Annotated in this window: 58 protein-coding genes and 1 pseudogene (2 of these 59 only partly in view); 31 read left to right on the forward strand and 28 right to left on the reverse strand. The window is 68.4% G+C overall.

The annotated features are described in order from the left end of the window. The 4 genes from rho to hemE all read right to left on the reverse strand — a co-directional run. Positions 1–1,401 carry the 5' portion of a transcription termination factor Rho gene (gene rho, locus ACFQQC_RS03730; RefSeq protein ID WP_376859814.1) on the reverse strand. Its footprint begins 6 nt before the window's first position, so only the first 1,401 of its 1,407 coding nucleotides appear in the window; the start codon lies at positions 1,399–1,401; its stop codon lies off the left edge, out of view. Between the two features lie 226 nt (positions 1,402–1,627). Beyond that, entirely contained in the window at positions 1,628–2,098 is a 471-nt protein-coding gene (locus ACFQQC_RS03735) for a CopD family protein (RefSeq protein ID WP_376859816.1), read from the reverse strand. After that, a complete protein-coding gene (gene hemH, locus ACFQQC_RS03740) occupies positions 2,095–3,156 on the reverse strand; it encodes a ferrochelatase (RefSeq protein ID WP_376859818.1) in 1,062 nt (353 codons plus the stop codon). The genes ACFQQC_RS03735 and hemH overlap by 4 nt, the downstream gene beginning before the upstream one ends. Beyond that, on the reverse strand, positions 3,153–4,199 hold the full coding sequence (gene hemE, locus ACFQQC_RS03745; RefSeq protein ID WP_376859820.1) for a uroporphyrinogen decarboxylase: 1,047 nt from the start codon (positions 4,197–4,199) through the stop codon (positions 3,153–3,155). The genes hemH and hemE overlap by 4 nt, the downstream gene beginning before the upstream one ends. Positions 4,200–4,707: 508 nt before the next feature. Between hemE and ACFQQC_RS03750 the strand changes: the two genes are divergently transcribed. The 5 genes from ACFQQC_RS03750 to dnaQ are packed head-to-tail and all read left to right on the forward strand — an operon-like array spanning position 4,708 to position 8,324. Continuing rightward, complete coding sequence (locus ACFQQC_RS03750; protein ID WP_376859822.1) at positions 4,708–5,577, forward strand: pyruvate, water dikinase regulatory protein; 870 nt, start codon at positions 4,708–4,710, stop codon at positions 5,575–5,577. Next, positions 5,571–6,167, forward strand: a complete 597-nt coding sequence (locus tag ACFQQC_RS03755; RefSeq protein ID WP_376859824.1) for a Maf family protein — start codon at positions 5,571–5,573, stop codon at positions 6,165–6,167. The genes ACFQQC_RS03750 and ACFQQC_RS03755 overlap by 7 nt, the downstream gene beginning before the upstream one ends. Next, a complete protein-coding gene (locus ACFQQC_RS03760; RefSeq protein ID WP_376859826.1) occupies positions 6,164–6,961 on the forward strand; it encodes a shikimate dehydrogenase family protein in 798 nt (265 codons plus the stop codon). The genes ACFQQC_RS03755 and ACFQQC_RS03760 overlap by 4 nt, the downstream gene beginning before the upstream one ends. Beyond that, positions 6,958–7,599, forward strand: coding sequence for a dephospho-CoA kinase (coaE, locus tag ACFQQC_RS03765; protein ID WP_376859828.1), 642 nt, complete (start codon positions 6,958–6,960; stop codon positions 7,597–7,599). The genes ACFQQC_RS03760 and coaE overlap by 4 nt, the downstream gene beginning before the upstream one ends. Positions 7,600–7,604: 5 nt before the next feature. Further along, complete coding sequence (dnaQ, locus tag ACFQQC_RS03770; RefSeq protein WP_376859830.1) at positions 7,605–8,324, forward strand: DNA polymerase III subunit epsilon; 720 nt, start codon at positions 7,605–7,607, stop codon at positions 8,322–8,324. Between the two features lie 109 nt (positions 8,325–8,433). Here dnaQ and secB read toward each other — a convergent pair whose 3' ends face one another. Further along, complete coding sequence (gene secB / locus ACFQQC_RS03775; protein ID WP_376859832.1) at positions 8,434–8,952, reverse strand: protein-export chaperone SecB; 519 nt, start codon at positions 8,950–8,952, stop codon at positions 8,434–8,436. Positions 8,953–9,136: 184 nt separating this feature from the next. On the opposite strand from secB, the gene timA reads away from it, so the two are divergent. Both timA and ACFQQC_RS03785 read left to right on the forward strand, forming a co-directional pair. Continuing rightward, positions 9,137–9,775: a TIM44-related membrane protein TimA gene (gene timA / locus ACFQQC_RS03780; RefSeq protein ID WP_376859834.1), complete on the forward strand. Its 639-nt coding sequence runs from the start codon at positions 9,137–9,139 to the stop codon at positions 9,773–9,775. Positions 9,776–9,825: 50 nt separating this feature from the next. Continuing rightward, complete coding sequence (locus ACFQQC_RS03785) at positions 9,826–10,911, forward strand: MltA domain-containing protein (protein ID WP_376860846.1); 1,086 nt, start codon at positions 9,826–9,828, stop codon at positions 10,909–10,911. 33 nt (positions 10,912–10,944) lie between these two features. On the opposite strand, the gene ACFQQC_RS03790 is transcribed toward ACFQQC_RS03785, so the two are convergent. After that, positions 10,945–12,066, reverse strand: a complete 1,122-nt coding sequence (locus tag ACFQQC_RS03790) for a hypothetical protein (protein ID WP_376859836.1) — start codon at positions 12,064–12,066, stop codon at positions 10,945–10,947. 138 nt (positions 12,067–12,204) lie between these two features. Beyond that, complete coding sequence (locus ACFQQC_RS03795) at positions 12,205–14,610, reverse strand: TonB-dependent receptor domain-containing protein (RefSeq protein WP_376859838.1); 2,406 nt, start codon at positions 14,608–14,610, stop codon at positions 12,205–12,207. Positions 14,611–14,748: 138 nt separating this feature from the next. On the opposite strand from ACFQQC_RS03795, the gene ACFQQC_RS03800 reads away from it, so the two are divergent. Then, complete coding sequence (locus tag ACFQQC_RS03800; RefSeq protein ID WP_376859839.1) at positions 14,749–14,952, forward strand: twin transmembrane helix small protein; 204 nt, start codon at positions 14,749–14,751, stop codon at positions 14,950–14,952. Positions 14,953–14,956: 4 nt separating this feature from the next. Then, a complete protein-coding gene (locus ACFQQC_RS03805) occupies positions 14,957–15,529 on the forward strand; it encodes a cob(I)yrinic acid a,c-diamide adenosyltransferase (RefSeq protein WP_376859841.1) in 573 nt (190 codons plus the stop codon). Positions 15,530–15,668: 139 nt separating this feature from the next. On the opposite strand, the gene ACFQQC_RS03810 is transcribed toward ACFQQC_RS03805, so the two are convergent. After that, complete coding sequence (locus ACFQQC_RS03810; RefSeq protein WP_376859843.1) at positions 15,669–16,019, reverse strand: hypothetical protein; 351 nt, start codon at positions 16,017–16,019, stop codon at positions 15,669–15,671. Positions 16,020–16,126: 107 nt separating this feature from the next. On the opposite strand from ACFQQC_RS03810, the gene ACFQQC_RS03815 reads away from it, so the two are divergent. The 9 genes from ACFQQC_RS03815 (at position 16,127) to arfB (ending at position 22,826) form a co-directional block, all read left to right on the forward strand. Further along, positions 16,127–16,891, forward strand: a complete 765-nt coding sequence (locus tag ACFQQC_RS03815) for an electron transfer flavoprotein subunit beta/FixA family protein (RefSeq protein ID WP_376859845.1) — start codon at positions 16,127–16,129, stop codon at positions 16,889–16,891. Beyond that, positions 16,891–17,820 carry an electron transfer flavoprotein subunit alpha/FixB family protein gene (locus ACFQQC_RS03820; protein WP_376859847.1) on the forward strand — a complete coding sequence of 310 codons (930 nt, stop codon included), beginning with the start codon at positions 16,891–16,893 and terminating at the stop codon, positions 17,818–17,820. The genes ACFQQC_RS03815 and ACFQQC_RS03820 overlap by 1 nt, the downstream gene beginning before the upstream one ends. Positions 17,821–17,839: 19 nt before the next feature. After that, positions 17,840–18,109: a hypothetical protein gene (locus ACFQQC_RS03825; RefSeq protein WP_376859849.1), complete on the forward strand. Its 270-nt coding sequence runs from the start codon at positions 17,840–17,842 to the stop codon at positions 18,107–18,109. Further along, positions 18,109–18,390, forward strand: coding sequence for a DUF167 family protein (locus tag ACFQQC_RS03830; RefSeq protein ID WP_376859851.1), 282 nt, complete (start codon positions 18,109–18,111; stop codon positions 18,388–18,390). Before ACFQQC_RS03825 ends, ACFQQC_RS03830 begins: the two co-directional genes overlap by 1 nt. Positions 18,391–18,487: 97 nt before the next feature. Beyond that, on the forward strand, positions 18,488–19,963 hold the full coding sequence (locus ACFQQC_RS03835; RefSeq protein ID WP_376859853.1) for an amidohydrolase: 1,476 nt from the start codon (positions 18,488–18,490) through the stop codon (positions 19,961–19,963). Further along, positions 19,963–21,315, forward strand: coding sequence for an amidohydrolase family protein (locus ACFQQC_RS03840; protein WP_376859855.1), 1,353 nt, complete (start codon positions 19,963–19,965; stop codon positions 21,313–21,315). Before ACFQQC_RS03835 ends, ACFQQC_RS03840 begins: the two co-directional genes overlap by 1 nt. A 97-nt stretch (positions 21,316–21,412) precedes the next feature. After that, positions 21,413–21,871 carry a YaiI/YqxD family protein gene (locus ACFQQC_RS03845; RefSeq protein ID WP_376859857.1) on the forward strand — a complete coding sequence of 153 codons (459 nt, stop codon included), beginning with the start codon at positions 21,413–21,415 and terminating at the stop codon, positions 21,869–21,871. Positions 21,872–21,880: 9 nt separating this feature from the next. Further along, positions 21,881–22,423, forward strand: coding sequence for a hypothetical protein (locus ACFQQC_RS03850; protein WP_376859859.1), 543 nt, complete (start codon positions 21,881–21,883; stop codon positions 22,421–22,423). Position 22,424: 1 nt separating this feature from the next. Beyond that, a complete protein-coding gene (arfB, locus tag ACFQQC_RS03855; protein WP_376859861.1) occupies positions 22,425–22,826 on the forward strand; it encodes an alternative ribosome rescue aminoacyl-tRNA hydrolase ArfB in 402 nt (133 codons plus the stop codon). Position 22,827: 1 nt separating this feature from the next. Here the strand turns inward: arfB and ACFQQC_RS03860 are convergent, their stop codons facing one another. From ACFQQC_RS03860 to ACFQQC_RS03875, 4 genes are all read right to left on the reverse strand, one after another. Next, positions 22,828–23,307: a hypothetical protein gene (locus ACFQQC_RS03860; protein ID WP_376859863.1), complete on the reverse strand. Its 480-nt coding sequence runs from the start codon at positions 23,305–23,307 to the stop codon at positions 22,828–22,830. 23 nt (positions 23,308–23,330) lie between these two features. Continuing rightward, complete coding sequence (ubiB, locus tag ACFQQC_RS03865) at positions 23,331–24,932, reverse strand: 2-polyprenylphenol 6-hydroxylase (RefSeq protein WP_376859865.1); 1,602 nt, start codon at positions 24,930–24,932, stop codon at positions 23,331–23,333. Next, positions 24,920–25,699 (reverse strand): class I SAM-dependent methyltransferase, encoded by a 780-nt coding sequence (locus ACFQQC_RS03870; protein ID WP_376859867.1) that lies wholly within the window; start codon positions 25,697–25,699, stop codon positions 24,920–24,922. The genes ubiB and ACFQQC_RS03870 overlap by 13 nt, the downstream gene beginning before the upstream one ends. Positions 25,700–25,760: 61 nt before the next feature. Further along, complete coding sequence (locus tag ACFQQC_RS03875) at positions 25,761–26,465, reverse strand: Crp/Fnr family transcriptional regulator (RefSeq protein ID WP_376859869.1); 705 nt, start codon at positions 26,463–26,465, stop codon at positions 25,761–25,763. 109 nt (positions 26,466–26,574) lie between these two features. Between ACFQQC_RS03875 and ACFQQC_RS03880 the strand changes: the two genes are divergently transcribed. Both ACFQQC_RS03880 and ACFQQC_RS03885 read left to right on the forward strand, forming a co-directional pair. Beyond that, a complete protein-coding gene (locus ACFQQC_RS03880; protein ID WP_376859871.1) occupies positions 26,575–26,874 on the forward strand; it encodes a 4a-hydroxytetrahydrobiopterin dehydratase in 300 nt (99 codons plus the stop codon). Further along, positions 26,874–27,656, forward strand: a complete 783-nt coding sequence (locus ACFQQC_RS03885) for an SDR family oxidoreductase (RefSeq protein WP_376859873.1) — start codon at positions 26,874–26,876, stop codon at positions 27,654–27,656. The genes ACFQQC_RS03880 and ACFQQC_RS03885 overlap by 1 nt, the downstream gene beginning before the upstream one ends. 12 nt (positions 27,657–27,668) lie before the next feature. On the opposite strand, the gene greA is transcribed toward ACFQQC_RS03885, so the two are convergent. The 4 genes from greA to ACFQQC_RS03905 form a co-directional block, all read right to left on the reverse strand. Continuing rightward, a complete protein-coding gene (gene greA, locus ACFQQC_RS03890) occupies positions 27,669–28,145 on the reverse strand; it encodes a transcription elongation factor GreA (RefSeq protein WP_376859875.1) in 477 nt (158 codons plus the stop codon). Between the two features lie 73 nt (positions 28,146–28,218). Next, positions 28,219–28,383 (reverse strand): DUF1328 family protein, encoded by a 165-nt coding sequence (locus ACFQQC_RS03895; RefSeq protein WP_376860848.1) that lies wholly within the window; start codon positions 28,381–28,383, stop codon positions 28,219–28,221. 90 nt (positions 28,384–28,473) lie between these two features. Further along, entirely contained in the window at positions 28,474–28,848 is a 375-nt protein-coding gene (locus tag ACFQQC_RS03900) for a hypothetical protein (RefSeq protein ID WP_376859877.1), read from the reverse strand. Between the two features lie 29 nt (positions 28,849–28,877). Beyond that, on the reverse strand, positions 28,878–29,258 hold the full coding sequence (locus tag ACFQQC_RS03905) for a DUF883 domain-containing protein (protein WP_376859879.1): 381 nt from the start codon (positions 29,256–29,258) through the stop codon (positions 28,878–28,880). A 219-nt stretch (positions 29,259–29,477) separates the two neighbouring features. Here ACFQQC_RS03905 and ACFQQC_RS03910 point away from each other — a divergent pair, with 219 nt between their 5' ends. Beyond that, the gene (locus tag ACFQQC_RS03910; RefSeq protein WP_376859880.1) at positions 29,478–30,125 is read left to right on the forward strand and encodes a fumarylacetoacetate hydrolase family protein; all 648 of its coding nucleotides are present in this window, start codon (positions 29,478–29,480) and stop codon (positions 30,123–30,125) included. Beyond that, on the forward strand, positions 30,122–30,766 hold the full coding sequence (gene maiA / locus ACFQQC_RS03915) for a maleylacetoacetate isomerase (protein ID WP_376859882.1): 645 nt from the start codon (positions 30,122–30,124) through the stop codon (positions 30,764–30,766). Before ACFQQC_RS03910 ends, maiA begins: the two co-directional genes overlap by 4 nt. A 188-nt stretch (positions 30,767–30,954) precedes the next feature. Here maiA and ACFQQC_RS03920 read toward each other — a convergent pair. Continuing rightward, a pseudogene (locus ACFQQC_RS03920) lies at positions 30,955–31,203 on the reverse strand (endonuclease domain-containing protein); the annotation flags it as partial. A 190-nt stretch (positions 31,204–31,393) separates the two neighbouring features. Between ACFQQC_RS03920 and ACFQQC_RS03925 the strand changes: the two are divergent. Then, complete coding sequence (locus ACFQQC_RS03925; RefSeq protein ID WP_376859884.1) at positions 31,394–31,825, forward strand: hypothetical protein; 432 nt, start codon at positions 31,394–31,396, stop codon at positions 31,823–31,825. Between the two features lie 536 nt (positions 31,826–32,361). On the opposite strand, the gene ACFQQC_RS03930 is transcribed toward ACFQQC_RS03925, so the two are convergent. Together ACFQQC_RS03930 and ACFQQC_RS03935 are read right to left on the reverse strand one after the other, a co-directional pair. Further along, the gene (locus ACFQQC_RS03930) at positions 32,362–33,249 is read right to left on the reverse strand and encodes an alpha/beta fold hydrolase (RefSeq protein ID WP_376859886.1); all 888 of its coding nucleotides are present in this window, start codon (positions 33,247–33,249) and stop codon (positions 32,362–32,364) included. A 298-nt stretch (positions 33,250–33,547) separates the two neighbouring features. Then, positions 33,548–34,900, reverse strand: a complete 1,353-nt coding sequence (locus tag ACFQQC_RS03935; RefSeq protein WP_376859888.1) for a peptidoglycan DD-metalloendopeptidase family protein — start codon at positions 34,898–34,900, stop codon at positions 33,548–33,550. 410 nt (positions 34,901–35,310) lie between these two features. Between ACFQQC_RS03935 and ACFQQC_RS03940 the strand changes: the two genes are divergently transcribed. From ACFQQC_RS03940 to ACFQQC_RS03960, 5 genes are all read left to right on the forward strand, one after another. Further along, positions 35,311–38,523 (forward strand): YdbH domain-containing protein, encoded by a 3,213-nt coding sequence (locus ACFQQC_RS03940; protein ID WP_376859889.1) that lies wholly within the window; start codon positions 35,311–35,313, stop codon positions 38,521–38,523. 76 nt (positions 38,524–38,599) lie between these two features. After that, entirely contained in the window at positions 38,600–38,797 is a 198-nt protein-coding gene (locus ACFQQC_RS03945) for a YnbE family lipoprotein (RefSeq protein WP_376859891.1), read from the forward strand. A gap of 17 nt (positions 38,798–38,814) precedes the next feature. Continuing rightward, positions 38,815–39,186: a DUF1318 domain-containing protein gene (locus tag ACFQQC_RS03950; RefSeq protein WP_376859893.1), complete on the forward strand. Its 372-nt coding sequence runs from the start codon at positions 38,815–38,817 to the stop codon at positions 39,184–39,186. Between the two features lie 81 nt (positions 39,187–39,267). Then, positions 39,268–40,074, forward strand: a complete 807-nt coding sequence (locus ACFQQC_RS03955; RefSeq protein ID WP_376859895.1) for a tryptophan 2,3-dioxygenase — start codon at positions 39,268–39,270, stop codon at positions 40,072–40,074. Between the two features lie 78 nt (positions 40,075–40,152). After that, positions 40,153–40,635: a PA2169 family four-helix-bundle protein gene (locus ACFQQC_RS03960; protein ID WP_376859897.1), complete on the forward strand. Its 483-nt coding sequence runs from the start codon at positions 40,153–40,155 to the stop codon at positions 40,633–40,635. Positions 40,636–40,902: 267 nt separating this feature from the next. Here the strand turns inward: ACFQQC_RS03960 and rplS are convergent, their stop codons facing one another. The 5 genes from rplS to ACFQQC_RS03985 all read right to left on the reverse strand — a co-directional run bounded on the left by rplS (position 40,903) and on the right by ACFQQC_RS03985 (position 47,622). After that, on the reverse strand, positions 40,903–41,325 hold the full coding sequence (rplS, locus tag ACFQQC_RS03965; RefSeq protein ID WP_141625375.1) for a 50S ribosomal protein L19: 423 nt from the start codon (positions 41,323–41,325) through the stop codon (positions 40,903–40,905). Between the two features lie 65 nt (positions 41,326–41,390). Beyond that, positions 41,391–42,083 carry a tRNA (guanosine(37)-N1)-methyltransferase TrmD gene (trmD, locus tag ACFQQC_RS03970; RefSeq protein WP_376859900.1) on the reverse strand — a complete coding sequence of 231 codons (693 nt, stop codon included), beginning with the start codon at positions 42,081–42,083 and terminating at the stop codon, positions 41,391–41,393. 76 nt (positions 42,084–42,159) lie between these two features. Further along, a complete protein-coding gene (locus ACFQQC_RS03975; RefSeq protein WP_376859902.1) occupies positions 42,160–43,380 on the reverse strand; it encodes an NAD(P)/FAD-dependent oxidoreductase in 1,221 nt (406 codons plus the stop codon). A gap of 21 nt (positions 43,381–43,401) precedes the next feature. After that, positions 43,402–45,165, reverse strand: a complete 1,764-nt coding sequence (locus ACFQQC_RS03980) for an ATP-binding protein (protein WP_376859904.1) — start codon at positions 45,163–45,165, stop codon at positions 43,402–43,404. Between the two features lie 156 nt (positions 45,166–45,321). Beyond that, on the reverse strand, positions 45,322–47,622 hold the full coding sequence (locus ACFQQC_RS03985) for a terminase large subunit domain-containing protein (protein ID WP_376859906.1): 2,301 nt from the start codon (positions 47,620–47,622) through the stop codon (positions 45,322–45,324). A gap of 200 nt (positions 47,623–47,822) precedes the next feature. On the opposite strand from ACFQQC_RS03985, the gene ACFQQC_RS03990 reads away from it, so the two are divergent. The 3 genes from ACFQQC_RS03990 (at position 47,823) to ACFQQC_RS04000 (ending at position 48,952) form a co-directional block, all read left to right on the forward strand. Then, positions 47,823–48,071, forward strand: coding sequence for a hypothetical protein (locus ACFQQC_RS03990; protein WP_376859908.1), 249 nt, complete (start codon positions 47,823–47,825; stop codon positions 48,069–48,071). A gap of 105 nt (positions 48,072–48,176) precedes the next feature. Beyond that, a complete protein-coding gene (locus tag ACFQQC_RS03995; protein WP_376859910.1) occupies positions 48,177–48,569 on the forward strand; it encodes a hypothetical protein in 393 nt (130 codons plus the stop codon). Beyond that, positions 48,566–48,952 (forward strand): hypothetical protein, encoded by a 387-nt coding sequence (locus ACFQQC_RS04000; RefSeq protein WP_376859912.1) that lies wholly within the window; start codon positions 48,566–48,568, stop codon positions 48,950–48,952. The genes ACFQQC_RS03995 and ACFQQC_RS04000 overlap by 4 nt, the downstream gene beginning before the upstream one ends. A 355-nt stretch (positions 48,953–49,307) precedes the next feature. Here ACFQQC_RS04000 and ACFQQC_RS04005 read toward each other — a convergent pair whose 3' ends face one another. The 4 genes in view from ACFQQC_RS04005 to ACFQQC_RS04020 are tightly spaced (at most 45 nt apart) and all read right to left on the reverse strand, a layout consistent with a single transcriptional unit that may run on beyond the window. Then, positions 49,308–50,036: a DUF2971 domain-containing protein gene (locus ACFQQC_RS04005; protein WP_376859914.1), complete on the reverse strand. Its 729-nt coding sequence runs from the start codon at positions 50,034–50,036 to the stop codon at positions 49,308–49,310. A gap of 11 nt (positions 50,037–50,047) precedes the next feature. Further along, positions 50,048–52,969, reverse strand: coding sequence for a DNA polymerase I (gene polA, locus ACFQQC_RS04010; RefSeq protein WP_376859916.1), 2,922 nt, complete (start codon positions 52,967–52,969; stop codon positions 50,048–50,050). Positions 52,970–53,014: 45 nt separating this feature from the next. Beyond that, positions 53,015–53,485, reverse strand: coding sequence for a hypothetical protein (locus tag ACFQQC_RS04015; protein WP_376859918.1), 471 nt, complete (start codon positions 53,483–53,485; stop codon positions 53,015–53,017). A gap of 8 nt (positions 53,486–53,493) precedes the next feature. After that, on the reverse strand, positions 53,494–53,750 hold the 3' end of the coding sequence (locus ACFQQC_RS04020) for a thiamine pyrophosphate-binding protein (protein ID WP_376859920.1). 1,405 nt of this gene lie beyond the right edge of the window; the window shows 257 of its 1,662 coding nt (coding positions 1,406–1,662); its start codon lies off the right edge, out of view; its stop codon occupies positions 53,494–53,496.

The following is a 53,750-nucleotide window of genomic DNA, read 5'->3' on the forward strand; positions in this document are numbered from 1 at the left end:
GTTCATCGACTGGAAGAAGTCGCCGTTGTTCTTCGACTGGCGCAGCTTGTCGAGCAGGAACTCGATCGCGTCCTGCGGACCCATCGGGTTGAGGATGCGGCGCAGGACATAGGTCTTGGCCAGCTGGTCCTTCGGCGTGATGAGGTCCTCCTTGCGGGTGCCCGACTTGAGCACGTCGATGGCCGGGAAGATGCGCTTGTCGGCGACCTTGCGGTCCAGGACGATTTCCGAGTTACCGGTGCCCTTGAACTCTTCGAAGATCACCTCGTCCATGCGCGAGCCGGTGTCGATCAGGGCGGTGGCGATGATGGTCAGCGACCCCCCCTGCTCCACGTTCCGCGCGGCGCCGAAGAAGCGCTTCGGACGTTGCAGGGCGTTGGCGTCGACACCACCGGTCAGCACCTTGCCCGACGACGGGACGGTGGCGTTGTAGGCGCGGCCCAGACGGGTGATCGAGTCCAGCAGGATCACGACGTCCTTCTTGTGCTCGACCAGACGCTTGGCCTTTTCGATCACCATTTCGGCGACGGCGACGTGGCGGGTGGCGGGCTCGTCGAAGGTCGAGGCGATGACCTCGCCCTTCACCGTGCGCTGCATGTCGGTCACTTCTTCCGGGCGCTCGTCGATCAGCAGGACGATCAGGAAGACTTCCGGGTGGTTGCGCTCGATCGACTTGGCGATGTTCTGCAGCATGACCGTCTTACCCACGCGCGGCGGGGCGACGATCAGGCAGCGCTGGCCCTTGCCGAGCGGGGCGACGATGTCGATGACCCGGCCCGAGCGATCCTTCAGGGTCGGGTCCTGGATCTCCATGTGGATCCGCTCTTCCGGATAGAGCGGGGTCAGGTTGTCGAACAGGACCTTGGTCTTCACCATCTCGGGGTCTTCGAGATTGATGGTGTCGACCTTCAGCAGGGCGAAGTAGCGCTCGCCCTCGCGCGGGCCGCGGACGGCGCCGTGGATGGTGTCGCCCGAGCGCAGGCCGAAGCGGCGGATCTGCGACGGCGAGACGTAGATATCATCCGGACCCGGAAGATAGTTAGCGTCCGGGCTGCGCAGGAAGCCGAAGCCGTCCGGCAGGATTTCCAGCACGCCGTCGGCGATGATCTCGACCTCTTCCTCGGCCAGGGCCTTGAGGATGGCGAACAGCAGGTCCTGCTTGCGCAGGTTCGAGGCGTTCTCGACCTCCAGGCCCTCGGCGAAGGCGACCAGGTCTTCCGGCGTCTTGGCGTTCAGCTCGGCCAGGGTGATGCGGCCATTCGGGACGATCGGCTCGCCGTCCTCGTCCTCGTCGGCCTCCTGATCGACCATCGGCAGGTCGGCGGCGGACACCTCATTGGAGGCTTCGTCGAGGGTTTCGGTCTCGGGCGCGGTCGGATCGGTGTCGCGGACGTCGGTCATGGGAGTCTACTTCTTGGCGTGCACGCCCGGACGCTCGCGGCGCGAGGTCGGGTCAGGCTGGCGGTGTTGGCCTTGCGGCCGGCAGGAGGTGCGATGGGGTCCCGCAGGGTCGATCCGGCAGGCATCGCGAGGAGAGAGGGACCGTCCGGCAGAGGGCCAGGACCGGTTCGCGTCCAGCGAAACCACGCTTCCGGGGGTCAGGTCAAGCGGGACAGATGGGGCGGGGTCAGCCCAGCGTCCACTCCGTCGTCACCGACAGCACCATGATGATGGCCAGGACGAAGGGGATCTCATTGGTCATGCGCCAGAACCGGCCCGAGTATTTCGAGGTCCCGGCGGCGATCTTCTTGCGCTGCCCGGCCAGGAAGCCGTGCCAGCCGGCCAGCAGGAAGACGCCGATCAGCTTGGTCACCATCCACGGCTGATGGGCGAAGCTCCAGTCGGCGCCCTCGCCGCTGCGCAGCCAGAACAGCCATGCGCCGAAGATGAAGGCCAGGATCATGGCCGGGTTGATGATGATGCGCAGCAGGCGGGTCTGCCAGACGCGCAGCAGGCCCTGCATCTCGCTCTTCAGCGGCTCGGCCTTGGCGTTCTGTTCGGCGTCATAGGCGAACAGGCGCGGCAGGAAGAGCATGCCGGCCATCCAGGCGATCACCGCCAGGATGTGCAGGCCCCGGACCACGTCATAGGTGTTCACGCCGCTCTCCGCTCGCAGGTGCGCGGGCAGGCCTTCCAGTCCGCGCGACAACCGGGACCGTGCGGCGCGACGCCGGTTCGCGCAAGCGCCCCGACCGCCGCCCCGGCCAGTTCCTCAATGAAGGCCGCCGTTACACCGACCGCGGGCACACGCAGATAGGGCGAAACGCCCAAGCCATGGGCCAGCTCGCCGTACTCGATATCCAGCTCGACCAGGGTCTCGACGTGTTCCGAGACGAAGGCGATGGGAACCACCACCGCGCCGACGCCGTCCTTCGCCGCCTGCTCCAGCGCCTCGATAGTCGACGGCCCCAGCCATTTCATCGGCCCGACCCGACTCTGGTAGCAGATGGCCCAGTCCGTCAGACCCGCAGCCTTGGCCACGGCGGCGCAGGTGCTCTCGACCTGCTCCTGATAGGGATCGCCCTTCTTCTCGACCAGCACCTCGGGGATGCCATGGGCCGAGAACAGGACGCGGACCGGCCTGTCTCCAGCCTCGGCCAGCTTGCCCCGGATCAGCTCGGCCTGCGCCGCCACCCAGCCGGGCGCTTCCGGCCAGCAGCAGACGGTGCGACTGACGCCAGAACCGGCATAGACCTCGTTCCAGCGCTTCAGCGAGCTTTCCGTCGTGGTGGTCGAGAACTGCGGATAGAGCGGCAGAAGCACGATCTCATCCGGCCCAAAGGCGGCGACGTCGGCGGCGGTCTCTTCCGTCAGCGGATGCCAGTATCGCATGGCGATGAAGGCCTTCACCTCATCGTCCGGGAGGCGCACAGCCATTGCCGCCTCCAGCGCATCGGCCTGCTTCCGGGTCTCGGGCAGCAGGGGCGAACCGCCGCCCATCAGGGCGTAGTTGACCTGGGCGCTGGTTTCACGGCGGCTGGAGATCAGCTTCGCCAGCGGGGTTCGGAACAGGCCCGGCAGGCCGATGATGGCCGGATCGTTGAACAGGTTGAACAGGAAGGGCTTCACGGAGGCCTGATCGTCCGGCCCGCCCAGATTGAACAGGACGACGGCGATACGGCGGCCCTTCAAACCAGTCCCCACGACCTCGGTCACTGCGCGCCGATCCGCTTCAGCACCTGCTCGACGTGCGCGATGGGCACGTCCGGCATAATCCCGTGGCCGAGGTTGAAGATCCACGGCCCCTGCCCCCAAGCCTCGAGCAGTTGGTCCACCCGCCGGTCCAGCAGCGGCCCGCCGGCGCGCAGCAACAGGGGATCGAGCGCGCCCTGGATGGTCTTGATCTTCTGCACGGCCTGACCGACCGGCAGCGGACAGGCGGTGTCCAGCGCCACGCCCTGCACCTCGACCTCGCGCGCATAGCGTTCGGCCAGGGCCGCCGAGCCCCGCGGGAAACCGATCAGGGGCACGGTGACGCCCAGTTCGCGCACCCGCTTCACCAGCTTGATATGCGGCTGCAGGACCAGGCTTTCGAACAGATCGTCCGGCAGACCCTCGGCCCAGCTCTCGAAGATCTTCAGGGTCTGGGCCCCGGCGTCGGCCTGCATCTTCAGATAATGGGCCGTCGCCTCGACCAGCACGTCCAGAACCGCCGCGACCTTCTCCGGCTCCGCATAGGCATAGGTCCGGGCCTGCGCCCGCTCACCCTTGCCGATGGTCCGGGCCACGCCGTCCAGCATATAGGTCGCCACCGTCCACGGCGCGCCCGCAAAGCCGATCAAGGCCTTGGACGGGTCCAACTGCTCGCGGACCAGACTCAGGGTCTGACCGATGGAGGACAGGGCCTCACCGGCCCCCTCGGCCTTGTCCCGCATGGCCTCGACCGACGGCATCTCGCCCAGCCGGGGTCCCTCCCCCGCCTCGAACCACACATCCTGGCCCAGTGCTCGCGGGATCAGCAGGATGTCGGCGAACACGATGGCCGCGTCAAAGCCGAACCGGCGCATCGGCTGAAGCGTCGCTTCGGCGGCTTTCTCAGGGTCGTGACAAAACTCGATGAAGCCCGGTGTCGTCGCCCGAAGCGCCCGGTATTCCGGCAGGTAGCGCCCGGCCTGACGCATGAACCAGACCGGCGGACGCGCCGTCGTCTCCCCGGCCAGGGCTTTCAGGAACAGCGGGGTGTCGGGCGAAGTCGTCATTTGATCGTCGGCTTACCGGGGGGCGGGGACAGGCTCAAGCCCGGGCCTGTGTCGCACCCTTTCCCTTCCCAAACATTCAAATTTGAAAAGGGTGGAAGGAAGTGGGTTGGGCCGGGGAGAACGGGGACAAGTCGGCGGATCAAGCCGTCCCCGGACGACTTGTCCGGATATCAGTCACAGGGCGATCGACAGACCCGGTGGCGCCTGTCGATACCGGGGATAACCATTAACAAGACCTTAACAGCGGGGGTTTCCGGGGCTTTACGGCCCAGACCGGCCTGGGCGCCGGTTTCATCGAGTCCGGTTCCTCCACAAGCTGTCCGGTCGGAACGGGGCGCCGGTGGATGAACGGTCTGAAGACGGCTCCGGTCGTCCACCTTCATCCCGCTCGCGACCCCGGACGGGGACGGCTATAGAGATCGGCGCCCGGCCATGAACCGAACGGCGCCCCGGCCTTTCCACAGGAGTCCCCGTTGAACGGACCGCTTATCCCGATGAGTCTGCGCTGATGAGCCCTGCCCGTCCCGCCGGCGCGTCGAAGCTGGCCACCTATTTCCATGTGCATCTGGTCTCGGACTCGACCGGCGAAACCCTGAACGCCATGGCCAAGGCCGTGGTGGCGCGTTTCGACGGCGTCATCCCCATCGAGCACATCTATGCGCTGGTCCGCTCGGACCGGCAGATGGAGCGGGTGCTGGAGGAGATCGCCGCCGCCCCGGGCGTGGTTCTCCACACCCTGGTGGACCGGGAGCTGCGCGAGCAGCTGGAGGAAGGCTGCCGCAAGCTGGATATGCCCCAGATCGCGGCGCTGGATCCGCTGGAAACCGTCCTGTCCCGCTATCTCGGCGCCGCGCTCGCGCCCCGCGTCGGCGCCCAGCACGCGCTGAGCAATGAGTATTTCGACCGGATCGCAGCGCTCGACTTCGCCATGGCCCATGACGACGGCCAGGGCACGGCGGAGCAGCTGGAGACCGCCGATGTCATCCTGTGCGGCGTGTCCCGCACGTCCAAGACCCCGACCTGCATCTATCTGGCCCACCGTGGCATCCGCGCCGCCAATGTGCCGCTGGTCACCAACCAGGAAGACGGCGAGCGGCTGACCAAGCTGAAGAACCCGCTGGTCATCGGCCTGACGGTGTCGCCGGACCGGCTGGTCCAGATCCGCCGCAACCGGCTGGACGGGCTGAACGCCAGCCATGCCTCGACCTATATCGACCATGACTCGGTGCGCGAGGAGACGGTCAAGGCGCGCCGGGCCTTCGAACGGCGCGGCTGGCCGGTCATCGACGTGACCCGCCGCTCGGTCGAGGAAACCGCCGCCGCCATCATCAATGTGCTGAACGAGCGCCGCACGCGCCGGGCCGCCGCCTCATGGTAGGCGAGAGACTGATCCTGGCGTCAAAGAGCGCCGCCCGTCGCGCCATGCTGGACAACGCCGGCGTGCCGTTCGCCGTTCAAGTCGCCGATGTGGACGAGGATGCGGTCAAGGCGATCCACGATCCCGCCGACGCCGCCGGCTTGGCCGTCGAACTGGCCCGGGTGAAGGCGCTGGCCGTCTCGCGCCATGACGCCGACGCCTGGGTGCTGGGCGCGGACCAGACCCTGGCCTTCGACGGCGGCCTGATCTCCAAGGCAAAGTCGCTGGACGAGGCCCGCGCCCGCCTGTCGGCCATGCGCGGCAAGGCCCATCATCTGCATTCCGGCGCGGCACTGGCCCGCAATGGCCAGATCGTCTGGTCCGGCGTGGACACCGCCGCCATGCAGATGCGTGACTTCTCCGACGCCTTCCTGGACGCCTATCTGGCGCGCGAGGGCGAGGGCCTGCTGTCCAGCGTCGGATCCTACAAGCTGGAGGGCATGGGCTCCCAGCTGTTCGACCGCATCGACGGCGACTATTTCACCGTCCTGGGCATGCCCCTGTGGCCGGTTCTGGCCGAGCTGCGCCGCACCGGGGTGCTGATCGCATGACGATCCGCGCCGGGGTCGCCGGTCAGCCGATCAGCCATTCGCTCAGCCCCCTGATCCACGGCCTGTGGATCGAGGCGGCCGGGCTGGATGCGACCTATGAGGCCTTCGGTCCCGCCGACGAGGCCGGATTCGCCGCCCTGATCGCCGAGGGTCGGGCCGGAAAGCTGGGGGGCCTGAACGTCACCTCCCCGTTCAAGGAACAGGCCCTGGCCGCCGCGGATGAGGTCAGCCCGGTCGCCCGCGCCTGTGGCTCCGCCAATCGTCTGGTCTTCGCGGACGGTCGTCTGTCCGCCGACAGCACCGACGGGCGCGGCCTGATGCTGGCCCTGTCCGAACAGGCGCCGGCCCTTGATCCGTCCGGCGCGCGGGTCGTGGTGCTGGGCGCCGGCGGGGCCGCCCGCGCCGCGGTCGTGGCCTTGAAGGCCGCCGGAGCCGAGGTCGCGGTGCTGAACCGCACCCTCGCCCGCGCCGAGACCCTGGCCGTCGAACTGGGCAGCACGATCGCCACACCCGATGACCTTCGGGACGCCGCCCTGATCGTCAACGCCCTCAGCGTCCCGCCCGAAATCGACGTCGCTGTGCTTCGGTCCGACACCGTTCTGATGGACATGACCTACAAGCCGCTGGTGACGCCCTTCCTGGCCGCCGGACGGGCGCGGGGCCTGACCACCGTCGATGGCCTCGCCATGCTGATCGGTCAGGCCGTGCCGTCGTTCGAGGCCTTCTTCGGCAGGACGCCGCCGCCGGTCGATGTGCGCGCCGCCGTTCTGGCCCGGCTGGGAGAGACCGCATGATCCTGCTCGGTCTCACCGGCTCCATCGGCATGGGCAAGTCGACCACCACGGCCATGTTCGCCGACCAAGGCGCCCTGGTCTGGAATGCCGACGAGGCGGTGCACCGGCTCTATGCCCCCGGCGGCGCGGCCGTCGAACCGATCAGCGCGGCCTTCCCCGGCGTGGTCGTGGACGGCGCCGTCGATCGCACCCGGCTGGCCGAGGCCCTGGGCCGCGACGATCAGGCGTTCAGACGGCTGGAGGCCATCGTCCATCCGCTGGTGGCGCAGGGCCGGGCCGATGACCTGATCGCCGCCCGCGAGCGGGGCGTGAAACTGGCTGTGCTGGACATCCCCCTGCTGTTCGAGACCGGCGGCGACGCCTCTGTCGATGCGGTGGTCGTGGTCAGCGCCCCGCCGGAGGTGCAGGCCGAACGGGTTCTGGCCCGGCCCGGCATGACCCGCGAACGCTTCGAGGCCATCCTCGCCCGCCAGACGCCCGACGCCGAAAAGCGCGCGCGCGCCGACTTCGTGGTCGAGACCGGACAGGGGCTGGAGGCCGCCCGGCGTCAGGTGGATGAAATCGTGGGGACAGTCCTGTCCGAAGGGTGGACGCCGCCCCGTCGCGCCCTTCCGAAAACGCCCGAACGGCCCCATTAAGGGTCATGCGCGAGATCGTTCTGGATACGGAAACCACGGGCTTCGACCCGAAGACCGGCGACCGGCTGATCGAGGTCGGCTGTATCGAGATCATGGACCTGCTGCCGACGGGCCGGACCTATCATACGCTGGTCAATCCGGAGCGGCTGATCCCGCCGGACGCCATCCGGGTGCACGGGATCACCGACGATAAGGTCAAGGATGCGCCCAAGTTCGCGGAGATCGTTCAGGAGCTGTCGGACTTCATCGGCGACGCGCCGGTGATCGCCCACAACGCCCAGTTCGACCGGAATTTCATCGACTTCGAATACGGGCGGATCGCCCATCCGCTGATCCCCGGCGACCGCTGGATCGACACCCTGCAGCTGGCCCAGAAGAAGTTTCCGGGCATGCCCAACTCGCTGGACGCCCTGTGCAAGCGATTCAAGGTCAGCCTGGCGGACCGGACCTTCCACGGCGCCCTGATCGACGCCCGTCTGCTGGCCGAGGTCTATCTGGAGCTGCGCGGCGGCAAGGAACGGCGACTGGATCTGTCCACCACGCGGGTCACCGCCGCCTCCGGCCCGGTGGTCGCCGCCGCCCTGGGCGCCCGCCCGCGACCGCTGGCCCCGCGCTCGACCGACGAGGAGCGCGCCGCCCACGCCGCCTTCCTGCTGGCGACCCTGAAGGACCACTCCCTCTGGGAGGGCTATGGTCTGGAATTGGAAAAGGCGCCCGCCGCCTGACGAACGCCTTTCAGGGAGATAGGGCTTAGGAATTAGGGAGTAGTGGCGCAGGCGCCCGGACCAGATAGTCCGACTAATTCCTACGCCCTACTCCCTACTCCCTCGAGCCTTAAGCTTGGCCGGTTTCGGCCGGGCCGCGGGCGATCTGCTGCTGGCGGGCGACGTAGATGGCCGCGAAGTCGATCGGGTCCAGCATGAAGGGCGGGTAGAAGCCGCCGTCCGAGGTCGCGCGGGCGATGATCTCGCGGGCGAACGGGAACAGGTAGCGCGGGCATTCGATCAGCAGCATCGGCTCAATGTCCTGCTCCGACACGCCCTGCAGGGCGAACAGGCCGCCATAGACCAGCTCGACGTGGAAGACGGCCATCGCCTCGGTCGAGGCCTTGATCGACAGGCGCAGTTCAACCTCGAACAGGCCGTCCTGACGGCCCGCGGCGTTCATTTCGACGCCCATGTCGATGCCCGGCTTGCCGTCGATGCGCAGGCTGTCCGGCGCCTTCGGGTTTTCGAAGGACAGGTCCTTCACATACTGGGCGACGATGCGGAAACCCGGGCCCTGCGGCTGGCCGCCGGTCGCGTCGGGGGTCGCGGCGGGGTTGGCGTCGGCGGGCGGAACAGCGTCGGTCATGGGTGGAAAATCTGTCTGGAATGTGGGTCGGGCACAGGCCCGGATGGGGTGGCGACTACCATGCAGCACCCCCTGCGGCAACGACGCTCGCCCAACGGGGGCGGCGCTTCGCCTTGCATGGCCCTATATCAGCCCCTAATCGTCATGTTCCGCGTCGGTCCCCGGCGCTTGCCAAGGATGTCCCGTGCCCCCGGTTTCGGTCCAGATCGTCATCTTCGCCGTCATTGCGGCCTTCGTCCTGTTCCAGCTCTACAATGTGCTGGGCAAGAAGGTCGGCCGTCAGCCCGAGGAAGACGCTCGCGCCCAGCCGCCTGCGCCGAACGGTCAGGCGGATCCCGCCACAGGGCCGCAGGGCCGCAATGTGCTGGACGCCGTGACCCTGGCCTCCATCGCCGGTCTGAAGGCCCGCGACCCGGCCTTTGACCCGGTCCGTTTCCTGGACGGCGCCCGCGCCGCGCATGAAAGCATCGTGCGCGCCTACGCCGCCGGCGATCGCGAAACGCTGAAGCCGCTGTTGACGCCCAACGTCATGGCGTCGTTCGACGCCGGGATCGCGGCCCGCGAAGCCCGGGGCGAAACCTCCAGCGTCGAGTTCGTCCATCCCGCCCGGGCGGATCTGGAGCTGGCCACGGCCGAGGAAAGCCGCGCCATCGCCAAGGTCCGCTTCCTGGCCGAGCTGCGCACCACGACCACCGCCGCCGATGCCTCGGCCGAGCCCGTGGTCGATGAAGGTCGTGTCGCCGAGCTCTGGACCTTCGAGCGGACCCTGGGCGCCAACGACCCGAACTGGGTCCTGGCCCGGACAGAAGCGGCCTCGGCCTGATCGTGACCGCCCGCCGCGCCGTGAACATTCAGGGCGCGGTCTTCGCCCTTATGGTGACGCTTCTGGCGGCCTGCGCCACCCGGCCGCCGGTGACGCCCCCGTCTCCGACCGCCCCGCCTGCGCCGACCCGGCCGCAGCCCGAGCCGCCGCGACCGCTGGACCCGGCGCCGTCGCCGGCGGCGGGAACCAGCCCGGCGGCCCTGCCCGGCTGGGACGAGGAAGACCACCTCGCCGCCTTCAACGCCTTCGCCGACGGATGCCGGGTGTCCCGCGACAGCGCCGTCCGCGCCCAGTGCGACCGGGCCCAGCACATCCGTCAGACCTCGCGTCCGGTCACGCCGTCGATGGCCCGCGCCTTCTTCGAGGCTGGCTTCACCGTGGTCGAGCAGGAGACGAACGGCCGCGACGGTCTGCTGACCTCCTATTTCGCTCCGGAGTATCCGGCGCGCCGGACCCAGACGGCCGAGTTCGACATGCCGGTGCTGGCCGCGCCCGCCGGCTGGCGTCGCGGCCAGACCCTGCCGCCGCGCGCCGAGATCGAGGCCGCGCCGCCGACCGAAACCCTGGCCTGGATGCGGGCCGAGGACCTGTTCTTCATGCAGATCCAGGGGTCGGGCTACCTGACCTTCGAGGATGGGTCCAAGGCGCGCGCCGCCTATGCCGCCGACAATGGCCAGACCTTCGTCGGCATCGCCACTCCGATGGCCCGGCAGGGCCTGCTGCCGCAGAACGGCACCTCGGGCGAGGCGATCCGGGGCTGGTTGGCCGCGCATCGCGGGGCCGAGGCCCGCGCGGTGATGGCGCTGAACCCGCGCTACATCTTCTTCAAGCTGGACCCGGATGACGGCGGCGATCCGGCCGGCGCCGCCGGCGTTCCCCTGCCCGCCCGCCGCTCCATCGCGGTCGATCCGACCCACTGGCGCTATGGCGATCTGGTCTGGATTCGCGCCGACGGCGGCAATCTGGCCGGCGCGCGCGGCAGCTATCAGGGGCTGGTGGTCGCCCTCGACACGGGCTCCGCCATTCGCGGCCCCGTGCGCGCCGACCTCTACATGGGCCGGGGCGATGCGGCGGGCGAGGAGGCCGGAGCGGTCCGCCATCCCCTGCGCATGTGGCGGCTGGTTCCCCGACGCTAGGTCAGACCCCGGCGCTGGACACAGGCTTCGCGTTCAGGCGGCGAGGTGGCGCTGGCCCAGTTCCTGGTCGCGGTCGGCCAGACCGGTCTCGAAATCCATGAAGACGTCGATCAGCTCGTCCACGCCCACCGGCGCTGCGCCCGGGCTGAAGCGGAAGCGCCAGAAGCTGACCACATGCTGGATCGCCCCCAGCTGTTCGCCCAGCCGGGTGAACAGCCGCGGCGCCTGCAGCAGGAAGTCCCGGAAGGCGCCCGGTCGCGAGTCCTCGGTCAGGGCCTTGTAGGCGTTGTCATAGATGGCCAGCGTGCGCGAGGCGTCGTCGCAGACGGTGATGATCCGGTCGCGCAGCACCTGTCGGCCCCGGTCCAGATATTCGCGTGCGTTGCGGTCCACCTTGCCGATGGGCTTCACCGTCGTCACGGCGTCGGCCACTCCGGCGACATCCGTCATCAGGCTGGTCAGCACCCATTTGTAGTAGAGGAAGCCTTTCCAGCAGAAGATGCCCTCCTGATACTCCTCCGGCTTCAGGTGCAGGGTCTGACGCAGGGCCTCCATGCGGTCGCCGGGGTCGTTGGACAGGATCTTGTTGGCCAGACGCGCCGTCGAGCCCACGGCCTCGATCCCGCCGCCCAGGCTCAGGGTCACCAGCGGGCGGATCTCCGCCTCCACGAACTGCACCATGCGGGCCAGGTCGCCGTCGCTGATCGAGAAATAGCAGGCCGCCGGCTCGATCCCCGCCCGCTTCAGCTGCTCGCGCAACAGGAAGGGGTCCAGCGACGGCAGGGCGTCCATCAGGCGCAGGGTGGCTAGGTCGGGGTGGTCCGCCTCCAGGCCGAAGGTCTCCTGCATCATCCGCTCGAAGCCGCGCTGGTCGACGAAGACGAAACGGCCGCCGGTCTTCAGATCCTCGGCGTCGATGGGGATGACGACCTTGGTCGCCACCTGACGACGCAGGTGGAAGGCGTCCAGCTCATCGCGGCGCAGGCGGTGCTTGATGATCAGGGCGGCGTTCAGGGCCGGGGTGCGGAACACCGGCTTCTCGCGCCATTCCGCCTCATAGCCGTGCTCGTTCTCGACCTTGAGCAGGTTCAGCACGCGCGCGGTCGAGGCCGAGCGGCGCAGGTGTGCCAGGTTACGGATCGCGCGATCGGTCATGGAGCCCCTTCGATAAGGGGAAACCCTGACACGCAAAGATGACCAACGGCTTAGCCGATCAGCGATCAGTCAGAACAAAGGCAAACGGGCCGCCCCCGGCAGGGAGCGGCCCGTCTTCCGTTCAACCGGTCTGGGGGATCAGAACCGGGCGTTCAGGCTCAGCCAGAAGCTGCGGCCCTTTTCCTTGTTGTTGTAGTGGTCGAAGAACAGGACTTCGTTGGTGCCGTCCTCGAACACGCCGTTGCTGTTCAGGTCGCGGAACTCGGTGTCGTAGGTGGTGAAGTCCTCGTCCAGCAGGTTGTTCACCCGCCCGTTGACCGTCAGCCACGAGTTCAGCTCATACGAACCACCCAGGTTCAGCACGGTGTAGCTCTTGTAGACCAGCTCTTCGCCGGTGATGGCGTGCAGGCCGCGGTAGCGGTCCGAGCGCATCTCGCCCGACAGCAGCAGGTTGAAGCGGTCGGTGACCTGCCAGTCCAGCGAGGCGTTGGCCATGTGCTCGGCGCTGTTGCCCAGCGGACGACCGATCTCGGCGCCGCTCTTCTGCTCACTGTCGGTCCAGGTGTAGTTGCCGCGCAGGCCCAGGTTGTTGAGGATGCGCCAGCGACCGGCGACCTCGATCCCGCGGATCTCCACCTCATCGATGTTGGTCGCGCGGCTGCTCGAACCGTAGCCGAGGTCGGCGTATTCGCCGCTGCTGGCGCAGGCCAGGGTCAGGGCCGGCCCGCAGGGCTGGTTGGCGATCTTGTCCTCGAAGGTGTTGTTGAAGGCCGTGATGTTGAAGTTGTGACCCTCGGGGGACTCCCAGTAGACGGCGATTTCGGTGCTGACGCTGGTTTCCGGCTGCAGGTCCGGGTTGCCGAACATGGGCGAGGTGCCCTGGCCGCCGAAGCCGGTGATGCCGTCATACAACTGGGTCGTCTTGGGGGTCTTGAAGCCGGTCGAGACGCCGCCCTTGATCGTCCACTGGTCGTTCAGGCTGTAGACGCCGTACAGGCGCGGGCTGAAGTGGTCGCCGAAGACGTCGTGATTGTCGTAGCGGATGCCCGCCGTCAGGGCGAAGGGCTCGATGATCCGCCAGGTGTCCTCGGCGAACAGGGACCACATGTTGTGCTCCTGCTTCAGACCCGGGGTGCCGCTTTCCAGACCGAAGACGCCGTCCGTCAGCTCGCCGCGGATCAGCTGCAGGCCGGTGACGACGGTGTGCTCGCCCGCCATCTCGAACGGCACGGTCAGCTGGGCGTCCAGGGTGTACTGGGCGCTTTCCAGGGTGCGCTTGGGACGCGGCAGGAACTCGGCTTCGGCGGCGGCGCGACGGTCGGCTAGGCTCATCCCGGCATAGGCGCCCGTGCCGTCGATCATGGTCAGCAGCAGCTCACGCTCGGCCACGGTGAAGGGCAGGGTGCGGCCTTCGTTGTTGGTGGCGACATGCGACAGGGTCACGCGGCTGGTGCCGAAGCCCCAGTCGCCGTCGTGGCTCACCGACCAGAAGTCGCGGGTGAACTCCTGCGTCGGGGCATAGCCGACGCGCGGGTTGGCCCGGCGCGACCAGGCGCCGCCCGAGTTGGCGCAGGCGGTGGCGTTGTTGCCGGTCCCGCCCAGGCAGAAATTCCCGGCGCTCCAGATGCTGTCGATGTTGTCGACGGTGCCGACCGGATACTCCAGGCCGCCGGCGTCGTTGGTCTGGATCGAGTTGTTATACTCCTGACGCGACGTGTCGTAATCGAACGTCAGGGTCTGGTTGGCGGTCGGCGTCCAGGTCAGGGTCAGGCCGCCGGCGATGTTCTCGTTGTCCACCGTCTTGCCGCCGCCGCCGAAGCCCAGCGAGCGGGAGTGTTCGACACCGGCCGGATCGGTCACCGTGTCATAGACGGGGTTGGAGGCGTCGCGCTGGTACAGGCTGCCGCGAACGCTGAGGTTCAGCAGGCCCGGAACGATCGGTCCGTTGGCGTAGAAGTCGACGGTGCGGTCATCGCCGTACTCGTCGTTCGTCTCGAACGTCTGCGCCGCCGTGATCGAACCGGCCCAGCGGTCCAGGTTGCGCTTGGTGATGATGTTGATGACGCCGCCCATGGCGTCCGCGCCGTACAGGGTTGAGGCCGGTCCGCGGATCACCTCGATGCGTTCGATCGAGTCCAGCGGCGGGATGTGGTTGAACTGGTTGCCGCCGAAGCTGTTCGGATAGATGTCGCCGTGGTTGTTCTGGCGACGGCCGTTGATCAGGATCAGGGTGTAGTCCGAGCCCATGCCGCGCATGGAGATGGTGCCCTGGCCGGTCTTGTCGCGGGTCTCGCCGATATCGACACCTTCCAGATCACGCACTGCGTCCAGCAGGGTCATGTAGGGGCGCTGCTGCAGCTCCTCGACGGTGATCACGCTGATCGAGGCCGGGGCGTCGACGATCTTCTGCTCGAAGCCGGCGGCGGTGACGACCACGTCGTCCAGCTGGCTGGCGGCGTCCTGCGCCATGGCCGGGCCGGCGGCGATCAGCAGGGCCGTGGCCGAGACCAGGGAGTGAATGGTGTGTTTGCGGATAGTGGTCATGACGCCCCCGAATAATGCGAGCGCTTCTCAATATCGTTCGCAGCTTCACTACAAGGGGGTGCGCGCTTTGACCGCAGGTGTCGCAGGGGGCTGCGCGCCGCTCTGGCGCGATCTTTCGGGGGGGCCTAAAACGCGGGAATGGACCTGTTCGAAATCCTCGTGCTCGTGGCTGTTCTGGCCGTCGCCGTGACCCTCGCCCTGGGTCTGCGCCAGCTCTACAAGGAGGGGCCGCAGGCCCGGTCGCGCTCGAACAAGCTGATGCGGCTGCGCGTCGCCCTGCAGGCCGTGGCGGTGGTGCTGGTGGTCGCGGTCGCGTGGTGGAAGTCCACGCACGGGGCCTGATCCGATGGTCGTCCTGAACCGCATCTATACCAAGACCGGCGACGAGGGGCAGACGCGGCTGGCGTCGGGCTCCCCGGTGTCCAAGAGCGATGCGCGGGTCGAGGCGCTGGGCGCGGTGGACGAGCTGAACGCCGTCATCGGCGTGGCCCGGCTGCACTCCGGCCAGAACGATCGCATCGACGCCATGCTGGGCCGCATCCAGAACGAGCTGTTCGACCTCGGCGCCGATCTGGCCACTCCGCTGGAGCCCGCCCCCGCCTGGGAGGCCCTGCGCATTCTCGACAGCCAGGTTGAACGGCTGGAGCAGGAAATCGACTGGATGAACGAGAGCCTCAAGGCGCTCGACAGCTTCATCCTGCCCGGCGGCGCGCCCTTGTCGGCGCATCTGCATCTGGCCCGCACCGTGGCCCGGCGGGCCGAGCGCGAGGCCGTGCGTCTGGTCGAAACCGGAGAGAGCGTTAACGGGGCGGCGATGCGCTACCTGAACCGACTGTCGGACCACCTGTTCGTCGCCGCCCGGCGCGCCAACGCCAATGGCGCGGGCGACATCAAATGGAAGCCGGGCGGAACGCGCTGAGGAAATTCCTCCCCCGAGCGTAGCGGAGGGGGAGGGGGACCGCGAAGCGGTGGAGGGGGCGCCCCATCCACCGGCGTGCGACCTGAAACCCCGTCCACCATCCTTCGGATGGTCCCCCTCCCCCTGTGGGAGGAGGAACTCAGCGGCCCTGTTCGGCGGCCAGGGCCTGACGCTGGCGTTCGGTGTCGGCGTCGCGGGCCTTCTGCTGGGCGGCCAGCTGGTCCTCGATCTCCAGCAGTTCGCGGTTCTTGCGGTCCGAGGCCTGGGCGCGGGTCTCGCCGACCTTGCGGCCGGTGATCCCCTCGATCTCGGCGATCGACAGGGGCTGGGCGCAGAGGCTGGTGTCCGGATCCCACCAGCCGCCGTTGTTCACGCAGCGATCGCCGGGCGCCACGACCAGCGCCTGCCAGGCGAAGGTGGCCCCCACCAGCAGGGCGAACAGGCCCAGAAACAGCACGCTGAGCCGTTTCATCGTCAAAAGGCGGTGCATCTGGAGCTTCCCGTGATCCGGCGTGTTGACGCCGCGTTACGTTGACAGGGCGGGTGCGGCGTACCTATTCCCTGACCCATCATTCCGGCGACTTTGTGGATAGCGCAATGAAGGTTCTAGTCCCCGTCAAACGGGTGATCGACTCCAACGTCAAGGCCCGCGTGAAGGCGGACCAGACCGGCGTCGATCTCGCGAACGTAAAAATGAGCATGAATCCCTTCGACGAAATCGCCGTCGAGGAGGCTGTTCGGCTCAAGGAAGGCAAGGAGCACCATGCCGCCGGGACCGCGACCGAGATCGTCGTCGTCTCCATCGGCGTGACCCAGGCCCAGGAAACCATCCGCACCGCCCTGGCCATGGGCGCCGACCGCGGCATCCTGATCCAGTCGGACGCCGACCTCGAGCCGCTGGCCGTCGCCAAGCTGCTGAAGGCGGTGGTCGACGAGGAGAAGCCGGATCTGGTCCTGCTGGGCAAGCAGTCGATCGACGGCGACAACAATGCGGTCGGCCAGATGCTGGCGGCCCTGCTCGACTGGCCGCAGGCGACCTTCGCCGGCAAGCTGGAAATCGGCGGCGGCAAGGCGACTGTCACGCGTGAAGTCGATGGCGGCCTGCAGACCGTGGCGGCGGAACTCCCGGCGGTGGTCTCGGTGGACCTGCGCCTGAACACCCCGCGCTACGCCTCCCTGCCCAACATCATGAAGGCCAAGAAGAAGGAGATCGCCACCAAGGCGGTCGCCGACTACGGCGTCGATGTCGCCCCGCGCCTCAAGGTGCTCAAGGTCACCGAGCCGCCCAAGCGGTCGGCCGGTGTGAAGGTGGCTGACGCCGCCGAACTGGTTTCCAAGCTCAAGTCCGCGGGGGTCCTGTAATGGCCGTTCTCGTCATCGCCGACCACGACGGCTCGACCGTCCGCGACACCACCCACAAGACCGTCACCGCCGCCCTCGCCGTGTCGAAGGACGTGGACGTGCTGGTGCTGGGTCAGGGCGCCAAGGGCGTCGGTGACGCCGCCGCCAAGATCGCGGGCGTCCGCAAGGTCCTGCTGGCCGAGAGCGCCGGTCTGGGCAAGATGCTGGCCGAGGCGATCGAGGCCACCGTCCTGCCGCTGGCCGCCGGCTACGACGCCGTGCTGACCCCGGCCAATACGGACGGCAAGAATTTCGCCCCGCGTCTGGCCGCCAAGCTCGACACCGCCCCGATCTCGGACATCGTGGAAGTCGTCTCGGCCGACACCTTCGTGCGCCCGATCTACGCGGGCAACGCGCTGGAGACCGTCCAGTCGTCGGATGCGAAGAAGGTCATCACCGTCCGCCCGACCGCCTTCACGGCGGCCGCTGAAGGCGGTTCGGCCTCGGTGGAAACCGTTGCCGGCGCCGACGCGCCGAAGACGACCTTCGTCTCGGAAGAAATGGTCAAGTCGGACCGTCCGGAACTGGGCGCCGCCAAGATCATCGTCTCGGGCGGCCGCGCCCTGGGTTCGGCGGAAGAGTTCCACGCCGTCATGGACCCGCTGGCCGACAAGCTGGGCGCCGCCGTCGGCGCCTCGCGCGCGGCGGTCGACGCGGGCTACGCCCCCAACGACTATCAGGTCGGCCAGACCGGCAAGGTCGTCGCCCCGCAGCTCTACATCGCCATCGGCATCTCGGGCGCCATCCAGCACCTCGCCGGCATGAAGGACTCCAAGGTCATCGTCGCCATCAACAAGGACGCCGACGCCCCGATCTTCCAGGTCGCCGACTACGGCCTGGTCGCCGACTACAAGACGGCGGTGCCGGAGCTGATGAAGGCTCTGGGCTGACATCAGGATGTCGGAGCGCTTGGCGAAGGATATCCTCAGGCGCATCGATGCTGACTATGAGCAGGCGGACCGTCCGGACGTGACGGTCCGCCTGTCGTCCCTCTGGGATATGGATCTGAACGTCGGACCAGAGCAGCTGGCTCGCGCGATCCTTATCGTGGCTTCAGGTGACGCCATAAAGCTGAAGCGGGTCTTTGACACCCGTTTCCACGGCGACCCACGAGACATCATCATGGCGGCGATGGCTCAGGACGACGGCGCTGATTATGGTCATGCTCCTTTCCGTTGATGCCTGCCACCCTCCCCATCCGCCTCACTCCCGGCGCCGCATCCGACCGCATCGACGGCTGGGACGTCGACGCTGACGGCCGCCCGGTCCTCAAGGTTCGCGTCCGCGCCCGGCCGGTCGAGGGCGAGGCCAATGCGGCGTTGCTCAAGCTGCTGGCGAAAACCCTGAAGCTCCCCAAGTCCGCCGTGTCTCTGGAGCGGGGCGGGCAGTCGCGGTTGAAGCGCATCGCCGTGGACGGACTATCCCTGGACGAGGTTCGGGAGCGTCTTTCCGCACCGTGACGAAATCGGCCTTTGACGGATCGGGCGACTGCCCCCTTTAATCCGCGCCGAAGTTCGCGCCGCCGTTTCCCGGGCTGGCGCAAAAGGGGAGCTGTTCATGAGACTTCGACGCCTGGGGGGCGCCAGCCTCGCCGCCATCGCCGTGCTGGCCCTCGGGGCCTGCGCCACCACCGGCAGCGCCGACGCGCAGACCGAGACCGCCGAAACGCCGCGCAGCCGCGCCCTGCCGACCGGTCTGGACTACGCCGCCAACCCCGATCCCTATCCCTCGACCTATCGCGGCCTGCCGCGCGAGAATTTCGCCATCGTCGGCGGGACCGTGCTGGACGGCGCCGGGCGCAAGTTCGAGAACGGCGTGGTCGTGGTCACCGATGGCCGCGTGGCCGCCGTCGGCGACGCCTCCACGGCCATTCCGGCGGGCCACCGCACGGTGCAGGCCAATGGCCGCTTCGTGACCCCGGGCATCATCGACGTCCACTCGCACCTGGGCGTCTATCCCTCGCCGGGCGTGCAGGGGATGAGCGACGGCAATGAGGCCACCAGCCCGAACACCGCCCAGGTCTGGGCCGAGCACAGCCTGTGGCCGCAGGATCCGGGCTTCAACGCCGCCCGCGCCGGGGGCGTGACCACCCTCCAGATCCTGCCCGGCTCGGCCAATCTGTTCGGCGGTCGCGGCGTGACCGTGCGCAACGTTCCGTCGGTGACCATGCAGGGCATGAAGATGCCCGACGCCCCCTACGGCCTGAAGATGGCCTGCGGCGAGAACCCCTCGCGCGTCTATGGCTCGCGCAACCAGAGCCCGGCGACGGGGATGGGCAATATGGCCGGTTATCGCGCCGCCTTCATCGCCGCCCAGGACTATCGCGCCAAATGGGACAAGTGGCGTGCGGACGGCGAAGGCTCGCCGCCCACCCGCAACCTGCAGAACGAGACCATCGCCGGCGTGCTGGACGGGTCGATCCTGGTGCAGAACCACTGCTACCGGGCCGACGAGATGGCCATGATGATCGACCTGTCGAAGGAGTTCGGCTTCCGCATCACCGCCTTCCACCACGCCATCGAGGCCTACAAGCTGGCGCCGCAGCTGGCCCGTGAAGGCATCTGCGCCGACATGTGGACCGGCTGGTGGGGCTTCAAGATGGAGGCCCTGGACGCGGTTGAGGCCAACGCCGCCCTGGTCGACGCCCAGCCCGGCGGCTGCGCCGTCATCCACTCGGACGACGCCGAACTGACCCAGCGCCTGAACCAGGAAGCCGCCGCCGCCCTGGCCGCCGGTCGCCGCATCGGCCTGACCATCCCGGAAGAACGGGCGATCAGCTGGATCACCCTCAACGCCGCCCGCTCGCTGGGCATCGCCGACCAGACCGGCTCGCTGGAGAACGGCAAGCGCGCCGATGTGGTGATCTGGAGCGCCGATCCCTTCTCGATCTACGCCCGCGCCGATCAGGTCTTCATCGACGGCGGCCTGGCCTTTGACCGCATGAACCCGGCCTACCAGCCGGTGTCCGACTTCGAACTGGGCCAGCCCGGCTACGGCCTGAGCGCCGCCAACGTCCAGCAGGGAGCCCGCTGATGCGCCTCAAGAGCCTCATCCTCGGCGCCGCCTCGCTGGTCGCGCTGGCCGCCTCTCCCGCTGTGGCGCAGGAGCTGACCGCCATCACCGGCGGCCGCGTCCTGACCGGGACCTCGGTCATCGAGAACGGGACCGTCGTCATCCAGAACGGCCGGGTTGTCTCGGTCGGAACCGGCGCGGCCCCGTCCGGCGCCCGCGTCATCGACGCCCGCGGCAAGGTGGTCTCGCCCGGCTTCGTCGCCGTCGATTCCGGTCTGGCCGGCAGCGAGGTCGGATCGGTCACCGGGACCAATGACCTGGCCAACGGCGCCAACTCCATCAGCGCCTCCTTCGACGTCTCCTATGGCCTCGACCCGTGGTCCTTCACCCTGCCGGTGGCCCGTCTCGGCGGCATCACCCGCGCCATCGTGACGCCCAGCCACGGCGGCGGGGGCGGCGGCGCCCACGCCCATGACGATTCCGACTTCGCCGGGGTCCAGCATGGGCTGCAGTCGCCCAGCCTGTTCGCGGGCCAGGCTTCGATCATCCATCTGGCCTCGGGCAATGACATCCTGGTCCGCGCCCGCGTGGCCCAGGTGGCGCCCTTCGGCGAGGCCGGTGGTCGCGTGGCCGGCGGCGCGCGCGGCGCCGAGTTCACCCAGTTCAAGGAAACCCTGGCCGAGGTTCGACTCTACGCGCGCAACCGCGCCGGCTACGACCGGGGCGGCCTGCGCGAGCTCAGCCTGTCGCGCGCCGATCTGGAAGCCCTGATCCCGGTGGCCGAGGGCCGCATGCCCCTGATCGTCACCGCCCGCCGGGCGGCCGACATCCAACAGGTGCTGCGTCTGGCCAAGGAGGAGGGGATCAGGATCATCCTCGACGGCGCCGAGGAGGGCTGGCTGGTCGCCGACCAGATCGCCGCCGCCGACGTGCCGGTCCTGCTGAACCCGATCTCCAACCTGCCGGGCAATTTCGAGATCCGGGCCGCCCGGATGCAGAACGCCGCCGCCCTGAACGCCGCCGGAGTGACCATCGCCATCAAGGGCAATGAGGGCTCGACCCACCGCGCCCGCGAGACCCGCTACAACGCCGGCAACGCCGTCTCGCACGGCCTGCCCTATGAGGCGGCGATCGCGGCCATCACGGTCAACCCGGCCCGCATCTTCGGCGCGGCCGGCCAGTTCGGCGAGCTGCGTCCCGGCGCCGCCGCTGACGTGGTCATCTGGTCCGGCGACCCGCTGGAGCCGCTCAGCGACGCCGAGCAGATCTGGGTCAACGGCCAGGAACAGGCCCCGACCAGCCGCCAGTTCCTGCTGCGTGACCGCTATCGCGGCGGCGGCGAGGGCGCGATGCCGCCGGCCTACGGTCGGTAGGGGCGAGGTTTTAGGTTCTAGGTTCTAGGGAAGTATGCTTGGAGCAGTCCATCGCGCCACCGCCTCCCTAGAACCTGACACCCAGAACCCAGAACCTATGAATCCCCGCATCTTCATCGACGCCGACGCCTGCCCGGTGAAGGACGAGGTCTATCGCGTGGCCGAGCGCTACGGGCTGAAGGTGTTCGTCGTGTCCAACGGCTGGATCAACACCCGCCGCGATCCGTGGATCGAGCAGGTGGTGGTCGACGCCGGGCCGGATATCGCCGACGACTGGATCGCCGAGCGCGCGGGCAAGGGCGACATCGTCATCACCCAGGACATCCCGCTCGCTGATCGCTGCCTTCAGGCGGGGGCGCAGGCGATCAAGTCCAACGGCACGCCCTTCACCCCGGACTCGATCGGCTCGGCGCTGGCGGGCCGCATGGTGGGGGAGCATATGCGCTCCATGGGCCTTCAGACCTCCGGCCCGCCACCCTTCGGCCCGAAGGACCGCTCCAACTTCCTGCAGGCGCTGGACAAGGCGGTGGTGGTCGCCAAGCGGGCATTCGCCTAGGGGGTGTTCATGTTTATGGAATTTTTCGCCGTCTCAGCGATAACCTTCGGTGGAGAGGACGCCTCCGAACCGGAAGGCTGCGCCGTCGCGGTCCGCTACGCGGAACAGGTCCTTGCCCGGAGGCCGGGGCGCTACGTATTTAGCCCAACTGCGAGTGGGTGGCCGAGTGATCTGGATCGATCTGTCGGCGCTGACGAAGTCCCGGTGGACGCGGTGTTCGCTGAAAAGATCAACGCCACCCCTCCGACCAGCGCTGTAGAGGCCTGCGGGTCCCTCCGACGCTTCCTCGATGCGCAAGCTATACCGCACAGCGCTGAGGCCGTTGCCGAGGCGACCTGGGCCAACGATCTGGACAAGTTGGCCCGGTTTGAGCCGTACGATCGGATAATGGTCGTCATGACGCTGCCGCTCCTGAACGGAGATGGAAGCGAGGCCTTTGTTCAACTCGGCGTATTTCCCCATCCTCGCTTTTGCGCGATGTTTTCGTACACCCTCGACGTCGGGGATCCCGAGCTTTCGGTGACGAGATGGCGGCCCGGGCCGCTGTGCTGACATGACCGTCATCCCCGAGGACGAGCTGGAGTTCCGCTTCTTCCGCGCGGGCGGGCCGGGCGGGCAGAACGTCAACAAGGTGTCGACCAGCGTCCAGCTGCGTTTTGACGCCCGCAATTCCCCGTCCCTGACCGATCCGGTGCGCGAGCGGCTGCTCAAGCTGGCGGGCAGCCGGGCGACGCTGAACGGCGAAATTCTGATCACCGCCGTCCGCTTCCGCACGCAGGAGCGCAACCGCGCCGACGCGATCGGACGGTTGCAGGAACTGGTCGATCAGGCCTCGATCAAGCCGGTCTTCCGTGTACCGACGAAACCCACACGCGCCTCGAAGGAGCGGCGGCTGGAAGGCAAGTCCAAGCGGTCCACGATCAAGAGCGGGCGGGGAAAACCCCGCCTCGACTGAGTTATTCGCCTTCGGGGACCGGGCGGAACAGCAGGGCGTCCACCTTGCCGGCGTCATCGAAGCCGATCACCCACTGGGTCTCCGCCGTCGCGAACGTGACGATGAACAGGTCCGCGCCTTCCTGGCTGCGGACGAAATCGACCGCCTGCACCGCGCCGAAGCCCTGCAGGATCGGCAAGATCTGCGCCTGCTGCTCGCGGATCTTGCCCGCCAGCTCCTCGGTGAACAGGTCGAAGTCGAGCGCATTGGACTTCATGCCCGAGATGATGGTGCGGATGGTCGCCGCGGCGTTCGCATTCACCGGGCGGGTCGCAGCAGCGGGCCGGGGGGCGGGCGTCGGCGCCGTCTGGGGCGTGGCGTTGTTGTCAAAGGTGTTGGGCACGCTGCCGGCGGCGGCCTGGGCCATGGCCTGGGTCGGGGCGGTCATCGGAAGGGCGAAGGCGGCGGCGCCGAGAAGGGCGGCCAGGGCAAGGGACTTCATCAGGCGACTCCGCGGAAGAACGGTCAGACGATGTAGGGCCAAAGCGACAGAACAAGGGCGGCCGCCGAGGCGCAGCCTGCCACCGTGACACAGACAATCAGCCTGACGGGCGCCCGGCTCTCGCGGATGATAACGGTCTGACCCTGCGGCGGGTTCTGCGCCAGTTTCGACAGCGCCTTCAGCGTCGCGCGCAGTTCTTCCAGCGCATCGCGGATCTGGGCCTGCGGGCCGAGCTCGCGACGGATCCAGCGCTCGACCACCGGCTGGGCGGCGGCCCACAGGTCGTGGTCGGGGTTCAGGCGACGCGCCACCCCCTCGACCGAGACCATGGTCTTCTGCAGCAGGATCAGTTCGGGCCGCAGATGCATGTCGAACAGGTCGGTGATCTCGAACAGCTGGCCCAGCAGACGGCCCATCGACACCTGCGACGCGGCCTTGCCGATGACCGGCTCGCCCACCGCGCGCAGGGCCTGGGCGAAGGCCTCGACCGAATGCTCGGGCGGCACATAGCCGGCCTCGAAATGCACCCGGGCGATGCGGTCATAGTCGCGGCTGATGAAGCCCCACAGGATCTCGGCGAGGTAGCGGCGCTCGGCCGGACCCAGACGGCCCACGATGCCGAAGTCGATGGCGGTCAGCTCCGCCGGGGCATGGCAGAACAGGTTGCCTTCGTGCAGGTCGGCGTGGAAGGCGCCGTGGTCCAGCGCCTGAGAAAGGAACGACCGCACGACGTTGTCGGCCAGCGCATTCACGTCCAGTCCCGGCTGCAGGATGGCGTTCGGATCGGTCAGCGGCAGGCCGGTCGCCCACTCCAGCGTCAGCACCCGCTTGCCGACCCCGTCCCAGATCACCGCCGGGGCGTCCATGTGGCCGCGCTGGCCCTGGGCGTCCGGCTTGGCCATGATCTCCTTCAGCTCGGAGGCGGCGGCCGCCTCCAGCCGCATATCCAGCTCCAGAGCCAGGGCGCGGGCGATGGTCTCGACGAAGGCCGAGGGCTGCAGCCGGCGCGACAGGGGCACGAACCGCACTGCCAGCCGGGCGGCCAGCCGCATGGAATCCAGCCCGTTGGCCACCCGACGTTCGACGCCGGGGCGCAGAATCTTCACCGCCACCTTGCGGCCGTCGGCCAGCTTGGCCGGGTGCGCCTGCGCCAGAGAGGCGGCGGCGACGGCGGGACCGAACTCGGTGAACAGGGCCTCGACCGGACGGCCCAGCGACCGCTCGACCTCGCGTTTCGCCTGATCCAGCGGGAAGGGCGGCAAGGCGTCCTTCAGACGGCCCAGATCGCGGGCGAACTCGACGCCGAAGATGTCGGCGCGGGTGGCCAGCACCTGCCCCAGCTTGATGGCCACGGGACCGAGGTGTTCGAACGCCTTGCCCAGTCGCTGGCCGGGTCGGCCCTCGCGGCCCTCGCGCCCGGCGAACAGGTGCAGGAGGTGCGCGATCCAGCGCGCCCAGACGGGCAGCAGGGGGGTGATTTCGCGCGGCGCCAGGGCGTCGTGGCGGATCAGCACGCCCAGCCAGCCCAGCAGGCGGAAGGCGGCGCTCACGGGCGCGCGCACCGGCACGGTGGCCGGCGGCGGCGGGGGCGTGCCGGGATCGATCCTCTGGCTCAGATCGCCCACCCGTGATGGATGGCCGCCACGCCGCCGGACAGATTGGTCACGGTGACCCGGCTGAACCCGGCCTCCTCGATCATCCGCTTGAAGGTCGGCTGGTCCGGGAAGCGGCGGATGCTTTCGACCAGGTACTGATAGCTGTCGCGATCCTTGGCCACCCATTCGCCGATGCGCGGAATGGCGTGGAAGGACCAGGCGTCATAGGCCTTGCGGATCGGCGCGGCGGTCGGACGCGAGAACTCCAGGCACAGGAAGCGGCCGCCCGGCTTCAGCACCCGGCGCGCCTCGCGCAGGGCCTGCGGCACGTCGGCGACGTTGCGGATGCCGAAGCTGATCGAATAGGCATCGACCGAGGCGTCCGGCAGGGGCAGGGCCATGGCGTCGCCGACGGTCCAGCTCATCTCCGGCTCACCGCCCTTGTGGACCCCCGCCATGATCATCTCGGCGTTGTAGTCCAGCACGATGACCTTCGCGTCGTCGCCGCCCATACGCAGCTGGGCCGCGCGGGCCATCTTCGAATAGCGCCGGGACATGTCGCCGGTGCCGCCCGCGACGTCCAGAATGGTCTCGCCCGGACGCGGGTTCAGCTTGGCCGCCGCCGCGTCCTTCCAGAGCCGGTGCACGCCCGCGCTCATCAGGTCGTTCATCAGGTCGTAGTTCGACGCCACGGAATCGAACACGCCGCGCACCATGCGGACCTTTTCCTTCGCGTCCACATCGCGGAAGCCGAAGGAGGAAGTCTTGCCAGACGGGGAAGGGGAGGCGTCGGTCATGCTCACGCTCTACCCCTTCGCCGGGGCCGCGTCATCCGTCTGTGTGGCCGCACAGTCCGGTTCAGTGCTTCCCGTTCGGGCGCGGCACGCCCAGGTCCTTCATCACGTTCGAGATCATGCCGTAGCAACCGCACGAGGCCTTCTCGAGCCCGGGGCGGTCCAGCACCTCGACCCAGCCCCGTCCGCGACGGATCAGCCCCTTGTCCTCGATCTCCGAACCGACCTCCGACACGGTGGCGCGACGCACGCCCAGCATCCCGGCGATGTCCGACTGGGTCAGCTCGATCCGGCTGCCGTCGGCGCGGTCGTGCAGGGTCAGCAGCCAGCGCGCCAGACGCTCGTCCAGCCGGTGCTGGGCGTTGCAGGCGGCGACCTGCTGGACCTGGGCGAACAGGCTTTCGGTAAACCGCGACAGGGCGCTGCGCATCTCGGGACTGCTGGCCAGGGCGTCGGAGAACACATCCGCCGGGCAACAGGCGGCCGAGCCCTCGATCTGGGCGATGGCCCGGCTCGAGGCGCGGGCGTTCAGCGGGCCGCAGGTCACGCCGACCAGCCCCTCGCGCCCGATGGCGGCGGTCTCGACCATGTGGTCGTCGGCCAGCACGGTCATCAGGGAAACCACCCCGTTCAGGGGGAACCATACTTCGTCGAGCGCCTCGCCGGCGTCGTACAGCATCTGCCCCTGCGCAAAGGGGCGCTCGTTCAGGTGCGGCTCGATCCGTTTCCGGTCCGCCGCGGGAAGGGCGCTGATCCACAGATTGTCCATGACGTCCTCCTCTGTTGAATGGTGACGCTCGATAACGCCCAAGCTTCGCTCCGCGTTCCGCTTGTGGCCGGGACGTGCGCGGGCTACGCCGGAGAAAACGGAGGGAACGATGCCGGAACAGATTGACGTCGCGGAAGCCCTGAAAGGCCTGCCCGCCTGGAAGAAGGCGGATGACGAACGGCCCGCCATCGCCCGGTCCCTGACCTTCGCCGACTTCAACGCCGCCTTCGGCTTCATGACCCGCGTCGCTCTTCTGGCGGACAAGGTCGACCACCATCCGGAATGGTCCAATGTCTACAACCGGGTCGAGGTGCTGCTGACCACCCACGACGCGGGCGGGGTGACGAAACGGGACACCGACATGGCGCGCTTCATCGACGAAGCCGCCGCTGCGATGGGAGCGAAGTGATGGCTGGACGCGTCTCGAACAAGAAGATCCTGATCACCGGCGCCGCGGGCGGCCTCGGCACGGCCATGGCTCATATGCTGGCCCGCGAGGGGGCCAAGGTCTCCGTCACCGACGTCAATCTGGAGGGCGCGCAGGCGCTCGCCGACGCCATCAACGCCGACCACCCGGGCAGCGCCTTCGCCTTCGCCCAGGACGTGACCTCCGAGGATCAGTGGATCGCCACCATCGACGCGGCGACGGAAGGGATGGGCGGCCTGTCGGTGCTGGTCAACAACGCCGGCATCGGCGGCCCGCTGGCCTTCGTCGAGCAGGACACGGTCGAGAACTGGCAGCGCCAGTACGAAATCAACCTGCGCTCCATCATGCTGGGCACCAAGCACGCCATGCCGCGCCTGCGCGAGGCGGCCCCGGCCTCGATCATCAACATCTCCTCGGTGGCGGGTCTCGCCGCCGCCCCGGGCATGGGCGCCTACAACGCCACCAAGGCGGGCGTCTGGATGTACTCCAAGACCATCGCGCTGGAGGCCGCCAAGATGGACTGGAACGTGCGCTGCAACTCGGTGCACCCGGTCTTTATCAAGACCCCGATCCTCGATCCCTTCGTGGCCATGGCCGGGGGCGATGAGGGCAAGGCCCACGAGCGTCTGGCCCGCGGCATTCCGCTGAAGCGCATCGGCGAGCCGGACGATGTGGCCTATGCGGTGGTCTATCTGGCCTCCGACGAGTCCAAATTCATCACCGGAACCGAGTTCGTCATCGACGGCGGCATGCTGGCCCAGTAGGGCCGGCTTCGGTCAGTCGACCGCCACGACCTCGACCGACTGTCCCGCCACAACGGCCTCCTCACCGACCCGTTTGCCCACCAGGGCGCGGGCCAGCGGCGAGACATGGCTGACCGAACCCTTCGCCGGATCGGCCTCGTCCTCGCCGGTGATCCGCCAGGTCTGGGTGCGTCCGTCCTCGCGCTCGATGGTCACCGAACCGCCGAAGCGCACCCGTCCGTCGGCCTGCGTCTCGACCAGTTGGGCCGAGGCCCGGCGGGCGGACCAGTAGCGCAGGTCCCGCGCGGCCCGGGCCATGGGCGTCCGGTCTGTCTCGATCGAGCCCGCCGCCTGCGCCGCCGCATAGGCCGCCCGCGGGTCGGCCAGCGCAGCCTCGATCAGCGCCAGCCCTTCGGGGGTGACGAGGTTGGGGTGCGGGGAGATCGGACGGTCGGGAAGATCGGCGGCCGTGGCCTCCAGGTCCTCCTCACGGGTGAAGGCGACGCTCATGGGGTCTCGCTAAGTGAAAAAGGCCGCGGTCGGAAGACCACGGCCCTTTCGATGTTCTCAAGGGTGAAGATCGTCAGATCTTTCGCCCTCGTCCGGTGATGAAGCTCACCACCAGCAGGATCAGGAAAACGACGAACAGAACGTAGGCGATGTTCATCGAGATGCCCGCCACACCGCCAGCACCGAGGGCGCCGGCGACGAGGGCGAGCACAAGAAAGATAAGGGCCCAGCGTAGCATGAGCAGTTCCTTCCAGAGCGGTTGTTCCAAGGGGTTCGGCTCGTCGCCGCACCTGTGAAAGCAACCGTCCGGAAGCGAAGCGGTTCCCGCCTAGCGGCGTCTTCCCGTGTGCGATTTTTCCGTGAACGCCGCCGCCACCAGACTGGCAAGTGCCGGATTACGCAGGAAAATCCAGCCGCCGGCCAGGGCCGCGGCGGTGCCCAGGATCGGGCGTTCGCGGAACAGCATGAAGGCGCGTTCGCCCAGTCCCGTCGGCTCCTCTTCCTCCTCCTCGTCATCGCCCTCGCCGCGCAGGAAGACCAGCGCGACCACGGCGGCGACAAGCGCGAACAGCAGGAAGGTGATCGCCGCGGCGGCCAGCGCCGGAATCACCAGCGCCAGCGCATAGAAGATCGCCACCCCCAGGAAGAGGATGGCGACCAGCGCCGCCCCGGCCGCCACGGCAGCCGCGACAGCCTTCTTCACCAGACCCCTGGCCAGCCCCCCGCCAATCATCAGCGACGACGACCGGCGAGCAGCAGGCCGAGCACGACGCCCACGCCCAGCGCGATGGCGGTCGACTGCAGCGGACGCTCCTGGACCCGTTCGGTCAGGTAGCGCTGCGCTTCATCGAACCGCTCCGACGCATCGTCATAGTATTCCTGACTCTTCACGCGGGCCTCGTCGTAATAGCCGCGGGCGCGTTCGCGCAGCACGCCGGCCTGCTCGCGCAGCTTGGCCTCGGCCTCGGCGGCCTTGGCGCGGACGCGGGCGTCGGCGACCGCCGCCTTTTCCTTCAGCGCGGCCTTTTCCTCGGTCCCGAGCACCTTCAGGTCGTCCTTCAGCGTGTTCAGATCGTTCTTAACTGCGGCGCGGGCCGCCTTGGTCGTCGCCATGATGCGCGCTCCGTTTGGTCAAGCTTGACGGTTAGATAGAGAACCCTGAGCCGAAACGCCACTGTGGCGTCACGGTTCCCGCGGTGCAGCATAGGGAAGGGGGCAGGTTCTGGGTTCCAGGGGTCAGGTTGTTGCGCTTGTACTGTGCGGCCAGACCCGCTTGAGGTAGGTCCGGTCATCCTTGGTCCCTGGAACCTGACACCTAGAACCTCGTCCCTCATGTCTTTCCTTTTCCCCCCCGCCCCCACGCCCTCGCTCCCCATCGGCGGCAGCGACGCCCGCTTCCCTGTCCGCCGCATCCTGTGCGTGGGCCAGAACTACGCCGCCCATGCGCGCGAGATGGGGCATGAGCGGGCCGAGCCCTTCTTCTTCACCAAGCCCGCCGATGCGGTGGTCGCCGACGGCGCGGACCCGCTCTATCCGACGGCGACCGCCAACCTGCACCATGAGGTCGAGCTGGTCTGCGCCATCGGGCCGGACGGCGTCGTCGGCTGGGCGGTCGGCTGTGATCTGACCCGTCGCGACCTGCAGGCCGAGGCCAAGAAAACCGGCCGCCCGTGGGACGCCTCCAAGGGCTTCGACCAGTCCGCGCCGATCGCGGCGATCCACCCCGGCGCCCTGCCCGACCCGGCGGCGACCATCGAACTGCGCGTCAATGGCGAGGTCCGCCAGACCGGCCGTCTGGACGACATGATCTGGAACCCGGACGAAATCCTGACCAAGGCGCGCGCGCTGTGGGACATTCAGGCGGGCGACCTGATCTTCACCGGCACGCCCGAGGGTGTCGGCCCGCTGGTCCCCGGCGACCGGGTCGAGGCGACCATCGGCGGCCTGCCCGCCCTCTCCTTCACGGTGAAAGCGCGATGATCCTGCACGGCTACTGGCGCTCGGGCGCCGCGTATCGCACCCGCATCGCCCTAGAACTCAAGGGTTTGTCGTATCAGCAGCAGGGGCATGACCTGCGCACCGGCGCCCAGAAGGACCCGGCCTATGTCGCGCTGAACCCGCAGGGCATGGTTCCGGCGCTGGAGGTGCCCACGGACTCTGGCGTCGCGGTCCTGACCCAGAGCCCCGCCATCCTCGAGTGGCTGGAGGAGGCGCATCCGACCCCGGCCCTGCTGCCGTCCGACGCCCTCGGCCGCGCCCATGTCCGGGCCATGGCGGCCCTGATCGGCTGCGATATCCATCCGCTCAACAATCTGCGCGTCGGCAAGGCCCTGCGCGAAGGCTTCGGCGCCGATCAGGCCGCCGTCGACGCCTGGGCCGCTCGCTGGATCCTTCCTGGCTTCGAGGCGCTGGAAACCCTCGTCGCTCGCCACGGCGCCGGCTGGAGCTACGGCGACGCCCCAACCCTGGCCGACTGCTACCTGATCCCGCAGATCTACTCAGCGGCCCGGTTCAATGTTGCGCTGGACGCCTTCCCGAGACTGCTGGCGATTGATGAAGCAGCGAAGACCCACCCCGCTTTCGTGGCGGCCCACCCCGACAACCAGCCGGACGCGGGGTGACGCAGTGAACCGGTGTCTCCTCCCCGTCGCACAGCGATGGGGAGGGGGACCGCGAAGCGGTGGAGGGGGGCTTCACCCGAGGCGCCGTTCCGCCGCCAGCCGGATCGACACGAGAACGCCGTCCAGACCCTCACCTCCTCGGCCGCGATCCTGAAGACGGTCAGCCCCTGCTGTTCCAGCCACGTGGTTCTGCGGCAGTCATGGGCGATGCGGTCCGGGTAGGAATGGCTCTCGCCATCGACCTCAACAGCAAGCTTCGCCTCGGCGCAGTAGAAGTCGAGCACATATGGGCCGATGGGATGCTGGCGTCGGAATTTCAGACTGGCCAGAGCGCGCCGGCGCAGACAGACCCAAAGCCGCGCCTCCGGCGGCGTTAGTGTGCGGCGTTGAACGCGCGCTCGCGAGACAGAACCTTCGGACCTCAAGAGCCCCTCCACCGCTTCGCGGTCCCCCTCCCCATTGCTCCGCAACGGGGAGGAGACGTCAAGGCGATGCCAACTCAGGGTGGAATTTGTTTCCGTTCACCCCACGCGCCGAATTCGGACATGGAAGAGGTCAGCCTTGGGTGGAAAGCGGAACATGGCCAGTAGCCTTGGTGTTCTGCGTTCTTTCCAACGGAGACGCTCAATGTCCAGTGATGCCGTCAGGAAGCTGTTCGACAGCTATTCCGAAGTTTTCAATGAAGCCCTGAAGGGAAAGCCAGACTTGGCGGCCTTGGCAGCCCTCTATGAAGACTCGTTTATCGGGGCCGTCCCAGCAGGCGTTATGGCGGGGTCCAAGGGTAAGGAGTTCGACGAGGCGATGTCTGCGGGCTTCGACCGGAGCCGAAAAATCGGCACGAAAAGTATGAGCGTTCAACGGGTCGAAGTGGAGAACATCGATCCGATCCACGTCATGGCTCGCGTCGATTGGCGAGCGACCTACGAGACCAGCACTGGCGAGAAACAGATCGATTTCACCAACGTCTATCTGGTCCGCGTGATCGATAATCGCGCGACGGTCTTTGGCTGGATCACTGGCGACGAAGAGGCCGAACTGAAGAAGCACGGCATCGTCTGACGAGATTGGACCCGAACGTCCGCACTGGGTCGGAAGCGGACTTCCGTGGACGTTCACCGAAAGGTCACGCACTCAGTCGCGGAATCTGGGGTCCATGCGTCGCGCCATGCTGAGCGGATAGGACTCCGTCGCTGTCAACGGGCCGTTCGGGGAGGATCGATGAAGATAGACAGCCCATCGCTCGCCAGCACGAGGCATGGGCTGACCATCATCGCAGGCCGCGCCCTGTCCCGTTCGACCAATCCGATAACTTGCGGCGCTTGATCGGCCATCAATCAATCCAGTCACACGCACATTGGCGGACCAGCCCTGATCCGGACCGACCCGGGGACCTTGTCGGGGTTGTTCAACGACCCCGACAACGACGGCGTCATAGTCCTGACGGACGCGCATTTCGGGCGGTTGATTAAATCGGCACGCCATGACGGCGGTCGGCGATGTCAGTACCAGCAGGAAGACGATCACCGCAGTCCGTTTCATCGGAGCACCCCATCACAACCTGACCGGGTCTGCAATGGGTCGAAAGCGGCCCTCCCTCACCCCATGAACCGGTCCACCGCCGCCACGAACCGGGTCGGCTGGTCGATCATCACCATATGCTCGGCGCCCTCGATCCGCTCGAACACCGCCGGGCTGGCCAGCTGCGCATAGGCGCCGCGGAACAGGCCGTCGGCGTGGCCGCGGGGCGAGTTGCGGTCGGGGCTCCAGCCATAGACCACGGTCACCGGCGCCGTGATCCGCGGCAGGCGGGGCCGCAGATCGATGGTCATCACCTCATACAGGGACTGGGCCAGCACCTGCCGGTCGCCGCCCTGCCAGCCGATGCCGCTGAACAGACTGTCAGCCGCCCCGCCCAGTTCGACGCCCAGTTCGCGTCCCTGCGCCTTCAGGGCCTCGTCGCCGAGGAACTGGATCGCCTGATAGGCCACCTGGGCGATGGGCCGCACGTCGCCGGCGGTCGCCTGCGGGCTGATCAGGGCCGCGAAGAAGGGCGAGGAATCCACCGTCATCAGCCGCCCGACCGCCCAGGGCCAGTCCGAGGCCAGTCTCAGGCCGATCTGTCCGCCCATCGAATGGCCGATGACGGCGGGTCGGTTCAGCCGGCTTTCGGTGATGTAGCGCAGCACCTCGCCCGCCACCGCGCCCAGCACCGCCCCTTCGGCGTTGGCCTGGGCCGGCAGGTCGCCGAAGCCCCGCACCGAGACCAGATGCAGCCGGTAGCGTCCCGCCAGCCGGTCGGCGGTCGCGCGCCAGATGTCGGCGGTGGAGGCAAGGCCCGGGATCAGGATCAGATCCGGCCCGCGCCCGCGCGTCTGCACCGTGATCCGGCGCGAGGCGAAGCTCGCCTGCGCCCAGGCCGGAGCCGCCGCCAGCGTCGCCGCCGCGCCCGTCGCCCCGATCAGGAAATTTCGTCTCGCCTGCATCCCCCTGTTCTCCCGGCGGATTGCGGCGCCATGATGAAGGGGGGCTGGATCGATGTCAGGGCTCGCTGGGTGACACAGCGGTGCGGGCCAGGTGGTTAGTGGTTAGTGATTAGTGGTTGCAGCGTCACCGTTGGCGGAAGGGCGGCGCGGACCGTGCGGCCGCAGGCTGTCGGCCAACCACCAGCCACTAACCACTAGCCACTTCCCATCCCCCGGCCAAAGGGACGGCCCTGAATGAAAAAGGCCCGGGTGCGCGAACATCCGGGCCTTCTGTCTCTTGCGGTGCGCGGCCCCCGGATCAGGTCCGGGCGGGACGCAGGCCCCCGGCCATGGCCGGCTGCTGGGTGCGCTTCTCGCCACCCGCCGCGATGATGCGGTCGATCCGGGCCTTTTCGGCGCGGAAGGCGGCCAGGTCGGCGCCCGCCAGGACGGTGCCTTCCTCGGTGCGCACGCCGGCCGGATTGATCCGCTGGCCGTTGCGCCAGATTTCATAGTGCAGGTGCGGGCCGGTCGAGGCGCCGGTCGAACCGACGTAGGCGACCACCTGGCCCTGGCTCACGCGCTGGCCGGCGCGGATGCCCGAGGCGTAGCGCGACAGGTGGCCGTAGCCGCTTTCCAGACCGTTCGGGTGCCGGATCCGCAGCCAGTTGCCGTAGCCGCCCCAGCGACGGGCCTCGACCACCACGCCGTCGGCGGGGGCGATGACCGGGGTGCCCATGCCGGCCGCGAAGTCGATGCCCTGGTGCATCTTGCGGAAGCCCGAGATCGGGTGACGGCGGAAGCCGAACGACGACGAGACGCGGAAGCCGCGCTCCACCGGGGTGCGCATGAAGGCCGAACGGGTGTTCTTGCCGGTGGCGTCGAAATACTGGGCTTCACGCGCGCCGGCGGGCTTGAAGCGGTAGAAGGTCACGCCCTTCAGCCGGGCGTACAGCAGGTCGCCGGAGCCGATGGTGCGGCCGTTCTCGGTGACGGTGCGGTCGAAGACATAGGTGAACTCGTCGTTCGCCCGGATGTCCCGGTCCATGTCGAACTTGTGCGAGAACAGGCGGCCGGCGCTGCGGGCGATGGCCGCCGGGGCGCCTTCGCGACGCGCGGTGCGGGACAGCGAGCCCTCGACCTTGCCGGTCAGCACGACGGTCTCGTGGGTGACCTTCTCCTCCAGCGCGCGCAGGCGCAGGGCGCCGTCGAAGCTGCGCGACACGGTGACCTGGCTGGCCGGGCCGGTGCGCATGGTCAGGCCGATCAGGCGGGCGTCGCCCCGGCCGCCGCGCGGCTTGGAAATGGCGGTCTCGAACTTCTGGCCGGCCCGCATCGAGCTGACGTCCATCGCGTTCGACAGGGTGGCGGCGACGGCGGAGGCTTCCTCGGCGGCGATGCCGGTGCGGCGCACGGCCTGCTCGAAGGTTTCGCCACGGCGGATTTCGACCGGAATGGCTTCCGGGGCGGTCAGGCCGGCCGGCGCGCCGCCGGCGGCGAAGGCCTGGACTTCCAGTGCGGCAATCTGACTTGCGGTCAGGACGGGAGCTTCTTGCGCCTGAACGGGTTGATAGACACGGCCGGCAAGCAGCGCCACCGAGACCGCGGCCACCGCCGTAAGGGCGTGAGGCGCGATGCGCATCGGCTGGCGACGTGGATCGAACTGAGCCATCGAACCCCGAGAAACAACGACGCCGCACCGGCGCCCAAGCCACTGAAAGCAACGATCACGCCAGGCCGCCCCCCGCAGGAACCGCCTTTCGCGAGACGGGCCGTATAGCTCGTCTGTGCCATCATGGGAAGCCAGATCGTTACAACCCGTTAACCGGAGCCGTAGTCACCGGTAAAGCTGGCGTGATCGGTGAGATGATCTGAGGTGAGCGCGACAGTATTCGCGTGGTATCCAATCGTTAATCCGCGACGCGACGCCGCAGTATCCGGCGGCGACTCTCGATGCACTCAAAGTTGCCTTTGGGCCACTCTCCTGTTGCCCGTCGGACACGAGAAATCTGCTCAACCGGCGATGGCTTCTGCTCATTGCTCTTTCCGCCGCCCCGCCTGTGCCGCTAAAGGACGAAGGGCATGAGCGACACGGCCTCTCCCGCCCCCGGAACCCCCCGTCCGGACAAACGCCGCGCCCGTCCGGGGATCCGCCCGGTGGTCCGCCGTCTGCTCGGCGTCGCCGGCATTCTTCTGTGCGTGCTGCTGGTCCTCGCCGCCCTGACCTGGCTGAACCGCCGGGCCGTGACCCGTCAGGTGCTGGTCGGCTGGCTGGAGCGCGAGGGCGTCCCCGCCGACGTGGACATCGAAAGCATCGAGCTGGACAGCGTCGTCGCCCGCATCCGCATCGGCGACCCGCGCGATCCCGATGTGACCGTCGAGCGGGTCGAGGTGGATTACGCGATCGGCGTCCCCTGGTCCGACCACGGCATGGGCGTCACCCCCAGCCGCATCCGCCTGCTGCGCCCCGTCGCCCGGGTGAACCTGCAAGGCGGCAAGGTCTCCTTCGGCTCGTTGGACCCGCTGATCGAGAAATTCACCGGCCGTCCGCCCGGCCCCGACAGCCAGGCCCCGCTGGTGCTGGTCGAGGACGCCCGCGTGCGGCTGCTGACCGACTACGGCCCCGCCGACATCCTCGGCGACGCCCGGGTCGAGGACGGCAAGCTGATGCGTCTGGCCGCCCGCCTGCCGGCCACGGCCCTGCGCAGCGGCGACCGCATCGACGCGCGCGGCCTGACGGCCACCGTCGATCTGACCACCACCGGCGACCGCGTGGCCCTGCGCGCCACGGCGGCGGCGGCTTCGGCCCGTCTGCCGGGCGTGGGCGGGGAGGGGGCCCAGCTGACCCTGACCGGCGACCTGCCCTATCCGGACCTGAAGACCCGCCGGGGCGACGGACAGGCCCGCCTCGACGTGCGCCTGACCGCCGACCGCCTGTCGACCGGCAACAACGCCGCGCGCGGCGTCGAGGCGGCGCTGACCTTCGCCGGCCTGACCTCCGGCTGGATCGAGACCTTCCGCATCGACGGCCGCACCACCGCCGACCTGCGCGCCGCCGGACTTGAAGGCGCCGTGGCCGGGCAGGGCGCCCGCCTGCGCCTGACCGACGCCGCCACCGTTCTGGATCGCAATGGCGAGGGCGTCGGCTGGCGGATCCAAGGCCCCGCCGAAGTCGTCGCCGCCCGTATCGAGGGCGTCGGCCTCAGCGGCTCGGGCGTCCGTCTCGGGACCGGACAGCTGATCGCCGGCGGTCGCGGCGCGGCCTTCGAGGCGCAGGGGCCGCTGGTCCTCGCCGCCGACCGTCTGGCCATGACCGACCTGTCCCTGACCGGCGCGCGCGGGTCTGCCCGGCTGGATCTGGTCGCCGACGGCGGCCTGCGGGTCGATGTGCGGGGCGGCCTGCGCGCCGCGCGCGGCGCCTGGCCCCTGTTCGGCGCCCCCGCCCGCGACGACATTCCCGAGCTGGCCGAGATGAAGCGCGCCCTGTCCGGCTTCGCGGTCGACATCCCCGCCTTCACGGTCTCGGCGGGCAGTTCCGGAACCCGCGTCACTCTTGACCGTCCCGCGACCCTGACCCCGGCCAACGGCGGCGTCCTGACCCTGCGTCCCGGCGCCGGCCCCATCTTCAGCGCCACGCGCGGCGAGGCCGGCGGCGGCAGTCTCTCCCTGACTGCCACGCGCGGACAGGGCCTGCCCGAAGCGGCCTTCGATATCCCCCGCTGGTCGCTCACCGACGGCGGCTTCACCGCGACGCTCGACGGCCGCGCCGCGCTCGATTTCGGCCTGGCGCGCGGGATCACCCTGCAGACCCGCGGCGAGCTGGCCTCCAGCAACGGCCGCCTGACCTATGTCACCCGCGACTGCATCCCGCTGGCCGTCGAGCGGCTGGAGCTGGACGAGAGCGATGTCACCGACATCAGCGGCCGCTTCTGCCCGGTCGCCCGCCCGCTGGTCGAGGTCCGCGATGGCGCCTGGCGCGCCGACGGTCGCCTGTCCGGCCTCAACGCCTCGGCCCCCTTCCTGGCCCTGCATTTCCGCGACGCCGAGGGCCTGCTGACCGCCAACGGTGGTCCGCGCGGGGTGGGTCTGGAGGCGCAGGTCTCGCGCGCCACCGTCGTCGACGCCACCGACCCGGCCCGCTTCAACCCGATGACCGCCGTCGGCTCGGCCCGCCTGGCCAATGACAACTGGAGCGGCGCCTTCGACCTGTCGCATGGCGAGACCACGCTCGGTCGCCTGACCCTGGCCCATGACGGCAAGGCCGGCGTCGGTGGGCTGACCATCGACGCCCCGTCCATCACCTTCGCCGAGGGCGGGCTGCAGCCGTCCGACCTCAGCCCCCTGGCCGGGGACATCGTCGGCTCGCCCGCGACCGGCTCGGTCGGCTTCAACGGCCGGGTCGACTGGCGCGCCGACGCCGAAGGGACCAGCACCGGTCGCCTGACCATTCCGGGTCTCGACTTCGCCAGTCCCGCCGGGCCGGTGAAGGGGCTGCGCGGAACCATCGACTTCACCAGCCTGGCCCCGCTGGAGGCCGCTCCGGGCCAGACCCTGCACGCCGACCTGCTGGAATCCGTCGCCCCGCTGACGGATGTGGATCTGGTCTTCGGTCTCAGCAAGGCCGCCCTGATGGTCGAGGGCGCCGACCTGTCCGTCGCCGGCGGCACGGTCCGGGTCGAGCCCCTGTCCATCCCGCTGGATATCCAGCAGGGCTTCACCGGCGTGATCCTGGTCGAGTCCGTCCAGCTGGGCCAGCTGGTCACCGACGCCGGCTTCGGCGACAAGGTCAGCCTCGACGCGGTGGTCTCGGGCCGGTTGCCGTTCAGCTGGAACCCGACCGACGGCGTCCGCATCGTCGGCGGCGACCTGCAGGCCATACAGCCGGGCCGCCTGTCCATTCCCCGCACGGCCCTGACCGGTCTGGAGGCCGAAGGCGGCGGCGAGGAGCTTCCCCCCAACACCGTCCAGGACCTGGCCTATCAGGCAATGGAGAACCTGGCGTTCGACATCCTGTCGGCCCAGGTCGACAGCCGCGATCAGGGCCGCCTCGGCGTCATCTTCCGCATCCGGGGCCGTCACGATCCGCCCACCCGTCAGGAGCTCCGCATCCCGGTGGCCGAGTTCATCAGCCGTCAGTTCCTCAATCGCGAACTGCCCCTGCCGTCCAACACCGGCATCGACCTGACGCTCGACACCTCGGTCAATCTGAACGAACTGGTCAGCGACCTGATGGCGCTGGACCGGGCCCGGAACGGTCGCCCCGACGCCGAATCCGACGATGAAGCGTTGCCTTGATCCGGACGCCTTCACCGTTCAGAACCCGTTCACCCTCGATCGCGTTTAGTCGCCGCGGATCAATCGGAGCCCTGTCATGACCCGGACGAAGTCTCGCAGAACCGTCGCCTTGCTCGGCCTCGCCGCCTTGGGCATGGGCGCCGCCGCCTGCACCCCCACGGTCCGCCTGCAGGTCGATCCGATCCAGATCAACGCCAAGCTGGACGCCGACATCCGCGTGCGTCTCGACCGGGAGCTTCAGAACCTCCTGGCCGAGAACCCGAACCTGTTCTGATGGGAAAGGTCCAACCGATGTCCTTCCGCAAAGTTTTCGTCATGGTCGCCGCCGTCGCCGCCCTCGGTGTCGCTGCTGGCGCGGCCTTCGCCCAGACCGGCCAGCAAAAGGCCCTGATCGACGCCGCCAAGGCCGCCGGCACCGTCGGTGAACAGGCGGACGGCTATGTCGGCTTCCGCGTTCCGTCCTCGGACGCGGCCCTGACCGCCGCCGTCCAGGCCACCAACGCCGGCCGTCGCAGCGCCTATGCGGCCTCGGCCCAGCAGGCCGGAGGCGGCGCCACCGCCGCCGACGCGGGCGTCCAGATGTTCGAGCTCCAGCTCCGGACCAACCGCATCAGTTCGGGCCAGTGGTATCGCAACGCCCAGGGCCAGTGGGTCCAGCGCTGATCCACTGACCGGTCCCTCCCGTCACAGGGAGGGACAATCCGGCCCCTTGAGCCCGCCGTCCCGCCGGGCGATACGGTCGCCATGACCGAGAACACAGCGCCGTCCACGATCACCTACGCCAGCTATCTGGCCCTCGACGACCTGCTCGCCGCCCAGCACCCGCTGTCCGACCAGCATGACGAAATGCTGTTCGTCATCATCCACCAGACCAAGGAACTGTGGCTCAAGCAGATCCTGCACGAGGTGGCGCTGGCCCAGTCTCTGGTCCGCGCGGGCGATCTGGTCCCGGCCTACAAGTCGCTGGCCCGGGTCAGCCGCATCCAGACCGTCATGACGCTCAGCTGGGATATCCTGGCGACCATGACCCCGGCCGACTACCTGCGGTTCCGCGGTTCGCTCGGCTCCTCCTCCGGCTTCCAGAGCGACCAGTTCCGCCGCTTCGAATCCGCGCTCGGGCTCAAGGACGACCGCTTCCTGCGCTTCCACGAGGACCGGCCCGAGGCCCACGCCGCCCTCAAGGCCGTGCTCGACGCCCCCAGCCTCTATGACGACGCCCTGGCCCAGCTGGCCAGGGCCGGCCTGCCGGTCCCGGCCGAGGCGCTGAGCCGCGACGTGTCCAAACCCTATGAGCCGTCCGAGGGCGTCGAGGCCGCCTGGCTGGAGGTCTATCGCGACACCGAGCGCTGGTGGCCCTTCTATCAACTGGCCGAAAAGCTGGTCGATCTGGACGACGCCCTGCTGACCTGGCGCCACAAGCATGTGGTCACGGTCGAGCGCATCATCGGCCGCCGTCGCGGCACCGGCGGCACCGACGGCGTCGGCTACCTGACCGAGACGCTCCAGCGCCGCTGCTTCCCGGAGTTGTGGTCCCTCCGGACAAAGCTCTGACAATCCTGTGTAAACCACGCTGACCGGCAACCTTCGCCGCAGGCGAGCGCTTTATGGGTCTCTCCCCGGAGGCCCGATATGAGCAACGCCAACCGTCACGACATCCAGGTTCTCAACGGCCTGATCCGCACCGTCATCGACAGCGCGGACGGCTATCACGACGCCGTCGACAACACGGCTGACCCCGGCCACCGCGAGTTCTTCGCCCGCCGCGAGGCGGAGCGCCGGGTGATCGCCGACGACCTGTCCTCGAACGTCCGGGTGCTGGGCGGCGAGCCGGACGCCGACGGCTCCATCCTCGCCAAGGCCCAGCGCGCCTTCACCGACGTCAAACACGCCCTGTTGCGCGACGAGGCCGACAGGGTCGGCGCGGTCGAGGGCGCCGACGCCCACGTCGCCTCCCAGTTCGAGAAGGCGCTGAACGACTCCAACATCTCGGCCACGACCCGCGAAAGCATTCGCCGCGCCTTCGCCCGCGTCCGCGGCGGCGACGAGATCCACGACCTGCGCCACAGCCTCGAGGGCCAGCGCGACGCGAACAACCCGCTGTTTCCGCAGTAGTGGCGGGAAAGGGCGGTGGCTGTGGCGGGCCACTCCGCCGCCGACGGTGGCTGAAAGTGATTAGTGGCTAGTGATTAGTGGTTCGATGCCGCCACGGTCGGGGACCGTCCTGCCGCTGGCGGTTCAGCGGCCATCCACTAATCACTAACCACTAATCACTTCCCGGCAGACTGCCTGACCTTCCGGGCGCCGCCCCAGCGCACGAAAAAGGCCCCGGCGTTTCCACCGGGGCCTTCGTCATTTCAGCGCTGAGCTGAAGCCCTTGGATCAGGCTTCGGTGTCGGCGGCTTCGGTCTTGCCGGTTTCCGGCACGGCCACCTTCGGCGCGCGGACGGTTTGCTTCTCGGCGATACGGGCCGACTTACCGCGACGGTCGCGCAGGTAGTACAGCTTGGCGCGACGCACGACGCCGCGACGCTTCACCTCGATCGACTCGATCATCGGCGACAGGATCGGGAAGACGCGCTCGACGCCCTCGCCGAACGAAATTTTACGGACGGTGAAGTTCTCGTTCACGCCGCCGCCGGCGCGGGCGATGCAGACGCCTTCGAAGGCCTGAACGCGCTCGCGCTCGCCTTCCTTGATCTTCACGTTGACGCGCAGGGTGTCGCCCGGCTGGAAGTCGGGGATCGCGCGGGTTTCGATCAGACGGGCCTTCTCTTCGGCCGCCAGGGTCTGAAGGATGTTCATTCTATTCTCCTCGGGCTTTTGCGCCCTTTAGCTGTGAGTTGGCGGAGCAAGCCCCGCGGTGGTCTTCAGTCCTTCGCGGTGTGGGCGGCCCAAAGGTCGGGTCGCCGTTCCCGCGTCGTGATCTCCCGCTGCTCCTGACGCCACTGAGCGACCTTTTTATGGTCGCCCGACAACAGGACCTCCGGGATCTCCTGCCCCTCGAACGTCCGCGGTCGCGTGTACTGCGGATATTCCAGAAGCCCGTCCTCGAAACTCTCGGACGACAGGCTTTCCGCCGCGCCGAGCACTCCGGGGATCAGTCTTACGCACGCCTCGATCGCGACCATCGCCGCCGCCTCGCCACCGGCGAGAACCGCGTCTCCGACCGAGACCTCCTCGAACCCGCGCGCGTCCAGCACGCGCTGATCCACCCCTTCGAAACGGCCGCACAGGACGACAATACCGTCCGCCTTGGCCCATTCCTTCACCCGCGCCTGGGTCAGGGGCCGACCCCGGGCGCTCATGTACAAAAGCGGCCGCTTCGGTCCCGAAAGGCTATCCACCGCCCGGGCCACAACGTCCGCTTTAAGCACGGCTCCTGACCCGCCACCCGCGGGGGTGTCGTCCAGGAAGCCGCGCCTATCGTCGGAGAACGCCCGGATGTCAAGCGTTTCAAGGCTCCAGAGCCCGCGCTCACGCCATGCGGTGCCGATCAGAGACACCCCCAGCGGCCCCGGAAACGCTTCCGGGAACATGGTCAGGACAGTGGCGGTGAACATAGGGGCTAGGTTCTGGGTAACAGGTTTCAGGGCAGGTGTGAGGGCTCCCTAGCACCTATTCCCCAGAACCCAGAACCTAGCATGCCTGCCCCGCCGCCCAGCCCGACGACCAGGCCCACTGGAAATTGTACCCGCCCAGCCAGCCGGTGACGTCCGCCGCCTCGCCGATGACGAACAGGCCGGGGACCGCCTTGGCCTCCATGGTCTGCTGGTCCAACTGGTCGGTGGCGATCCCGCCCAAGGTCACCTCGGCGGTGCGATAGCCTTCTGAGCCGACCGGCTTCACCGTCCAGCCGTTCACCGCCTCGTCCAGTCGGCGCAGGACCTTGTCGCCGACCTCGGCCAGCTTGCCCTTCACCCCCTCGCGCTCGCAGACGCTCTCGGCCAGGCGGCGCGGGACGATGTGGCCCAGCGCCGTGTGCACCATCTGCTTGCCGTTCTCCTCCTTGGCCGCCTTCAGCAGGGCGTAGACATCGACGTCCGGCGCCAGCCGCGCGGTGATCGTCTCGCCCTCGCGCCAGTAGGAGCTGATCTGCAGGATCGACGGGCCGGACAGGCCCCGGTGGGTGAACAGCAGGCCTTCGGCGAACCGGGTCTCGCCCGTCGGCCGTCCCGGCGCCCCGCCATCGGCTGGAACCCGGTGAGACACCACCGCCTCCACAGACAGCCCGGCCAGCGGCGCCAGCTTCTCCAGCAGGCCCGGCTCGAAGGTCAGCGGCACCAGCGCCGGGCGCGTATCCGTCACCCTCAGTCCAAACTGGCGCGCCGTCTCATAGGCCCAGCCCGTCGCGCCCATCTTGGGGATCGACTTGCCGCCGGTGGCCAGCACCAGAGAGCTTGCCCGCACCACGCTGCCGTCCGACAGGGCCGCCTCGAACCCGCCGTCGATGCGGTTGATCCGGTCCACCGCCGTCCCCATCGACAGGGTCACGCCCGCCTCGCGCATGTCGTCCGTCAGCATGCGGACGATCTGTTTGGCGCTGTCGTCGCAGAACAGCTGGCCCAGGGTCTTTTCGTGCCAGGCGATGCCCGCCCGATCGACCCGCTTGATAAAGTCGTGCTGGGTGTAGCGCTTCAGCGCCGAGGTGGCGAAGCGCGGGTTCTCGCCCAGGAAATTGGCCGGGCCAGTCCCCGTATTGGTGAAGTTGCAGCGCCCGCCGCCCGAGATGCGGATCTTCTCGCCGGGGTTCCGGGCGTGGTCCACCACCCGCACCGAGCGGCCGCGCCGTCCGGCCTCGATGGCGCACATCATTCCGGCGGCGCCCGCGCCGACGATCAGAACGTCGAGTGTCTTCATCCGCCCGCTATAGCGCCGCGATCAGGCCGCGTCCCGTTCCGCGTCCGGCGGGGTCGGCCGCATCGCCCGGTCCAGCGCCGCATAAAGCTTCGCCGGCTCCAGCGGCTTGGCCAGCCAGTCGGTCATCCCCGCCGCGCGGCAGGCCTCGATCTGCGCCGCCTCCGTCCCCGCGCTGAAGCCGATCACCGGCGTCGTCGCATTGATCCCGTCCGAGGCGCGCAGGCGGCGTGTGGCCTCATTGCCGTCGATGCCGGGCATGTTCACATCCATCAGCACCACGTCAAACGGGCGGGCCGCCAGCGCCTCCAGCGCCGAGGCTCCGTCGCTGGCGGTGACCAGCTCCACGTCCAGCGGCTGCAGCACCAGCGCCAGGGTCCGCCGATTGATCTCGTGGTCATCCACCGCCAGCACGCGCAGCTGCCGGGTCAGCTCGGGCCCGGCGCCCTCGGCGCCCGCCTCTTCCGCCACCGGCTCGCCCAGCGGCAGGGTCATCGTCAGGGTGAAGGCCGCGCCTTCCCCGGCCGTGCTGGCGGCGGTCAGCTCTCCGCCCATCAACCGGGCCAGATCGCGGCTCACCGTCAGCCCCAGCCCGGTCCCGCCGTAGGTCCGCGCCACCTCGGCCGAGCCCTGCGCGAACGGGGTGAACAGCCGGCTCATCGCCTCCGGGGCGATCCCGGCCCCTTCGTCGCGCACCGTCAGCGTCAGGCTGCGTCCCGCGCCCTCTCCGGCCACTCGCGCCTCCAGCGCCACCTCGCCCGCCTCGGTGAATTTGATCGCATTGGAGATCAGGTTGTTCAGGATCTGCCGCAGCCGGTAGGGATCGCCCTTCAGCCACAGCGGCTCGCCGACTGCCGGCGCCGTCAGGGTCAGACCCTTCTCCGCCGCCTGCGGCCGCCAGAACCGGTCCGTGTCCGCCAGCAGGGCCGTCAGGTCGAAGTCGCGCGCCTCAATGGCCATCGCCCGCGCCTCGATCTTCGAATGATCCAGCAGGTCGTTCAGCATCCCGGTCATCAGCCGTCCGGCGTCGATGATCAGGTCGGCCGTCTCGGGCGTGGCCTCGGGCCGGTCGCCGTGGCGGATCACATGGGCCCCGGCCAGGATGGCGCTGACCGGCGTGCGCAGCTCGTGGCTGACGATGGCCGCCATCGCCGCGCGGTCGGCCATCGCCGCCTCGGCCTGGGCCAGCCGCAGCGAGGCCTCCCGGATCGCCTCGATCTCGGCCATCCGCGCCGCATGCACCCGCCCCCAGACGCTCAGCAGCGCCCCGAAGAACAGCGCCAGACAGCCCAGCAGCAGCGGCAGATGGCGCGTCTCCCCCTCCAGCCAGCGCGACGCCGGCATGGCGAACAGGGCGACGGCGTAGGGCGCCGTGCCGATCAGATACAGCGCCCGGTTCTCGATCCCCGAGGCCAGGTTGTTGATCATCCCCCCGACCACGATCAGCACCGCCACGGTCGACAGGATCTGCCCGCCGCTGCTCCAGATCAGCGCCGCCGCCCCGGCGTGGATCCCCGCCATCAGCATGGTCGCGCCCAGCGCCGGCAGGACGTCCGCGTGCCGTTCCAGCGCCGCGTCGGCGCCCTTGCGGAACGGTGCCAGCGCCTGCCATTCCAGCAACTGCACCGCCGTCGTCAGCACGATCCACGGCGCGATCAGCCCGGGCCGGTCGGCCGCATACAGCATCCAGCAGATCATGGCGCCGAGGATCACCCGCACCGGAATCTGCCCCCGCCGCTCGCGCGCGCTGGTCGCCAGATGAGGCACGATGTCGGCGTACAGACCCATGGAAATACTCTCCCCTGGGTCAACCTTTACGCCGTTCACCCAAACGATTCGTAACTGCGGTTGTCCAGTTCGAAGAAATTCGCGTCACCTCTCCGCACCGCGGGGAGGGGGACCGCCGGCCAACGGCCGGGGGTGGAGGGGGTCTTGAAGCCGCCCCTACTCCCTCCACCACGGCAGGGTCGAGCATCCCGGCCGCACCGGCGGCGCATCCAGCACCCGGATCCTGGGCCCGCGGTTCGCATCTCCCGCCCGGTCGATCAGCAGGTCCGTCACCGCCCACACCAGCGCATCGGCCCGGTCCAGATCGCAGGCCGCCTCCGCCTCGCCGCCGAAGGCCATCAACTCCTCCTCCAGCGCCGCGAAGTCTCCCCGGTGCACGACCCGCCCCTGTTCATACAGGGCCGCCACCGGCTCGGCCCGCACCCGCTTGCCCTTCGTCGCCCGCACCTCGCGCACCCGCACCGTGCAGCCCTCGGCCTTCAGCACCGCCTTGACCATCTCCCCGCCCTGGTTGACCTCGGCGACGATGACCGTGGCCCCGAACTCGGCCGCCGCCGCCATGGTCCGCCGCGCCCAGCCCCCGGGGCTCAAGCCCGACTTCGACCGGTCCGCCAGCACCTCGGCCCGATCCCCGATCCGCCCCGCCACAATGATCCCGCAGGCGTTCCCGCCCGTGGTGGTCGTCGGGTCGATGGCCACGATGATCCGGTCGTACTTGCCTTGCGGCTCCACCGTCTTCGCCTTCGCCAGCATCTCCCCCGTCAACAACGCCCCGTCGAGTTCGACGACCTTCCCCTCGATCTCCTGCGCCGCCCGCCGCGTCCCGCCGTAAAGCGCCTCCAGCCCGGCCAGAAACCCCGGCGACAGATGCGCCGCATTGTCCGCCGTTCCCGCATGGCTCTCGACGCAGGTGGCTTCGGCCCTCAGCGCGCGCAGGGCGGCCGTGGGACGCGGGGTGGTGGTGACGCACAACAGAGGGGGGCTACCGCTCGCGACGCGGTCGCTCGCTGCTTGAGCCCCGGGCTGTTCTGCTCTTTCAGGCACAGCGTTCTTTGCGCTCAAGCAGCGAGGCTCCGCGAGCCGAGCGATAGCGTCGGGCGCGTCAGCGCCCCTGGCGGTTGGCAACGCCAACCGCAAACCCATCCGGAGAAGCGCGAGCGTTTCGCTCGCGTTTCTCCAGGTGCAGAACTCATCCGCCCACGCCGCCGAGAACTGCGGCCCCCTCAGCGAGTCCGGATCCTCGGCCGAGAACACCTGGGCCACCGCCCCGTTAGGAAACACCAGCCGCCGGCGCGAGCTCTCGAACACCGGCTTCGGCCCGCCCGCCCAGCGCGGCAGGGAACACAGCCCCGACACCCCCTCGATCATCACCTCGCACACGTCGTGCAGCGTCGGCCCGATCAGCGCCAGCCGCCTGCCCGGCCCCACCCGCTCGGCCATATCCGCCAGCCACACCGCCCCCGCCCGCGTCTTCCCGGCCCCGCGCCCGCCCAGAAACACCCAGGTCCGCCAGTCCCCCTCCGGCGCCCGCTGCCCCGGACGCAGCTTCAGCGCAGGAACAGGGCGCCCAAACCGTTCTCCCTCCCCGTCCCGGGGAGGGGCCTCGCCCGTCAGGGCGAGGGGGTGGGGAGGGCCGGGAGCCGCAGCTCCCGCCCCAAACATCGCCCGCCTCACACTCTCCTTGGCCCGGCAGACATCGACGACGGCCTGATAGTCCCCGCGCAGCCCCGCCGCCTCGACCTCGGCGTCAAAACTGTCGGCCGTCCCCTCCCAGTCCCCCCGCCTGATCCGCACCCCCAGCCCGGCCAGATCAATCTCGGAAAGTTCCTCCTCGTCCCGGGGAGGGGGACCATCCGTAGCCGCAGGCGAAGGATGGTGGAGGGGCGCCAGACCCCGCACGGTCCCCCCAATCACCTCTCCACCGAAGGTGGGGAGGGGGACCACGCGCAGCGTGGTGGAGGGGGCGACTCCGTCGCCAGAGACGGCCAATATCTCCTCCCCGCCCTGCGGTGAGGGGGACCGCGCAGCGGTGGAGGGGCTCTTCCCGCCCTTCGCCCCCGGCACGCCCAGATCCGCCCGCCGCATCCCCCGCTTCCGCGCCTGCATGCAGATCAACTGCGTCGCCACCCCGAACTGCGGCCCCAGCACCGTATCCGGCACGCCCTGCGCCCTCAGGGCGAACAGCGCCCGCCATTGCTCCTCGGCCAGCTTGCCGTTCGGCTCCCGCCACCAGTCGGGCCGTTCGGAATAGGGCATGGACCGCCGCTTCGCCGGATGCCCCTCGGGCAGGTCCTTCAGCCGCATCTTCAGCCGCGCGGCGTGCAGGTGAAAGGTTCCCGGACAGACCTTCGCCTCGACCGACAGGGCCCGGCTGTCCTCTCCCTCATGCCAACGGCGGAAGAACCCCATCCAGGTCTCGTCGTCATGGGCGGCGGTATGGTGCTTGGTTCTGGTCATCCCGCGATGGTACGGCGGCCGCTTCCTCAGGCGGGCTCAGCAGGCCGAGCGACAGGGAAAGCCCAGCCGCATCAACGCCCTGACGCGCGCAGATGTGCGGGTTCAACATTAACTCTCGCGGCTTTCGGTGTCGGCGCTTCTGACTCGAGCGAGGACCGACTACCAAGTGGTTGCCTGTGGTTCAGGTCATGGAGGAAGCCATGACCCTTAAGTTGCTAAAGCTCAATCGGCCGGTAGCAGAGCGGCAAGCCGTTTGGATAAATTCCGATGACGTCACCCACATTCAGGAAGCCGCAGATGGTGCGGATTGGGCGGAGGTGCACCTGCGCAATGGCGCGATGATCAGAGCGGTCGAGTCCGCGTCCTCTATTGCCGAAGCGCTTCAAATGGGTGTCACTGAGATCGGCGAGGAGAACCTGCCGCCCAAGGAGCCTATGCCAATCGCTTAGAGGCTGTATCGGACGGTGATCTCATCCGGTGGCGACGCCTCAGTGGCAGCGGCATTTCACCGAACGCTGGATTGCAGTGACCCTGAGTCGGTATAGAAGGGCTGGATGAACAGCACTGAACCCACCGGCTGGGCGAAACTTCTGAGTGGCGTACTACACGCGAACTTTGGTCCCGGAGCCATTGGTAGGATCGGCACGATCGCCAAGGCCGGTATGGTTGTTATTGCGCTGCTTGCGATTGCGTTTGGGTTCAGGAACATCTGGGTGGGCGCGGCATTCGCTGCGCTCGACATCGCTTTCATCTTCTACTGCGTCCACCAGTCCTTCGGTTACGCTAAAGCGTTTCCGGAGGCAGCGGCTATGGATGGCGCGCAGATTTCTAGGGTTCTAATCCAGCAAGGTGCAATGCGTCCTCTTGAGGGCTTGTCGCAACCCCCACCTATCGTCAGTGAGGTCATCCAGAACCCGCTAATCGAGAAGCTGGAAGGCGAACAATGAACTTCCGACTTCTCCACATCACCATCACCCCGCAAGTCGTTCCTATCGCCCCCCACATCGTTCAGAAGCGGCTATCGGACCTTGGCAAGGATTGGATGTCCTATAACGCGTTCTGCTGGGTGCTCTGGACCAACAAATCGATCCTTACCGTATCGGAAATGATCATGGCCGACGTCAACCCGGCAGACCATGTCCTAGTCGTGGGGTTGAACCCCGCCGAGGTTCCGAACGGACGCCTACCCGACTGGGTGTGGGGCTGGTTCAATCGGCCGAGAAATCCGGTAACCGGTGAGGTCCTGACGCCAGCGATACCGGCACCGGGCGCAAGTAATCTGTTCGAGTCGGCAATGATCGGAGGGCTCCTGCCTCCGGGCAATTCCTAGGTTTTAGATGCCTACCTCCCGATAGAGGCATCGGGTTCTACCCGAACGCTAGTTTGAAATAGGCTAAGAGCAGCGAACTATTCTAAGTATCTTCGGATTCATCGACAGGCTGTTCGCTGCTTAGGTGCCTGATGCGCCTCGCTCTATTTCCCTACGCTGCATGCATCACAAACAGCGCGACAGCGAGCGAGGGTGCCCTCTTGTCTCCCGGTTGAGCTCCGCGATGGCTCGGTCAGCAAACGTTTCCGGACGCTCGGATACCAGTTCAGCATACACCTGAAGCGGGGTTTGTGCCCTGCCTACCGAGATTCGAACGCACCCTAAGTCAGTCCCAAAAGGTGTAGTTGCCCCGCCGCTAGCTGTATCGGGGGCTACCCAACAGGCTTGAAAAGTGGAGGCGGTCTGCCAAGCCGGCTGCAGATAAGCGCTCCTCTACCATAGACCGCTCATCGTCATTGATCGTGGTGCCGACGACGAAGCGCTCGGCAAGGACATCTAGATCAACGTCAACAAAAATACCCTGCTCAGGAACCTGAACGCCGAATTCTGCGGCTCCCCTTACAGAGATCGCTAGTCGGAATTCTCGCTCCCATTCGAAAGCTCGGTGCTTGATAAAGAACCGAGCGAGCATTCCGGTCTGTTTGATACGCCCCGCAGTTAGGTCGACGTAATCGACTGGACCTGCCCAAATGTCTTCAAAGCCGTAGTGAGGTTGAAGGCGAAACGGCTTTATGGCCGCTCGCATCCGGTCGGGCGTGGTGCAGATCGCAATCCCCTTGTGATCACCTGCGTACAGTTTCCACATCGCGTCACTTTCAAACGTTGCACGATGCCAGCAGCTGATCTTCGTTAAGCGCTTTAGATCTCGAAACGCGCCTTCAGCGCTGTACAAACCACTAATCTGCTCTTTGTCTTGAACGCTGTTAGTTTCCACCGAAATCGCACCCTCAAACGGATCATCGAACTCGTTGGCCGACGAGAAATACAGCTTTCCATCGCTAACCAGAGACAAAAACCTATCGAGCCGGAGGTATCTCCAGAGCATCTCGTTGCCGGAAATCCCAGCTTCTCCAACATTTCGCACGCGCCATCCCCTCAGTGCGCCTCATCCCAGTTCGCCGCCGCCCGCGCGTCCACCACCAGCGGCACCGACAGCGCGACGGCCGGCTCCGCCGCCCCCTCCATCACCCGGCGGATCTCCGCAATCGCCCGGTCCGCCAGCCCCTCGGGGCATTCGAACACCAGTTCGTCGTGCACCTGCAGCAGCATCTTCACCCCCCAATTCGGGCCTGACAGGCCCGCCGCCTCCAGGGCCGCGGGCATGCGCACCATGGCCCGGCGGATGATGTCGGCGGCGGCGCCCTGGATGGGGGCGTTGATGGCGGCGCGTTCGCCGAACTGGCGCTCGGCGCCCGACTTGGAGTGAATGGCCGGGATGTGGATGCGGCGGCCGAAGACGGTCGAGACCGTGCCCGTCTCGCGCACCTGGGCCTTCGTCGCGTCCATGTATGCGCGGATGCCGGGGAAACGCTCGAAATAGGTCTTGATGTAGGCCCCGGCCTCGCCCTGGTCGATGCCCAGCTGGGCGGCCAGGCCGAAGGCGGAGATGCCGTAGACGATGCCGAAATTGATCGCCTTGGCGCGGCGGCGCGTCTCGGGGTCCATCTGGTCCAGCGGCACGTTGAACATCTCGCTGGCCGTGGCCGCGTGGATGTCCTGCCCGGCCTTGAAGGCGCGTTTCAGCTCCGGAATGTCGCCGATGTGGGCCAGCAGACGCAGCTCGATCTGGCTGTAGTCGGCGCTGATCAGGACATTGCCCGGGCCGGCGATGAAGGCCTGACGGATCTGGCGGCCGGTGGCTGTGCGGATCGGGATGTTCTGCAGGTTCGGGTCGCTGGAGGCCAGGCGGCCGGTGGTGGCGGCGGCCAGTTGATAGCTGGTGTGGACGCGGTCGGTTGTCGGGTCGGCGGCCTCGATCAGGGCGTCGGTATAGGTGCCCTTCAGCTTGGCCAGCTGGCGCCAGTCCAGCAGGACGCGCGGCAGGTCGTGGGTGAGGGCCAGTTCCTCCAGCACGCTGGCGTCGGTGCCCCACTGGCCGCTGGCGGTCTTCTTGCCGCCGGGCAGGTTCATCTCGCCGAACAGGATGTCGCCCAGCTGTTTGGGACTGCCGATGTTGAACGGGCGGCCGGCCAGCTCGTGGGCCTTCTGCTCCAGCTCGGCCATCTTCAGCCCGAACTCGCTGGAGAGGGCGCGCAGGCGGGCGGGGTCGACGCGGACGCCCGCGCGCTCCATGGCCGCCAGGGTCGCGGGCATGCCGCGCTCCAGGGTCTCATAGACGGTGGTCAGGCCCTGCTCGGCCAGCTGGGGCTTGAGGATGCGCCACAGGCGCAGGGTCACGTCGGCGTCCTCGGCGGCGTATTTGGTGGCCGGGGCCAGTTCGACGTGGCGGAAGGATTTCTGGCTCTTGCCCGTGCCGCAGACGGATTTGAACGGGATCGGCTCGTGGCCCAGATGCAGGCGGGACAGCTCGTCCATCCCGTGCCCGTGCAGCCCGCCCTCCAGCACATAGCTGATCAGCATGGTGTCGTCGTAGGGGGCGACCGCGATGCCGCGCCCGGCCATGACGGCGATATCGTATTTGATGTTCTGCCCGACCTTCAGCACCGCCGGGTTCTCCAGCAGGGCCTTGAGGCGGCTGAGCGCCGTCGGCTTGTCGATCTGGACGATCGGCTCGCGCGTATCGACCGCGTCCCCGAAATCCAGCCCGCCCCCGCCCGCCATCGGCTCCAGCTCATGCGTCAGGGGGATGTAGCAGGCATCGTTGGGGCCAAGGGCGAGCGACACCCCGCACAGGCCCGCGTGGGTGGCGCTCAGCGACGACGTCTCGGTGTCGAAACCGACCACACCGGCCTCGGTCGCCCGGGAAATGAAGGCGTCCAGCTGGTCCAGGGTCTGGATCGTGACATAGGCGTCGTGGTCGAAGGTCTGGACCGTGACGTCGGCCGAGACCGCCTGCGGGGCGTAGCGGGGCGAGATGACGGGGGCGGTCAGCGGCTTGGGCCGCGCCGCGAAGGCCGAGCCGTCCTTGGCCGGGGCCTTGCCGTCGCCGACGCGGTTCCGCAGCGAGCGGAACTCCATCAGGTCCAGGAAGGCGGCCAGGGTCTCCGGATCGGGATCGCGCACGGCGAAGTCCTCGACGGGCTCGGGCGCCGGCGCCGCGTCGTCCAGCTTCACCAGCTCGCGGCTCAGCCGGATCTGGTCGGCGAAATTGATCAGCGTCTCGCGCCGTTTCGGCTGTTTGATCTCGCCCGCCCGCGCCAGCAGCGTGTCCAGATCGCCATACTCGTCCAGCAGCTGCGCCGCCGTCTTCGGCCCGATCCCCGGCGCGCCCGGGACGTTGTCGACGCTGTCCCCGATCAGCGCCTGCAGATCGATCATCTTCTCCGGCCCCACGCCGAATTTCTCGAACACGGCCTCCTCCGCCAGCCGCCGGTCCTTCATCGGGTCCCACATGACCACCGACGGCCCGATCAGCTGCATCAAATCCTTGTCGGAGCTGACGATCACGGCCTCGCCGCCCGCTTCCCGAACCCGCCGGGCATAGGTCGCGATCAGGTCGTCGGCCTCATAGCCGGGCAGTTCGACGCAGTGCACGCCGAAGGCCGCGGTCGCCTCGCGCACCAGCGGGAACTGGGGGACCAGATCCTCCGGGGGCGGCGGACGGTGGGCCTTGTACTGGTCGTACAGCGTGTTCCGGAACGTCTTTTCGGAGTGGTCGAAGATGGCCACCAGATGGGTCGGCCCGTCCTCGCCCTTCATATCGCGCAGCAGCTTCCACAGCATGTTGGAGTAGCCCTGCACCGCGCCCACCGGCAGGCCGTCCGACTTGCGCGTCAGCGGCGGCAGGGCGTGATAGGCGCGGAAGATGTAGGCCGAGGCGTCGATCATCCACAGGCGGATGGGAGCGCCTTCCGCGGGCGTGTCGGGGGCGGTCGTCTCGGGCGTCGCGTCGGTCATGGCGCGACCATAGGGCCGCCCGCGCCCTGCGTCACCGGTCGGTTGTCAGGAGATCCAGGTGTTCTCGCACTGGCCCGCCAGGGTCCAGCCGGCGACGCCCGAGACCACGCGACAGCGCACGCCCATCCCGGCCAGAGGCCCGTGCAGGATGCCCGCCTCGATGGTGGCGCCGCGACCGTCATAGACCGGCTTCTGGAACTGGACGTACTGGACCCGCTCGCCCGGCGTGCGTGAGGCGTCCGGGTCGAAGGTGGCCGGGAAACTCAGGCCGTAGCGGCTCCAGTTGCAGCGCGGCGACCAGTCGCCGTCCTCGCTGAACAGCCACAGCGGCGGCGGGGTGTTGCCGGGCCGGTCGAACTCATAGTGGCCCTTGGCGACGGCGGCGATCACCGCGCAGTCGTTCTGGTTGGTCGCCTGATCCGTGCCCGGCTGCCCGGGCAGCCCCGGCTCCCCCGGCGCGCTCGCGCATGCGGTGAGGGACAAGGCGGCGGTGCAGAGGAGGGCGGCGACGCGCATGGCGGCTCCTATTTGGAACGCAGGCCGGTGATGGTGCGCAGGGGCGCGATGTCCTCGGCCGAGGTGATCAGGTGAACGACCGCGGGCCTGCCGGCGTTCCGGGCCGCTTCCAACGCGGCCGGGAAGTCCTCGGTCCGCTCGCAGCGGACGCCGAAGGCGCCGAAGGCCTCGGCGTATTTCACGAAATCGGGGTTCTTCAGATCGGTGGCGATGACCCGCGACGCGCCCGGATAGTGGGTCTCCTGGTGCATGCGGATGGTGCCGT

Origin of the sequence: Brevundimonas sp. GCM10030266, from assembly GCF_042666595.1 — a bacterium.
GTDB lineage: Bacteria > Pseudomonadota > Alphaproteobacteria > Caulobacterales > Caulobacteraceae > Brevundimonas.

What these genes read in the sequence shown, in the direction of transcription:
- ACFQQC_RS03950 (WP_376859893.1), top strand. Translation starts at nt 38,815, where the DNA reads ATGTCCTTCCGCAAAGTTTTCGTCATGGTCGCCGCCGTCGCCGCCCTC.
- ACFQQC_RS03885 (WP_376859873.1), top strand. Translation starts at nt 26,874, where the DNA reads ATGGCTGGACGCGTCTCGAACAAGAAGATCCTGATCACCGGCGCCGCG.
- ACFQQC_RS03810 (WP_376859843.1), bottom strand. Translation starts at nt 16,019, where the DNA reads ATGCACCGCCTTTTGACGATGAAACGGCTCAGCGTGCTGTTTCTGGGC.
- ACFQQC_RS03860 (WP_376859863.1), bottom strand. Translation starts at nt 23,307, where the DNA reads ATGAAGTCCCTTGCCCTGGCCGCCCTTCTCGGCGCCGCCGCCTTCGCC.
- ACFQQC_RS03875 (WP_376859869.1), bottom strand. Translation starts at nt 26,465, where the DNA reads ATGGACAATCTGTGGATCAGCGCCCTTCCCGCGGCGGACCGGAAACGG.
- polA (WP_376859916.1), bottom strand. Translation starts at nt 52,969, where the DNA reads ATGACCGACGCGACGCCCGAGACGACCGCCCCCGACACGCCCGCGGAA.
- ACFQQC_RS03805 (WP_376859841.1), top strand. Translation starts at nt 14,957, where the DNA reads ATGGTCGTCCTGAACCGCATCTATACCAAGACCGGCGACGAGGGGCAG.
- hemE (WP_376859820.1), bottom strand. Translation starts at nt 4,199, where the DNA reads ATGACGACTTCGCCCGACACCCCGCTGTTCCTGAAAGCCCTGGCCGGG.
- ACFQQC_RS03975 (WP_376859902.1), bottom strand. Translation starts at nt 43,380, where the DNA reads ATGAAGACACTCGACGTTCTGATCGTCGGCGCGGGCGCCGCCGGAATG.
- ACFQQC_RS03895 (WP_376860848.1), bottom strand. Translation starts at nt 28,383, where the DNA reads ATGCTACGCTGGGCCCTTATCTTTCTTGTGCTCGCCCTCGTCGCCGGC.
- ACFQQC_RS03835 (WP_376859853.1), top strand. Translation starts at nt 18,488, where the DNA reads ATGAGACTTCGACGCCTGGGGGGCGCCAGCCTCGCCGCCATCGCCGTG.
- ACFQQC_RS03845 (WP_376859857.1), top strand. Translation starts at nt 21,413, where the DNA reads ATGAATCCCCGCATCTTCATCGACGCCGACGCCTGCCCGGTGAAGGAC.
- ACFQQC_RS03925 (WP_376859884.1), top strand. Translation starts at nt 31,394, where the DNA reads ATGTCCAGTGATGCCGTCAGGAAGCTGTTCGACAGCTATTCCGAAGTT.
- ACFQQC_RS03940 (WP_376859889.1), top strand. Translation starts at nt 35,311, where the DNA reads ATGAGCGACACGGCCTCTCCCGCCCCCGGAACCCCCCGTCCGGACAAA.
- ACFQQC_RS03945 (WP_376859891.1), top strand. Translation starts at nt 38,600, where the DNA reads ATGACCCGGACGAAGTCTCGCAGAACCGTCGCCTTGCTCGGCCTCGCC.
- ACFQQC_RS03880 (WP_376859871.1), top strand. Translation starts at nt 26,575, where the DNA reads ATGCCGGAACAGATTGACGTCGCGGAAGCCCTGAAAGGCCTGCCCGCC.
- ACFQQC_RS04000 (WP_376859912.1), top strand. Translation starts at nt 48,566, where the DNA reads ATGAACTTCCGACTTCTCCACATCACCATCACCCCGCAAGTCGTTCCT.
- ACFQQC_RS03935 (WP_376859888.1), bottom strand. Translation starts at nt 34,900, where the DNA reads ATGGCTCAGTTCGATCCACGTCGCCAGCCGATGCGCATCGCGCCTCAC.
- rplS (WP_141625375.1), bottom strand. Translation starts at nt 41,325, where the DNA reads ATGAACATCCTTCAGACCCTGGCGGCCGAAGAGAAGGCCCGTCTGATC.
- ACFQQC_RS03990 (WP_376859908.1), top strand. Translation starts at nt 47,823, where the DNA reads ATGACCCTTAAGTTGCTAAAGCTCAATCGGCCGGTAGCAGAGCGGCAA.
- ACFQQC_RS03760 (WP_376859826.1), top strand. Translation starts at nt 6,164, where the DNA reads ATGACGATCCGCGCCGGGGTCGCCGGTCAGCCGATCAGCCATTCGCTC.
- greA (WP_376859875.1), bottom strand. Translation starts at nt 28,145, where the DNA reads ATGAGCGTCGCCTTCACCCGTGAGGAGGACCTGGAGGCCACGGCCGCC.
- ACFQQC_RS03995 (WP_376859910.1), top strand. Translation starts at nt 48,177, where the DNA reads ATGAACAGCACTGAACCCACCGGCTGGGCGAAACTTCTGAGTGGCGTA.
- ACFQQC_RS03790 (WP_376859836.1), bottom strand. Translation starts at nt 12,066, where the DNA reads ATGACCGATCGCGCGATCCGTAACCTGGCACACCTGCGCCGCTCGGCC.
- ACFQQC_RS03755 (WP_376859824.1), top strand. Translation starts at nt 5,571, where the DNA reads ATGGTAGGCGAGAGACTGATCCTGGCGTCAAAGAGCGCCGCCCGTCGC.
- ACFQQC_RS03830 (WP_376859851.1), top strand. Translation starts at nt 18,109, where the DNA reads ATGCCTGCCACCCTCCCCATCCGCCTCACTCCCGGCGCCGCATCCGAC.
- ACFQQC_RS03905 (WP_376859879.1), bottom strand. Translation starts at nt 29,258, where the DNA reads ATGGCGACGACCAAGGCGGCCCGCGCCGCAGTTAAGAACGATCTGAAC.
- maiA (WP_376859882.1), top strand. Translation starts at nt 30,122, where the DNA reads ATGATCCTGCACGGCTACTGGCGCTCGGGCGCCGCGTATCGCACCCGC.
- ACFQQC_RS03930 (WP_376859886.1), bottom strand. Translation starts at nt 33,249, where the DNA reads ATGCAGGCGAGACGAAATTTCCTGATCGGGGCGACGGGCGCGGCGGCG.
- secB (WP_376859832.1), bottom strand. Translation starts at nt 8,952, where the DNA reads ATGACCGACGCTGTTCCGCCCGCCGACGCCAACCCCGCCGCGACCCCC.
- ACFQQC_RS03800 (WP_376859839.1), top strand. Translation starts at nt 14,749, where the DNA reads ATGGACCTGTTCGAAATCCTCGTGCTCGTGGCTGTTCTGGCCGTCGCC.
- ACFQQC_RS03910 (WP_376859880.1), top strand. Translation starts at nt 29,478, where the DNA reads ATGTCTTTCCTTTTCCCCCCCGCCCCCACGCCCTCGCTCCCCATCGGC.
- ACFQQC_RS03815 (WP_376859845.1), top strand. Translation starts at nt 16,127, where the DNA reads ATGAAGGTTCTAGTCCCCGTCAAACGGGTGATCGACTCCAACGTCAAG.
- dnaQ (WP_376859830.1), top strand. Translation starts at nt 7,605, where the DNA reads ATGCGCGAGATCGTTCTGGATACGGAAACCACGGGCTTCGACCCGAAG.
- coaE (WP_376859828.1), top strand. Translation starts at nt 6,958, where the DNA reads ATGATCCTGCTCGGTCTCACCGGCTCCATCGGCATGGGCAAGTCGACC.
- ACFQQC_RS03960 (WP_376859897.1), top strand. Translation starts at nt 40,153, where the DNA reads ATGAGCAACGCCAACCGTCACGACATCCAGGTTCTCAACGGCCTGATC.
- ACFQQC_RS03840 (WP_376859855.1), top strand. Translation starts at nt 19,963, where the DNA reads ATGCGCCTCAAGAGCCTCATCCTCGGCGCCGCCTCGCTGGTCGCGCTG.
- ACFQQC_RS04015 (WP_376859918.1), bottom strand. Translation starts at nt 53,485, where the DNA reads ATGCGCGTCGCCGCCCTCCTCTGCACCGCCGCCTTGTCCCTCACCGCA.
- ACFQQC_RS03980 (WP_376859904.1), bottom strand. Translation starts at nt 45,165, where the DNA reads ATGGGTCTGTACGCCGACATCGTGCCTCATCTGGCGACCAGCGCGCGC.
- ACFQQC_RS03820 (WP_376859847.1), top strand. Translation starts at nt 16,891, where the DNA reads ATGGCCGTTCTCGTCATCGCCGACCACGACGGCTCGACCGTCCGCGAC.
- ACFQQC_RS03750 (WP_376859822.1), top strand. Translation starts at nt 4,708, where the DNA reads ATGAGCCCTGCCCGTCCCGCCGGCGCGTCGAAGCTGGCCACCTATTTC.
- ACFQQC_RS03870 (WP_376859867.1), bottom strand. Translation starts at nt 25,699, where the DNA reads ATGACCGACGCCTCCCCTTCCCCGTCTGGCAAGACTTCCTCCTTCGGC.
- ACFQQC_RS03785 (WP_376860846.1), top strand. Translation starts at nt 9,826, where the DNA reads ATGGTGACGCTTCTGGCGGCCTGCGCCACCCGGCCGCCGGTGACGCCC.
- arfB (WP_376859861.1), top strand. Translation starts at nt 22,425, where the DNA reads ATGACCGTCATCCCCGAGGACGAGCTGGAGTTCCGCTTCTTCCGCGCG.
- ACFQQC_RS03850 (WP_376859859.1), top strand. Translation starts at nt 21,881, where the DNA reads ATGTTTATGGAATTTTTCGCCGTCTCAGCGATAACCTTCGGTGGAGAG.
- ACFQQC_RS03955 (WP_376859895.1), top strand. Translation starts at nt 39,268, where the DNA reads ATGACCGAGAACACAGCGCCGTCCACGATCACCTACGCCAGCTATCTG.
- ACFQQC_RS03795 (WP_376859838.1), bottom strand. Translation starts at nt 14,610, where the DNA reads ATGACCACTATCCGCAAACACACCATTCACTCCCTGGTCTCGGCCACG.
- trmD (WP_376859900.1), bottom strand. Translation starts at nt 42,083, where the DNA reads ATGTTCACCGCCACTGTCCTGACCATGTTCCCGGAAGCGTTTCCGGGG.
- ACFQQC_RS03985 (WP_376859906.1), bottom strand. Translation starts at nt 47,622, where the DNA reads ATGACCAGAACCAAGCACCATACCGCCGCCCATGACGACGAGACCTGG.